Annotated in this window: 50 protein-coding genes and 1 riboswitch (2 of these 51 only partly in view); of the genes, 30 read left to right on the plus strand and 20 right to left on the minus strand. The window is 42.5% G+C overall.

Annotation, left to right across the window (positions count from 1 at the left end; all coding sequences use genetic code 11):
- Nucleotides 1–895, plus strand: the end of a protein-coding gene (locus tag C9J47_RS02480; RefSeq protein ID WP_107252088.1) for a glucosidase family protein. It extends 1,364 nt beyond the left edge of the window; 895 of the gene's 2,259 nt are visible here — the last part of the coding sequence; its start codon lies beyond the left edge, outside the window; it ends in the stop codon at nt 893–895.
- A gap of 106 nt (nt 896–1,001) precedes the next feature.
- On the opposite strand, the gene C9J47_RS02485 is transcribed toward C9J47_RS02480, so the two are convergent.
- The 3 genes from C9J47_RS02485 to nagE all read right to left on the minus strand — a co-directional run bounded on the left by C9J47_RS02485 (nt 1,002) and on the right by nagE (nt 4,546).
- Entirely contained in the window at nt 1,002–2,318 is a 1,317-nt protein-coding gene (locus tag C9J47_RS02485; protein ID WP_107252089.1) for a sensor histidine kinase, read from the minus strand.
- The gene (locus tag C9J47_RS02490; protein WP_107252090.1) at nt 2,299–2,976 is read right to left on the minus strand and encodes a response regulator transcription factor; all 678 of its coding nucleotides are present in this window, start codon (nt 2,974–2,976) and stop codon (nt 2,299–2,301) included. Before C9J47_RS02490 ends, C9J47_RS02485 begins: the two co-directional genes overlap by 20 nt.
- A gap of 211 nt (nt 2,977–3,187) precedes the next feature.
- The gene (nagE, locus tag C9J47_RS02495) at nt 3,188–4,546 is read right to left on the minus strand and encodes an N-acetylglucosamine-specific PTS transporter subunit IIBC (RefSeq protein ID WP_107252091.1); all 1,359 of its coding nucleotides are present in this window, start codon (nt 4,544–4,546) and stop codon (nt 3,188–3,190) included.
- Between the two features lie 390 nt (nt 4,547–4,936).
- Here nagE and C9J47_RS02500 point away from each other — a divergent pair, with 390 nt between their 5' ends.
- A complete protein-coding gene (locus C9J47_RS02500; protein ID WP_107252092.1) occupies nt 4,937–6,688 on the plus strand; it encodes a glycoside hydrolase family 36 protein in 1,752 nt (583 codons plus the stop codon).
- 117 nt (nt 6,689–6,805) lie between these two features.
- Here C9J47_RS02500 and C9J47_RS02505 read toward each other — a convergent pair whose 3' ends face one another.
- Nucleotides 6,806–8,026, minus strand: a complete 1,221-nt coding sequence (locus C9J47_RS02505; RefSeq protein ID WP_107252093.1) for a response regulator — start codon at nt 8,024–8,026, stop codon at nt 6,806–6,808.
- A 538-nt stretch (nt 8,027–8,564) separates the two neighbouring features.
- On the minus strand, nt 8,565–12,527 hold the full coding sequence (locus C9J47_RS02510; RefSeq protein WP_107252094.1) for an AsmA family protein: 3,963 nt from the start codon (nt 12,525–12,527) through the stop codon (nt 8,565–8,567).
- A 290-nt stretch (nt 12,528–12,817) separates the two neighbouring features.
- Between C9J47_RS02510 and murQ the strand changes: the two genes are divergently transcribed.
- On the plus strand, nt 12,818–13,723 hold the full coding sequence (gene murQ / locus C9J47_RS02515) for an N-acetylmuramic acid 6-phosphate etherase (protein ID WP_107252095.1): 906 nt from the start codon (nt 12,818–12,820) through the stop codon (nt 13,721–13,723).
- A gap of 176 nt (nt 13,724–13,899) precedes the next feature.
- Here murQ and ulaR (C9J47_RS02520) read toward each other — a convergent pair whose 3' ends face one another.
- The 5 genes from ulaR (C9J47_RS02520) to ulaR (C9J47_RS02540) all read right to left on the minus strand — a co-directional run bounded on the left by ulaR (C9J47_RS02520) (nt 13,900) and on the right by ulaR (C9J47_RS02540) (nt 18,703).
- The gene (ulaR, locus tag C9J47_RS02520) at nt 13,900–14,655 is read right to left on the minus strand and encodes an HTH-type transcriptional regulator UlaR (protein WP_107252096.1); all 756 of its coding nucleotides are present in this window, start codon (nt 14,653–14,655) and stop codon (nt 13,900–13,902) included.
- A gap of 226 nt (nt 14,656–14,881) precedes the next feature.
- On the minus strand, nt 14,882–15,754 hold the full coding sequence (locus tag C9J47_RS02525) for an L-ribulose-5-phosphate 3-epimerase (protein ID WP_107252097.1): 873 nt from the start codon (nt 15,752–15,754) through the stop codon (nt 14,882–14,884).
- A gap of 25 nt (nt 15,755–15,779) precedes the next feature.
- Nucleotides 15,780–16,598 (minus strand): Cof-type HAD-IIB family hydrolase, encoded by an 819-nt coding sequence (locus tag C9J47_RS02530; protein ID WP_170107415.1) that lies wholly within the window; start codon nt 16,596–16,598, stop codon nt 15,780–15,782.
- A 172-nt stretch (nt 16,599–16,770) separates the two neighbouring features.
- Nucleotides 16,771–17,838 (minus strand): L-ascorbate 6-phosphate lactonase, encoded by a 1,068-nt coding sequence (ulaG, locus tag C9J47_RS02535; RefSeq protein ID WP_107252099.1) that lies wholly within the window; start codon nt 17,836–17,838, stop codon nt 16,771–16,773.
- A gap of 109 nt (nt 17,839–17,947) precedes the next feature.
- On the minus strand, nt 17,948–18,703 hold the full coding sequence (ulaR, locus tag C9J47_RS02540) for an HTH-type transcriptional regulator UlaR (RefSeq protein WP_107252100.1): 756 nt from the start codon (nt 18,701–18,703) through the stop codon (nt 17,948–17,950).
- 459 nt (nt 18,704–19,162) lie between these two features.
- On the opposite strand from ulaR (C9J47_RS02540), the gene C9J47_RS02545 reads away from it, so the two are divergent.
- The 5 genes from C9J47_RS02545 (at nt 19,163) to C9J47_RS02565 (ending at nt 23,356) form a co-directional block, all read left to right on the plus strand.
- A complete protein-coding gene (locus C9J47_RS02545; protein ID WP_107252101.1) occupies nt 19,163–20,920 on the plus strand; it encodes a PTS ascorbate-specific subunit IIBC in 1,758 nt (585 codons plus the stop codon).
- Between the two features lie 59 nt (nt 20,921–20,979).
- Nucleotides 20,980–21,456, plus strand: coding sequence for a PTS sugar transporter subunit IIA (locus C9J47_RS02550; RefSeq protein WP_107252102.1), 477 nt, complete (start codon nt 20,980–20,982; stop codon nt 21,454–21,456).
- A gap of 68 nt (nt 21,457–21,524) precedes the next feature.
- Complete coding sequence (locus tag C9J47_RS02555) at nt 21,525–22,217, plus strand: L-ribulose-5-phosphate 4-epimerase (protein ID WP_107252103.1); 693 nt, start codon at nt 21,525–21,527, stop codon at nt 22,215–22,217.
- A gap of 220 nt (nt 22,218–22,437) precedes the next feature.
- Nucleotides 22,438–23,082, plus strand: a complete 645-nt coding sequence (locus tag C9J47_RS02560) for a 3-keto-L-gulonate-6-phosphate decarboxylase UlaD (RefSeq protein WP_107252104.1) — start codon at nt 22,438–22,440, stop codon at nt 23,080–23,082.
- A gap of 13 nt (nt 23,083–23,095) precedes the next feature.
- Nucleotides 23,096–23,356, plus strand: a complete 261-nt coding sequence (locus C9J47_RS02565) for an HPr family phosphocarrier protein (protein WP_107252105.1) — start codon at nt 23,096–23,098, stop codon at nt 23,354–23,356.
- 112 nt (nt 23,357–23,468) lie between these two features.
- On the opposite strand, the gene C9J47_RS02570 is transcribed toward C9J47_RS02565, so the two are convergent.
- A complete protein-coding gene (locus C9J47_RS02570) occupies nt 23,469–24,938 on the minus strand; it encodes a pyridoxal phosphate-dependent decarboxylase family protein (RefSeq protein ID WP_107252106.1) in 1,470 nt (489 codons plus the stop codon).
- Between the two features lie 355 nt (nt 24,939–25,293).
- Here C9J47_RS02570 and C9J47_RS02575 point away from each other — a divergent pair, with 355 nt between their 5' ends.
- On the plus strand, nt 25,294–26,559 hold the full coding sequence (locus C9J47_RS02575; protein WP_107252694.1) for a metal-dependent hydrolase family protein: 1,266 nt from the start codon (nt 25,294–25,296) through the stop codon (nt 26,557–26,559).
- A 123-nt stretch (nt 26,560–26,682) separates the two neighbouring features.
- On the opposite strand, the gene C9J47_RS02580 is transcribed toward C9J47_RS02575, so the two are convergent.
- The 6 genes from C9J47_RS02580 to C9J47_RS02605 all read right to left on the minus strand — a co-directional run bounded on the left by C9J47_RS02580 (nt 26,683) and on the right by C9J47_RS02605 (nt 34,054).
- Complete coding sequence (locus tag C9J47_RS02580; RefSeq protein ID WP_107252107.1) at nt 26,683–28,101, minus strand: YfcC family protein; 1,419 nt, start codon at nt 28,099–28,101, stop codon at nt 26,683–26,685.
- Nucleotides 28,095–29,189 carry an alanine/ornithine racemase family PLP-dependent enzyme gene (locus C9J47_RS02585; RefSeq protein ID WP_107252108.1) on the minus strand — a complete coding sequence of 365 codons (1,095 nt, stop codon included), beginning with the start codon at nt 29,187–29,189 and terminating at the stop codon, nt 28,095–28,097. The genes C9J47_RS02580 and C9J47_RS02585 overlap by 7 nt, the downstream gene beginning before the upstream one ends.
- A gap of 167 nt (nt 29,190–29,356) precedes the next feature.
- Nucleotides 29,357–30,283 carry a LysR family transcriptional regulator gene (locus C9J47_RS02590; protein ID WP_107252109.1) on the minus strand — a complete coding sequence of 309 codons (927 nt, stop codon included), beginning with the start codon at nt 30,281–30,283 and terminating at the stop codon, nt 29,357–29,359.
- 154 nt (nt 30,284–30,437) lie between these two features.
- On the minus strand, nt 30,438–31,157 hold the full coding sequence (locus C9J47_RS02595; RefSeq protein WP_107252110.1) for a hypothetical protein: 720 nt from the start codon (nt 31,155–31,157) through the stop codon (nt 30,438–30,440).
- A 121-nt stretch (nt 31,158–31,278) separates the two neighbouring features.
- Nucleotides 31,279–32,352: an ethylbenzene dehydrogenase-related protein gene (locus tag C9J47_RS02600; RefSeq protein ID WP_107252111.1), complete on the minus strand. Its 1,074-nt coding sequence runs from the start codon at nt 32,350–32,352 to the stop codon at nt 31,279–31,281.
- Between the two features lie 256 nt (nt 32,353–32,608).
- Nucleotides 32,609–34,054 carry a catalase gene (locus C9J47_RS02605; protein ID WP_107252112.1) on the minus strand — a complete coding sequence of 482 codons (1,446 nt, stop codon included), beginning with the start codon at nt 34,052–34,054 and terminating at the stop codon, nt 32,609–32,611.
- Nucleotides 34,055–34,358: 304 nt separating this feature from the next.
- Between C9J47_RS02605 and C9J47_RS02610 the strand changes: the two genes are divergently transcribed.
- Nucleotides 34,359–35,126, plus strand: coding sequence for a TerC family protein (locus tag C9J47_RS02610; RefSeq protein WP_107252113.1), 768 nt, complete (start codon nt 34,359–34,361; stop codon nt 35,124–35,126).
- 131 nt (nt 35,127–35,257) lie between these two features.
- Nucleotides 35,258–37,093, plus strand: a complete 1,836-nt coding sequence (locus tag C9J47_RS02615) for a hybrid-cluster NAD(P)-dependent oxidoreductase (protein WP_107252114.1) — start codon at nt 35,258–35,260, stop codon at nt 37,091–37,093.
- An 87-nt stretch (nt 37,094–37,180) separates the two neighbouring features.
- Here the strand turns inward: C9J47_RS02615 and C9J47_RS02620 are convergent, their stop codons facing one another.
- Nucleotides 37,181–37,888, minus strand: coding sequence for an endonuclease/exonuclease/phosphatase family protein (locus tag C9J47_RS02620; RefSeq protein WP_245903263.1), 708 nt, complete (start codon nt 37,886–37,888; stop codon nt 37,181–37,183).
- A gap of 670 nt (nt 37,889–38,558) precedes the next feature.
- On the opposite strand from C9J47_RS02620, the gene C9J47_RS02625 reads away from it, so the two are divergent.
- The gene (locus tag C9J47_RS02625; RefSeq protein WP_107252116.1) at nt 38,559–39,140 is read left to right on the plus strand and encodes a hypothetical protein; all 582 of its coding nucleotides are present in this window, start codon (nt 38,559–38,561) and stop codon (nt 39,138–39,140) included.
- A gap of 97 nt (nt 39,141–39,237) precedes the next feature.
- Here the strand turns inward: C9J47_RS02625 and exaC are convergent, their stop codons facing one another.
- Complete coding sequence (gene exaC / locus C9J47_RS02630; RefSeq protein WP_006230560.1) at nt 39,238–40,758, minus strand: acetaldehyde dehydrogenase ExaC; 1,521 nt, start codon at nt 40,756–40,758, stop codon at nt 39,238–39,240.
- Between the two features lie 252 nt (nt 40,759–41,010).
- On the opposite strand from exaC, the gene C9J47_RS02635 reads away from it, so the two are divergent.
- From C9J47_RS02635 to C9J47_RS02720, 18 genes are all read left to right on the plus strand, one after another.
- A complete protein-coding gene (locus C9J47_RS02635) occupies nt 41,011–42,822 on the plus strand; it encodes a sigma-54-dependent Fis family transcriptional regulator (RefSeq protein ID WP_107252117.1) in 1,812 nt (603 codons plus the stop codon).
- 283 nt (nt 42,823–43,105) lie between these two features.
- Nucleotides 43,106–43,915 (plus strand): phosphonate ABC transporter ATP-binding protein, encoded by an 810-nt coding sequence (gene phnC / locus C9J47_RS02640; RefSeq protein WP_107252118.1) that lies wholly within the window; start codon nt 43,106–43,108, stop codon nt 43,913–43,915.
- 87 nt (nt 43,916–44,002) lie between these two features.
- Entirely contained in the window at nt 44,003–45,013 is a 1,011-nt protein-coding gene (gene phnD, locus C9J47_RS02645) for a phosphonate ABC transporter substrate-binding protein (protein ID WP_107252119.1), read from the plus strand.
- A 61-nt stretch (nt 45,014–45,074) separates the two neighbouring features.
- Nucleotides 45,075–45,869: a phosphonate ABC transporter, permease protein PhnE gene (phnE, locus tag C9J47_RS02650; protein ID WP_107252120.1), complete on the plus strand. Its 795-nt coding sequence runs from the start codon at nt 45,075–45,077 to the stop codon at nt 45,867–45,869.
- A gap of 77 nt (nt 45,870–45,946) precedes the next feature.
- A complete protein-coding gene (phnF, locus tag C9J47_RS02655; protein WP_107252121.1) occupies nt 45,947–46,642 on the plus strand; it encodes a phosphonate metabolism transcriptional regulator PhnF in 696 nt (231 codons plus the stop codon).
- On the plus strand, nt 46,643–47,092 hold the full coding sequence (gene phnG / locus C9J47_RS02660) for a phosphonate C-P lyase system protein PhnG (RefSeq protein WP_107252122.1): 450 nt from the start codon (nt 46,643–46,645) through the stop codon (nt 47,090–47,092).
- Nucleotides 47,093–47,131: 39 nt separating this feature from the next.
- Nucleotides 47,132–47,776 (plus strand): phosphonate C-P lyase system protein PhnH, encoded by a 645-nt coding sequence (gene phnH / locus C9J47_RS02665; RefSeq protein ID WP_107252123.1) that lies wholly within the window; start codon nt 47,132–47,134, stop codon nt 47,774–47,776.
- Nucleotides 47,767–48,921: a carbon-phosphorus lyase complex subunit gene (locus C9J47_RS02670; RefSeq protein ID WP_107252124.1), complete on the plus strand. Its 1,155-nt coding sequence runs from the start codon at nt 47,767–47,769 to the stop codon at nt 48,919–48,921. The genes phnH and C9J47_RS02670 overlap by 10 nt, the downstream gene beginning before the upstream one ends.
- Nucleotides 48,922–49,824, plus strand: a complete 903-nt coding sequence (locus C9J47_RS02675; protein WP_006230551.1) for an alpha-D-ribose 1-methylphosphonate 5-phosphate C-P-lyase PhnJ — start codon at nt 48,922–48,924, stop codon at nt 49,822–49,824.
- On the plus strand, nt 49,821–50,654 hold the full coding sequence (gene phnK / locus C9J47_RS02680) for a phosphonate C-P lyase system protein PhnK (protein ID WP_107252125.1): 834 nt from the start codon (nt 49,821–49,823) through the stop codon (nt 50,652–50,654). The genes C9J47_RS02675 and phnK overlap by 4 nt, the downstream gene beginning before the upstream one ends.
- Before the next feature lie 12 nt (nt 50,655–50,666).
- Nucleotides 50,667–51,386 carry a phosphonate C-P lyase system protein PhnL gene (gene phnL / locus C9J47_RS02685; protein ID WP_107252126.1) on the plus strand — a complete coding sequence of 240 codons (720 nt, stop codon included), beginning with the start codon at nt 50,667–50,669 and terminating at the stop codon, nt 51,384–51,386.
- 95 nt (nt 51,387–51,481) lie between these two features.
- Nucleotides 51,482–52,618, plus strand: a complete 1,137-nt coding sequence (phnM, locus tag C9J47_RS02690) for an alpha-D-ribose 1-methylphosphonate 5-triphosphate diphosphatase (protein ID WP_107252127.1) — start codon at nt 51,482–51,484, stop codon at nt 52,616–52,618.
- Nucleotides 52,619–52,637: 19 nt separating this feature from the next.
- Nucleotides 52,638–53,243, plus strand: a complete 606-nt coding sequence (gene phnN / locus C9J47_RS02695; RefSeq protein WP_107252128.1) for a ribose 1,5-bisphosphokinase — start codon at nt 52,638–52,640, stop codon at nt 53,241–53,243.
- Nucleotides 53,240–54,007, plus strand: a complete 768-nt coding sequence (gene phnP, locus C9J47_RS02700) for a phosphonate metabolism protein PhnP (protein WP_107252129.1) — start codon at nt 53,240–53,242, stop codon at nt 54,005–54,007. Before phnN ends, phnP begins: the two co-directional genes overlap by 4 nt.
- Nucleotides 54,008–54,354: 347 nt before the next feature.
- A riboswitch (cyclic di-GMP riboswitch) is annotated at nt 54,355–54,439 on the plus strand.
- A gap of 74 nt (nt 54,440–54,513) precedes the next feature.
- Nucleotides 54,514–55,977, plus strand: a complete 1,464-nt coding sequence (gene gbpA, locus C9J47_RS02705; protein ID WP_170107447.1) for an N-acetylglucosamine-binding protein GbpA — start codon at nt 54,514–54,516, stop codon at nt 55,975–55,977.
- 90 nt (nt 55,978–56,067) lie between these two features.
- A complete protein-coding gene (locus tag C9J47_RS02710) occupies nt 56,068–56,604 on the plus strand; it encodes a cytochrome b (RefSeq protein WP_107252131.1) in 537 nt (178 codons plus the stop codon).
- A 167-nt stretch (nt 56,605–56,771) separates the two neighbouring features.
- Complete coding sequence (locus C9J47_RS02715) at nt 56,772–57,101, plus strand: DMT family transporter (protein ID WP_107252132.1); 330 nt, start codon at nt 56,772–56,774, stop codon at nt 57,099–57,101.
- A 21-nt stretch (nt 57,102–57,122) separates the two neighbouring features.
- Nucleotides 57,123–57,368 carry a hypothetical protein gene (locus C9J47_RS02720; RefSeq protein ID WP_006230542.1) on the plus strand — a complete coding sequence of 82 codons (246 nt, stop codon included), beginning with the start codon at nt 57,123–57,125 and terminating at the stop codon, nt 57,366–57,368.
- Nucleotides 57,369–57,380: 12 nt separating this feature from the next.
- Here C9J47_RS02720 and C9J47_RS02725 read toward each other — a convergent pair whose 3' ends face one another.
- Nucleotides 57,381–57,671, minus strand: partial view of a hypothetical protein gene (locus tag C9J47_RS02725; protein ID WP_107252133.1) — the 3' portion only. It continues 78 nt past the right edge of the window; only the last 291 of its 369 coding nucleotides appear in the window; its start codon lies off the right edge, out of view; it ends in the stop codon at nt 57,381–57,383.

The following is a 57,671-nucleotide window of genomic DNA, read 5'->3' on the forward strand; positions in this document are numbered from 1 at the left end:
AGGCTCAGCGACTTATAATGAACGCGGGGAGTTTCCGATTGAAGCGGGTGATGGTATCGGTTCACAATATCAAGCGACAGTTGCCTATGCGGCAATGCTTGAAGCGCGTGGTGACGACAGTGATGCTGAATTGTGGCAGGAAAAAGCTCAGAAACTCAAAGATTTTTTCAATCAAGATTGGAGCATTGCCGATCCAGAGAAACCATTGGCTAACTACGTCAATATCGTTCAAAAAGACGGTTTACGTTTGAACGATTTTGGTAAGGAAAATAGCTGGTTTATGCCAATGAAGCTGATTACCGAACCGGGCGAGCGCAATAACAATTATTTGGATTTTATCTCACAAAACCTAGGTGATGGTATTGGTACCACTCCAGAAGCCCCTAACAATATTGAAGCTTATACCTATATTCCAGAAACATACTTCCCGTATAACCGCAATGAGGAAGCGTGGAAGTGGATGCAATACATCATGGATAAGAAAGATTTGCCCCATGAACGTCCGACCCAAGGTACTAATGGTGATTATCCGGAAATTTCTTTTACCTTCATATCAAATACAGTTGAAGGGTTAATGGGTATTAAACCGGATGCGGCAAACAATGCGGTTGTTACGGCTTCTCATCTAACAACGGATATTGATTGGCTGTCGGTCGATTACCTGCCAATGGGAGAGCATGAACTCACCATACGTCATGATGGATTAACCAAAACTACACTCACTAATACATCAGAAAAAGCACTGAATTGGCAAGCATGGTTTTACGGTAACTATGAGATGCTAAATGTCGATGGTGTATCGATGGCTGCTGAGCATAAATTCGTAAATGGTCAAACCGTGAGTTATGTAGAAGTCCCTGTTGGAAGCAATGTAACACGGGTTGTTGAACGTTAGAAGAAACGCTTAGAGCACCCCCTTTAGATCTTTTGGAGAGGAGTCTGCTCTTTTTATACTGATTTCCCCCGATTATTGACACGTCATTGTCGGGGGCTTTTTTAGCTTAATAAGAGGGAGGGAGCAAGAGACGTGCACGTAGCCCTGGATTATTATCGCTAAAAGCAAGTTTGCCGCCATGACAGGCAATGACCGCTTCTACTAACGATAACCCCAGCCCAAAACCTTGATGTGTTCGGCTACGATCAACACGAAACATCGGTTCGCGAATACGTTCTTTATCCTTATCTGAAACCCCATAACCGTTGTCTGTTACAACTAATCCAAAGTTATCGACAATAACGATGATCTCTCCGCATTCGGGGGTATATTTGATCGCATTTTCAACTAAATTATAAATAGCGCGAAATAGTAAACTAGGCTCTCCTTGTAAGTGATAGGGAGCATCTTGGCGCAGGTATAAATTTTGTTTTTTCTCATCTGAAATGGGCAGTAAAAACTCAATAACATCTTGGCTGATTTTACTTAGATCAACGTACTCTTTTTCTATATTTTGCTTACCACTATTCAAATTGGCGATTTCCAACATGCCGTTGAACATACCAAGTAAGATTTCAAGATCGTCGTGACAGGCTTCTAATTCATTTTGATGAGGGGAGTTATTGGTAACAAGCAAGCTTTCTAAACGTAGCTTCATACGTGCAATAGGGGTACGCAAATCATGCGCCATACCGACTGATAATGATTTTAGTGAGTTCTCTTTTTTCTCAACTTGCTCGATGAGGAAATTTAAGTGGATGGCTAAAATATCAAATTCATCATCATTACGGCTAACGGGAAGCTTTACCCCTTTTTCACCATAAATAACCCGATTCATCCCTTGGTTTACTCGGCTGAGTTTATTGAGTATTGAAACTGCAAATAATGTTGCCCCTGCTAGCATTAAAATAACCGGTATAGCGATACCTGTAAGCAACATAGGGGTGACGGTATCGCGGTATTCTTGTAATAACTCGGGATTAATACCAATCACCAATTGTTCTTTATTGGGTAATAGAATAATACTTTCGGGTTGAGTAACATTTTGTACGCTGACGGTATTGCCTGCTAGTGCAGCAGGGTACGAGCTATTTGTCGCTTGATACGAGGCACTGCTAATACGATAGGTAAATGCGTTATTTTGTTTACTTCTGTTTGCGACAGATTGGCGGATGTTTTCAATATTGCCAGTGTCGGCCAGCATTGAGAAAGTACTCGTTTCACTATTAAGTTCACGTTTTAGCTGTTTATGGTAAAACGTTTCAGAACTCACGAAGACTTGGTGAACAAATAACATAAAAATCATTGCCACACAGGCAATGAAGTATAACAATACTTTGAATATTGAAGAGCGTGAAAGGTTATCAGGACCTGCGAAGGACATAGCCTGCACCTCGGATTGTATGGATTAAACCTAACTCACCATTTTCTTCTAATTTTTTACGCAGGTTTGCAATATGTACATCAATCACATTGGTTTTAGGGTCAAAGTGATAACTCCACACTGATTCAAATAAGCTCATTCTAGAGACAACATTTTCAGCGTGTTCCATTAAGTATTGCAGTAATAAAAACTCTTTCTGTTGTAGATTAAGTAAACGTTCACCTCGCCATACTCGGTGTGATTTCATGTCTAATCGTAGATCATCGTAGATATATTCAGTTACGACTTTTGTTGAAGAGTAGTGGCGTTTTACTAATATTTGAGCACGAGCAATTAACTCTGCTAAGGCAAAAGGTTTAGTTAAGTAGTCATCGCTACCCGCTGTTAAACCAGTTACGCGATCTTCCACGCTATCCATTGCACTGAGGATCAATATAGGTGTTTGATTTTCAGTTGCTCTTATAGCAGCCAAGACCTTTATACCATCTAAAATAGGCAGCATTCGGTCTAAAATGATCAGTTGATATTCGCAACTGGTCGCCATCATTAAGCCTTTATGACCGTCGTCTGCCTCGTCAACGACAAAGCCATGCTCACGTAATCCTTTCGCGATAAATTCACGTGTGGTCAGATCATCTTCGATAACCAGTATTTTCATTTGATACCTAATTTTAATGCTAAATGCTTGGTGATGGTATGTCGCATCGTTTTGTCGCCATTATAGATGCATATACCCAAGACACCTAAAAATGCAGGGCTCTCGATGAACGAGCATCTTGAAGTGGCTTGGGTATATAAAAAACGGCCTACCAAGGGCAGGCCGTTAAGCAACTCTAGGGGGTAAAGTTACTATTTCTTTAATATGTTGCTTATAGTGATTTCATTTGTGTCGCTATCGACTCAGCCTGTGGGCCTAAGATAACTTGTAGGTTAGCAGACCCAACATTAACCACACCTTTCGCACCTAAGGTTTTTAGCTTGTCATCATCAATAATGCTGCGGTCAACAATGCCTAAGCGTAAGCGAGTGATACATGAAGAAATGTCGGTCAGATTATCTTTACCACCTAGTGCTGCTAGGTATTCTTTTGCAAGGTCACCCGCATCAACTTCTTTGTTGTCTGTTTTAGGTGCATCTTCACGACCCGGCGTTTTTAAGTTGAATGCACGAATAACAGTGACAAAAGTAACGAAGTAAACAACACCTAAGCCAAGGCCTAATGGAATAACCATCCAAGCATTTTTAGCTGCTGGGGCATTAAAGTTGATTAAGTAATCAATTAAACCAGAAGAGAAACTAAAGGCTAAGTGAATATCTAACATCGATGCTAATACTAAGCTCACGCCCATTAAGATTGCGTGAACTAAATACAGTGCAGGTGCTAGGAACATGAACATGAATTCGATAGGTTCAGTAATACCGGTTAAGAATGCTGTAAACGCAACACTTAATAGCATACCGCCAACACGCGCTTTATTTTCTTTCTTGGCTGTTACATAGAAAGCTGCAGCCGCTGCAGGTAGGCCGAACATGATTACAGGGAAGAAACCACCAAGAATTAATCCTGCGTTTGGATCGCCAGCCATAAAGCGAGCAATTTCACCTGTCGCACCGTTGTATTCACCAAAGACGAACCACACCATGGTGTTCAAAATGTGATGAAGTCCAATAGGAATTAGTAAGCGGTTAGCAACACCATAAGCAAACTCACCTGGTGTACCACTGCTTAAAATCCAATGACCAAGGTCGTTGATCACAGATTGGATTGGTGGCCAAATAACAGAAAAACCATACGCTAAAATTAATGCCGCAAGACCCGTAATAATAGGTACGAATCGCTTACCAGCGAAGAAACCAAGGAACTCTGGTAATTTGATAGCGTGGAAACGGTTATACAGGTGACCTGCAGTCAAACCGATAACGATACCGCCAGCAACCCCAGGGTCGACATTAGGGTTTAGCGAGCCGATAGCGGCGGTCATAATGAAGTAACCCACACAGGCTGCAATTGCAGCAGCTGCCGAATTATCTTTTGAAAAGCCACCTGCAACCCCCATTGCAAATAACAGTGCTAAGTTGGTAAATATCGCTTGTCCGCCAGCAGCTATAAAAGGAATGTCTAATAAGTCTGGTTGACCAAAGCGTAACAACATACCAGCAACCGGTAGTACTGCAATTGGGAACATCAATGCATTACCAAGCTTCTGGAAATAACCAAGTATGTTCATTTCCCTCTCCATATCGTCTAATTAAAAAATGACGACAACAATTGTGTTGTCGAAAAACATAACTTGGGTATAACGATACAGGTAAGCATCTAAAGTAAGATTTATCGGAACATTAAGGATCCTTAATGTTTCGGCGTAAATGGCATTTTCAGTGTGATTTCAATCACACAAATGGAAAGATAATAATTTGCGCGAATTATTTGCTATTTTTCGTGGTTTATCGAATCGCGTATTCGTTCGCTTTATCACGTCATGATTCTACAAGATTTGTTCATTTTCTATTCTGTTAAAATCATACGCTACAAAGCGTGCTATTCAGCACGGTTTGTAGTGCCATGGTTGATCTACTCTGCTGCCAGATTTCTTAATTGTGAATAAGATAGAAATATTATGCAGCCAGTGATTTTTCCATGTGGTATTCAAGCCTTGCCAGTGTCTGCTGAGGTGAGTTGTTCATTTGTCGGTAATGAATTATTCCCTCAGTTTATTGCAACAGACAATTCGGTATCGTTCTGTGATGAACAATATGCGATGTTGGAATTTTTATTACCCATAAACCCTGACACGCAAGTGATGGGTGATGGCTTTCAAATGTTGGCACAAACAGCGGGCACGTTGAATCATCCTATTGATGTTGGACGCTGCCCTGATAATAACGAAAGCTATCGGATTTATTCATCGAATGCCTCAAAGCGCTATTACAACTACTTAGTGATTGAGTCCCCTTATTCGGAATTTACGCTATTTGGCTTTACATCGTGTCATCGTTTTTCTGGTTATTTTGAATATAACAATGGGGTGATTAAAGCTTATATTGATGGCGAAAGTGTGGCGATTCTTACGCAATCTTATCGAGAGAAAAGCACGCTAGAATCGATCACTGTGCTGCAGGGCAATGATATTAATGTTTTATACCAGCAATTTTCGGCATTAATTGAAGCAAACCATCCTGCACGTTTAGGGGTTAGCCAAAAAGCACCTGTTGGGTGGTGTTCGTGGTACGCCTATTATGCAGGCGTGTCTGAGCAGAACATTCATCAAAATGTTGATCAAATGCATGGTGAGCTTGAAGCGCTTGAGTGGGTTTTACTTGATGACGGCTATCAAGAATTTATGGGGGATTGGTTAACACCGTCAGATCGTTTTGCTGGTGGTGTTAAACATTTAATCCAGCAAATCAAAGCCAAAGGAAAGAAGCCAGCCATTTGGATGGCACCTTTTATCGCTCAACCGGAATCTAAAGTGTTCAATGATCACCCTGATTGGTTTGTTAGAAATGAACAGGGTGAGTTGCTAAAAGCGGAAGACATTACTTACGGTGGCTGGCGTTGTACACCTTGGTATATTTTGGATACTAGCCACCCTGACGTACAGCAACATTTAATCCATGTTGTGCGTACTATGCGTGAAGAGTGGGGTGTTGAACTTTTTAAGTTGGATGCTAACTATTGGGGTACATTGAAAGGATCACGTTATAAGCAGGGTGTAACGGGGGTTCAGGCTTACCGAATGGGAATGGAAGCGATTGCCAAAGGTGCTGGCGATGCTTGGCTATTAGGGTGTAATGCTCCTATGTGGCCGTCGCTCGGATTAGTTGATGCAATGCGAGTGTCTGATGATGTAGAGCGTCAGCCACACCGTTTTGAACAAATTGCAAAAGAAACCTTTAGCCGCGCTTGGCAGCATCAACGCTTATGGCAAATTGACCCTGATTGCGCAACGTTGATCTCGATAGAAGGGCAGGCAACATCAAGTGAAAACTACCATTTTCATCGTGATGTGTTATTGGCTTGTGGTGGCTTATTGTTATCGGGCGATCCGCTTTATCATCTTGATGATTTTGCTCGAAATACGCTATCAGCATTGATTGAAAGACAGAATGTTACGCAATCATCGGCTGTTTTTGATGATCTATTAATGCAGCATGCAGAACTTGAGTATGGTGAAAGCGATAAATTACACGTGCTGTTTAATTTTAGTGGTGATGAAAAGCGCACAGTCATTTTAGAAAGCCAGATTGAAGGCGAATGGTGTGACTACTGGACGGGTGAACAAGTCTCTTTAGCAATGAATACTCAATGTAGGGTTGAGCTCAGTGCAGGGTTAATAAGTCACGCTGTTTTATTCAAAGCAAAGCGCTAAACGTATTTTCTATTCGAGCTATTCGTAAAAGCTTGTGATGGACAAGCGTGTAAAATGGATTCTTATGTACTCGTTATTAAAAGAGATAAAAATAGAATCCATTTTTTTGAGCGTAATTTATTCAGTGACGATTAAATTACGTCCATTTTCTTTCGCTTTATATAAACACTTGTCTGCGCGGCCAATAAGATCATGCACGTTACTGTCAGCGTTGACGACCCCTGCACTAATTGTATAGCTAATTTTATTATTTAGGATACTGAGCTGGCTATCTGCAATGTCATTTTTTAACGCTTCAAGGCGTTGGTTGAACACTACAGGTGAATTGCCATAAAGTATGCAGAATTCTTCGCCACCAAATCGTGCGACAAGGGCGTCTGAAAAGTAATTTTTTAAAGTGTTAGCAAATTCAATCAATACCATATCGCCAATGTGGTGGCCATGGGTATCGTTGATTGTTTTAAAACTATCGATATCAAGTAATGCTAAACATCGAGGGCCCAAATGGCTTTTTGACAATGGTTGGTCAAAGAAATAACGACGGTTCCACGTTTGAGTTAGGTAGTCTTTATTCGCCAGGTGAAAAAGGTGACGCTCAGAATCTAGAGCGTTTAATGTGCTGTGTAAACGACAATAGAATTCTTCTTGATTAAAGGGCTTGGTTAAAAAGTCATTTGCACCGGCTTTAAGAAACTTCGCGGTTAATGCTGCCTCATCACTGGCTGATAACCCTATTATTGCTACTTGTCCGGGGCGGTGATGTTTTCGTATTTCTTTAATCAGACTAACACCGTCACGTTCTGGCATTGAATAGTCGGTAATAATTAAACTAATGTCTTTGTGTTGTTGGAATACTTCTAATGCGTGCTCACCATTTTTAGCTTCAATCACTGTAAGATATTGGCGTTCAAGTAAACTGCGAATATAACGGCGAGCCGTCGTTGAATCATCAACAACAAGTATTTTATGATCGCTGTTACTTTCTAGTCGCTTTAATATGGGAATGATCGACGCTATACAAGCTGGGCTATCTTTAGGAATATAATCAATAACCGTTTTTGCCAGTACTTTTTCGCGTGTCATTTCATCCATTAAAGCCGTTAGAACGATAACTTTAATATCGACAGATAAACAAACATCAATAATCTCGCCATCTTGTCCATCAGGTAGACAATAATCAAGAATTGCGCATAGGAAGTCAGTTGTTTCATCAAGTATTCTTTCTGCTTCGGCGATAGTTTCGGCGAAGATTGGGAAAAAACCTGACTTTCGAAGTTCTATTTCAATCGCTCTTCGAAAAGGGCGGCTATCTTCTACAACTAATATTTTTTGTTCCATTGTTACGGCAACCTTGAGGAGATTATCTAATAGTTGAGTGATGTATCATTATGTATTTTTAGGCGAAAGATTATGCGCTATTTTACAATGTGATACAAATAAAGATGTCAAAAAAAAGTTTATAAATGAAGGTGATAACGGAAAAGTGACTATTTATTGACGGTTTTGGTTATATGGTATGGCATTCATGCTTTGGTAAACAATATCTTAAGCTTTAATGTTAATTGTTTGTTCTCAATCTGGTCTATTTGTATGTCAGTTACTCGCCAGTGTTCATTGTTACTGATGGCAGGTATTGATAAAAAGCATATTAGCTATCATTCTGTTGTTATGTTTACTGCGAGTCTTTAAGTAAAATTAAGCAGAAGTGATACGTAAAAATATAAAGCAACAAAAATTAAACACTGATGAATAGTTATCTTATATACCCAAGCTACCTTTGGCATAAACCTGCCCCCTTTGATGTTCCCAAAATGAAGATTCAAAGGGGGAGGGTGTTGTACTTAGTTCATGAATTCGGCAGTCATAATTTTATGACTTATGAACCTTGCCAAATTCTTTCACACGTTTGACTACCATCTCGTTCGAGTGGTTTTTCGATTAACCAGCGAATAGGCGACACAACGGGACTTGTTGTAAAGCGAACCGAGGTTTCGAAAATAGCAGACCAAGGTACATCAAGGTTAAAGTCTTCAAACTTGCCATGTACCTCAACTGGGGTTTGCAAGCTGAATATTTGTGCCTTCTTCGACTTAGGGCTTAGATATAAGTCAAATGCACGGTCTGCATAGCTCGCATTGAACAGGCCATTGACTTGAATGCGAGTGGTATCAAGCAGCAAGTCACGTTGAGTCATTGTTCCCTGTTTAATATCCATGCCCGCTGCAACACAATTTAATACCGATGGGTCATCATTGGTAAAGTTGGGTAAAATGGCATCGGTTAAGCTGACAGCCCACAGATCAATTAAGTTGGCTTCAAATGTTTTAGGCCAAGCAGCAAAACCAATGAATCCGTTCGCATTATTCATCAGTGTATCTGGGGTGTTAGCGATGCTTGTTAGGCTGAATTGCGTACTGATTTTACCGTGCATGTCTGTGTTCGGATCGAGTCGACGCGCAAGAATGCCATAATCAAAATTGGTTACTTTACCTTGCAGGTTAATATCAAACATTTCTTGTTTGGCTTTCACTTCACCATGGATATTGATATCGCCACCGGGTAATTTCACATGCAATGGTTGCAGAGTGAATTGCCCTTGCTCTAGTTGCCAATATAGCTTGCCCGCGCCCAGCCAGTCAGCTCCTGACCGTACTTCATCGACATTGAGCTTGAAGTTAGCGTTCACTATATCTAAACCTTCAGGGCTAATAACGGGTACTGCATCACTGTCTTTGCTATTGATAGTAGTACTTTCAATAGATTGTTCTTCAGCTAACCATGCTTGCCAGCCTGTAGCCTTAAAGTCATTAATTTGGATAAATGGTGCATGCAAAGCGATATTAACAGAAGGACGATCTTGTCCTTTTATTGGCGGAATAATGTCACCTTTGCCCATTAATTTACTGTCACCCACTTGTACCATCATATCGCGCAGGTGGTAGCCGATATCATCCATCGACATTTGAGCTGCAAGCTTTATCGGGCCATAAGGGGGCAGTTCAACACCAGTAAAGAGGTTAAAGCGATCTAAGTTCGGTGTGTAAGCATCAAAAGCGAGATTTAAACGTTTAATGTCCATTGGCAGGGTAACGCTAGATCGCGCATTGAATGCCATATCACCCACATTAACCGCTAAATTAACGGGCATTGATTTTCGTCCGTCATTGGCTTGTTTCAGTGACAGTGAATCCAATTTTATAGAAACTGCGCGTTCAGATGCTTGCCCTGCGATTTTGAGCTGTGTTGCATCATTAGGCCCCGTAATAAAGCGCCCATTATTAAGTGAAACATTAATGGCTTTTCCGGTGTAGACATCAGCGATTTTTAGTTCGCCTCCCGACATTTTAGCTTCGATTTTGGCTTGTTCCATTAACTCGATAATCGTGCGACCCGATAGGTCAATGGCAAGCTGGGCTGATTTAAGCTTCATGCCCAAATCATCGGTTACATCAAATTGCGATAAAATACGACCAATATCGGGATTATTAACGCCAAGATTGAGCTGCGTACTGATGTTTGCATTATTTAAGTTAAACGCAATATCTCCGCTATAGCGACTACCGGCATAACTAGCCCCAAAAGGGGAAGCTGGCATTTTTCCGTTTCGCACTTTTCCTGTGAAGTTCACGTTATCGACATGTTGATCTGCCCATGTCATTGTTTTTACGCTAAGTGATAAATCAGCATCTGCAATAACAAGATCATTGCCTAATAATGGCACATCTAGATTCACGCCTTGTGTCGGTACTGCTTGTTCTACTTGGGGTAATTCATCATCGTTAATAAACTGACCAAATTGCGTGAAATCCAATTGGTCAAATTGCATGTTAAGCACTAAAAATGGGTTACCGTCTTCTGGTCGCCATTTTGCTTCAAATTGCCCTTTGGTGTTCATTAAAGATAAAGTGGGTACATCAAGGTTGATCCACTTACCTTGGTAAGTCAGCTTACCGTTTAATGCAATTTCACCATTTACGTTAGTTTGCGTGCCCAACCAAGGGCTTAGCTTGCTAGCATTATCGCCTTGAACGGTTAAGTTGAACCAACTACCTTCTTGCCATTGAGTTCCGACTAATAAGCCTTGTGCTTTTACATCTAATACTGAGCTATCGACATGTAATTGTGTTGGCCAATCGCGACCGTTAATAATGTCACTTAGCGTGCCAGCCTTGGCAGTTACATGGGTCGGAATACCCATGAGCTCGCCTTGAATATCAGAGCTGAAAGGGCGATTCATTCCTGCTGCTAATTGGGCGGTATCAATTGCAAATGTTGCTTGGCTGCCCCAGCCGACGTTGGCATCATCAATTGAAAGTGCAATTTGGCTGTTATCTAACCATTCTTGCAGTTTGGTGCCTTGCGTGGTGATTGTTAACTCAGACGATGTAAGGTGACCAGAGGCGTAAGGAATACCGGTTAACCAGCCAGCGATTTCCCCTAGAGAAGAATCTTTTGCCCCCAGGGTAATATCGACATTCGATGTCCATTCAGTTGCATCGATCCTTGCATTACCACGAAATGGAACATTGGCAATGTCTGCGGTCATTGGCGCTTGTAGTTTTCCGTCGACCCCTTCGATATTTAGCGATAAATTGGCGACGTTTGTACCTAGTCCTTTAACTTCGCCAATATGTACGCCGACTTTAGTGGTGGTTTTCATTAGCCATTGGTCGAGTGCCCGCTGTAATGGTGACTGTTGTGGTGCTGCACCATAAGCCGACATCATCATTGGTTGGGGCTCTTCTGGTTGTAACCATGGGCGTAAATCAATCAATGGAATATCGAGTTGCCCTTCAATGAAGTTATGACCGTCGGTGTATGGCACATCCAGCTTAACGTCGAGGTAGCCTTTGGCTTGGGTTATCGGGCTTGTTAGGGTAAGGTCGGTAATCGCGAAATGATTCATAGAAGCAGTGACATCAGCGTTTATGCTAAGTGGTGCGATAGGTTTTACATCAAGCCCTAATAAATCTTCAATGGGGCGAGTATCTTGCCAATCAAGCTGCACTGTAGCGTGTGATTCTCCTTGTTGCAGCGGTACGACATTCGCGTCGATGTTTAGTTGCGCACCTGCAAACTCTCCCTTCGCTTTCAGTAAACCCTGCTGATCATTAATTAGGTTTTCTAGATCACCGTTAAGAGTTAAATCATAATCTTGCCCCATGGTGTGCCCTTTAATATCAAGCTGCCATGTATCAGGTTTGGTCAGATTAAGGTTTTCTAAAAAAAAGCCAATATATTGATTTTGAATCTGATCTTCATAAGCGAATGTAATATTTTTCGCTGAAATACTGTCACTTAAACGTAACGAGAAAGGCAATCCGGAATTCGATGGAGCTTGGCTTTCAGCATTAACATTTAGGTTTGATGCGCTTGCAGATGAGGGCTGCTCATTAAATTCCCAATTCGTTAGGCCATCCGCTGTTTTGGCTAAATTAAGCGCGATATCCTCAAACTCAAGGTGATCAATTTCCAAGGTATTATTTAAAAGAGGTAACACTGATATCTTTGCTTCTAAGTAACCTGATGTCAGCATTGGTTGCCATGGAATATCCTCAATATTGCCTATCATTACTCCTTCAAGTCGAATCGCAGGGCTGAATGAGATCTCGAGTTCGATATCGCCTGTTATTTCAGCATCGCGATGAAGGTTATCGGTTAGCCATTGATTAATGTAAGCACGGTGTGGCGCGAGATCTAAATTAACGCCGTAACTTAATACGCCTGTTATAAGGATCATTGGACTTAAGAGGCCAATCGAGGCCCATTTGGCAATTTTTTTTAATCGGCGCGGCTTAATAGAAGGCGAAGCGTCTGTTTGCGAATGCGGTTGAGTCATAAATTAAGCGCTTTAAATTTCCAGAAAGATAATAAATTGGATGATGTTTTATTGCTTAAGATACCATGAATGGGGGCTTTACAGATATGAGTTAACCATAAAATGACAGTACAAATCACCTGTGTTTGTAATCTGTTTTGCTAAAGGTAAGGTAGTATGTCGATGAAGCATTTCCTTTGGGTTAACCTGTAAAACAGCCATGTGTGGGTATTGATATAGGATATGCGTGTTGTTGATAAATATAAAATTCCCTATTATCTAACGCTACATACCGATATTGAGCCAATGCCATGAAAATTGATTTAACCAATCTGATCACCGAAAGCCGTAATACAGCCAGCCAGCACATCGATACCTTATCAACCATCGATATGTTGAAAGTGATCAATGATGAAGATAAAAAAGTGGCGTTAGCGGTTGAACAAACATTACCAGAAATTAGCCAAGTGGTAGATGTCATCACTGAGGCATTTAAGAAGGGCGGGCGTTTAATATATACCGGTGCTGGTACATCTGGTCGGCTTGGTATTTTAGACGCGAGTGAGTGCCCACCGACTTATGGTTCTAAACCTGAACAAGTGGTTGGCCTTATTGCTGGTGGGCATACCGCTATTTTACGTGCAGTAGAAAATGCAGAAGATAACCGTGAGCTGGGTGAAGGTGATTTAAAAGACCTTAATTTTAATGGAAAAGATGTGCTCGTCGGAATAGCTGCAAGTGGACGTACTCCTTATGTTTTAGGGGCGATGGCGTATGCCAAATCGGTGAATGCTACCGTTGCTTGCATTAGTTGTAACCCTAATAGCCTCATGACAAAAGCGGCTGATATTAGTATTACTCCTATTGTAGGGGCAGAAGTGGTAACGGGTTCATCTCGCATGAAAGCAGGCACTGCGCAGAAGTTGGTGCTGAATATGCTGACGACGGGAGCAATGATTCGTTCGGGTAAAGTGTTCGGCAACTTGATGGTCGATGTTGAAGCCACCAATGCTAAGTTGGTTGAACGTCAGAAAAAGATTGTTATTGAAGCAACAGACTGCAGTCGAGAAGAAGCAGAAAGCGCATTAGCGGCATGTAACGGACATTGCAAAACAGCAATCGTAATGGTGTTGGCACAGTTAAATGCAGAAGAGGCCAAGCAATTATTGGATAATAACAAAGGCTTTATTCGTGCTGCGATTGCGGCAGGAAAATAATGATGATTTTTCGGAGAGTCATTTTCCGTTAGACACTATATCCAAGCAACCTCAAGATGCTGGGTTCATAGGACTCAGAGGGTTCAATGTTGATTACTCAACATTGAACCGCTATGTAATTGAATATACGCGATTGCTAGAAAATTAGACTCGCAAAAAAGTGTCTTTATTTTCACCTATACCAACATGACGTTGATACCCGCGTCTTTCAATTGAGTAATAACTTCTGGGTTGGCATCTTTACCAGTGATTAAAGTGTGAATCTTCGTCGCGTGGCAGAACAACATACCTGCGCGCTGACCAACTTTACTGCTATCTGTGAGTACGACCAATTTACCTACGTGATCTAACATTTTTTGTTCTGCCATCGCTGTGAGCATGTCCATTTTGTACAACCCATCAGCAGTTAAGCCTTTCCCGCTGGTGAACATCCAATGCCCAGCATATAACGATGATACTTCGTCTTGTGGTGCTAAGGTGATGGATTGGGTTTTGTTGTATTGACCACCAATGATTACGACTCCATCGTGTTCTTCTTCAATCAGGTAGTTTGCCAACGGGAAAAAGTTGGTGATTACTTGCACATCTTGTCCACAAAGCTCTTGCCCTAATAGGAAGGCTGTTGAACCACAATTGATAACCGCACTTTCACCCGGTGCAATCAGAGAGGCGGCTGCTTGGGCAATGCGCACTTTTTCATCATGGTTTGAGACATGATTAATATTAAATGGAGACCAAACAGCTTTTTCTTGAGTGATGGCTTCTGCGCCATTACGGACTTTTCTTAACTTCTTCGAATCATTGAGCTTATTGATATCACGACGTGCTGTTGCCGGTGAAATATCATAGGCCTCGATAAGGCTATTTACGGTGATATATCGTTTCTGCTGCAAGAGTTCTAGGATGGCACTATGCCGTTGTGCTTCTGTCATAGCATGCCTTTATTATGATTATTACTGACTGCTTATGATTGTATACCGCGAGTTATGAGATTAAAAGACGTCATCTGCTCGCATTAGCCGAGAAATGACACGTATCAAGTGTATGTATAGATTCTGTAAGCTCAGACGCATATCGTGTCGATTTTCAGCGCCTGAGTTAACAACTTTTCTTCGTGATGACGTCGATTTATGAGGTTGATGTAGGGAAGCTCAGGTATTACGTGAGCGCAAACCCTGCTGCTTGTCCCATTTCAGTGAGACGAGTTTTTGCTAATTGAATGTTGTTGGCCCATTCATCATCTTGAGCCCACATTTCAATTACCATAGGGGCAGCGTAGTCCATGTTAGCTAAGGTTTTGAAAATTGATGGGAAATCGACATCGCCTTCACCTATTACTAAGTCGCGGAATTGGCCTTTACAGGTACTACTGACTTTTAATGTGTCTTTTAAGTGAATTTGGATGATGTGATCGCTGCTGAGTTGTAGCTCGGTACAGATATCATAATTCCATCCGGTGATGTTGCCGACATCGGGGTAGGACATGAAGTACGGTGAAGGAATGGCTTTTTTCAGTACTTCAAATTTGCTGAGTGAGTTGAGGTAAGGGGTATCCATAATTTCGACACCTAGCATGATACCGGCGCGTTCTGCCATTTTGGTGGCGGCTTTCATGCCTTCGATGAAGCGTTGGTGGCTTGCTGCGGTTTGTGGTTCGTAATACACGTCGTAACCGGCCAGCTGGATGCAGCGGATACCGAGTTTATAGGCCAAGTTGATGGCCTTCTCCATAATGACATAGGCTTCATGACGAATCGCTTCATTTTCAGAACCGAAGGGGAACTTACGGTGTGCACTCAAACACATCGACTGTAATGGCAAGCCGTGTTGTTCGCATAAATGGCGTAGGTTGTAAATTTCTTCATCGCTCCAGTCTAAGCGTGCTCGACGTTCATCTGATTCATCGACCGAAATTTCAATAAAATCAAAACCAAGATCTTTTGCGGCTACGATTTTTTGTTCCCATGACAAGTCTGCTGGCATAGCTTTTTCATACAAACCAAGGCGGAATTTCTTATTAAAATTATGCATATATCACCTAAATTAAGTGGAGGGCTTAGAAGCAATCTGCGATGATTTCACTGATGCCTTGGTCGTTATTTGTGGTGGTTGTGATACGGTCTGCGATCTGCTTGACTGCCTCATCGGCATTGGCCATGGCGACGCCGAGCCCAGCAAGGGTGATCATGGAAATGTCATTGTGGTTATCACCTATCGCTACAACCTTGCTTGGGTCAATGCGTTGGTCTGCTAAGTATTCAGCCAAGCGAAAGCCTTTAGTATTGCCTTTGTTGGAAAAATCGATACGGTTCGACCACGACTTCTCACCAGTAAAAGTGCTACGAATAAACGGTAATTCTGCGAAATTTGTGATGTTTTCAATGTTACCTTCAACCACGAATTTCCAGATGTAGGTATTGTTGTCGATTTCATCCAAGAAAGAATCAATGCGTTCAATCTCGGGTTTAATGTCAGCAGGAAACTGTTGCGACCAGGTTTCCATTGCTTCCATATAGTGGATGGGTGTTTTAGCCGAGAACGTCATTTTGTCGGTGACGTACATCACCATGTTCAGTTTGTTTTGCTGTGCCAACGTGACAAATTGACGGGCATTGTCGTGAGAAATGGCCTGCTCAGTGATCACGCTGTTGGTTGAATAGTCATATACATAGGTGCCATTGCAGCAAATGATCGGGGTATCGAGTTCGAGATCATGGTGGTATGGACGGGCGGCGGTATGGTGACGGCCTGTGACCAACAACACAGTAGTGGTGTCTTTAATATGTGCAATCGCGTCTTTTATTTCGGGTAAGATTTGATGGTCAGTGGTTAATGTCGTGCCATCTAAATCTAAGGCCAGCACGGAGTAAGTCATGTTTATTCCCTTTGAATGAATCGCGTAAACCATATAAGTAAACGGGAAATGGTGAGTTCTGTCCTTTCATTACCCGGTGAGAAATGAAAGGGCTACCTTCCAACACAAACGATGCGAACTGAAAACAGGAAGATAGCCACAGGTTTTTTTGTAGGGTTAAGAGTTTTAATGTTTACAAGAATGACTTGAACGGTAATTCTGGTTCGTCTGTAAAGATGTCATCAAAACCACGAGGGTGCTGGTAGTACATCTTCGCTTGGTCTGTTGGGAAGGTGTATTTACCGCCCACTTGCCAGAAGAAAGGACTAAAGCCATAACCCAGACGATCTTTTTTCATCTTCCATAACACTTCAATTTCACGAGGATCGTTTTGGAAGTTGGCCCAAATATCATGATGGAAAGGCATAACGACTTGTGCGTCTAATGATTCTCCGGCACGCAAGATGTCGGAAGCTGTCATTTTGTCGGTTACGCCACGTGGGTTTTCGCCGTAAGACAACAGAGCGACATCAATTTGATTGTCGTTGCCGTGTTTTGCGTAGTAATTTGAGTAGTGTGAATCCCCAGAATGGTAAACATTACCCCCCGTAGTTTTCACCAAATAGTTCACTGCGCGGTCGTCCATACCATCTAAAATCGACTTGTCGTATGAAGAGGTGCCTTCTGGTAGCGTTACTAATGCAGTACGGTCGAAAGCGTCCAATACTTTGATAGTTATATCGCCCACCGGAATCTCATCACCAACTTTGGCTATAATGCATCGATCTTCTGGCACGCCCCAGCCTGTCCATAGATCCACACAAGCTTTTGGTCCGATGAATTTCACGTGATCACCACAGTTATGCAGTACTGCAGAGGCAACGTTAATATCGATGTGATCGGCATGATCATGGGTAGCCAATACCGCATCAATATTTTTAATTCCGAATGGATCAAGTACAAACGGTGAAGTTCGTAGGTTCGGCTGTAAGTTGCGTACACCACCCATACGCATCATCTGATGCTGGTTTTTCATGTGTGGGTTGCCGCGTGTTCTCTTGCCTGTACCACACCAAAAATCGATAGAAATGTTGGTGTTACCTTCAGATTTTAGCCAAATTCCCGTACAACCGAGCCACCACATTGCAAAGGTACTAGGCTGCACATCTTCGTGATCAATCTCTTCGTTTAGCCATGTGCCCCACTCAGGGAACGTATTGAGAATCCATGATTCGCGGGTAATTTCGTCAACTTTGCTCATCTGATAGACCTTTCGTTAAATGAATTTAAAAAATCGTCCGAAACGTGCCGGTATGGTGCGTTTCGCTATAAAAACAAATGCGTACTTTTTTCTTTTTCTGGGTATTGGCTTATACCAACACCACTTCAATTCCTTGTGCTTCCAGCGCGGTCACTACATTGTGAGGGGCATCTCGCCCAGTGATCACTATGTCAATTTGAGCCGTGGAGGCAAATAACATCCCCACGCGTTGTCCGACTTTTGAACTGTCGACTAACACCACGAGTTTGGTTGCTTGTCTCATCATTTTTTGCTCTGACATAGCCGCGAGCATATCCATTTTGTATAGCCCATCAGCTGTTAAGCCTTTGCCACTAGTGAACATGTAATGCGCGGCGTAACCATGTCCCACTTCTTGATGGGGAGCCAGCATCAGGCCTCGTGTCCGGTGGTATTCCCCGCCAATGATCACCACTTCATCATGCTCTTTCGTGATCAAATAACGGATCAGTGGGAAGTAATTAGTAATCACTAAGATATCGCTGCCGCAGATCTCTTGGCCTAATAAAAAGGCTGTTGAACCGCAGTTGATCAACACGCTGTCGCCACTGTGACAAAGCAGTGCGGCATAGTGCGCAATGCGTGTCTTTTCATCATGATTGGAAGTTTGATGAATGTTTATAGGTGACCAAAACATTCGTGTTTGTGGCTTTGCCTCTGCACCATTACGTACTTTGGTTAACTTGCCTTGCTCTTCCAATTTATTGATGTCGCGTCTAGCTGTTGCTGGTGAGATACCAAAAGTATTGATGACTTTCTCAACCGTAATCGCTCGACGATGACTCAGAATATTAAGTAAAGCATTGTGGCGTTGTGATTCAGTCATGTGTCTTACCTCTACTGCTTTCACAATGACACTTTGTGATTTGAAATGACTATAACAATCACAATTATGATTATCAATGATTACTTATGGTGTTTTGTGACTGAGTTAAAACTTTATTTCCATCGATTTAACGAAGAGGTTACAACTTGTTGAAATTAAAGTGAGAAGTGTCAAAAAGGATTTTTTTGCGAGTTAGTTAGCATTTTCAACCGTTTTGATACGTATTATCACCCACCTGATAGCCAAAATTGATCTGTATCAATAGGAAGAGATAATCAACGAGAGCTCTCTCACATAAAATCAAACTATGACTTTTTATGATTATTTGTGATTGCTATGGTGATTACGCGAACAGAAAGCAGGTTGATAAAAATAGAGAATAAGAAACGGCGAAAAGCCAATCACCCCGTGATAGAAAGCGATGAGGTGTACGCACCTACGTTGCGATGGAGCATCATTATGGACACCATATACGACATTTTTTACATCTTCTACAGCCAAGTCATGACAAAGGCCCCGTTATTACTTGGCTTAGTAACATGTATTGGTTACATCTTGTTAAGACGTGATACGACCACTGTTATAAAAGGCACGATCAAAACCATTGTTGGCTTTATGTTGGTACAAGTTGGTGCTGGCACTTTGGTTGCTGGTTTTAAACCAGTGATTGAAAAACTCTCTGAATACCATGGCTTAACGGGGTCGGTTATTGACCCTTACACCACCATGATGTCCACAATGGAAACTATGGGTGATAACTACTCATGGGTTGGTTATGCCGTATTAATGGCCTTAGGTCTCAATATCCTCCTGGTGGTTTTTCGCCGATATACTGGTATTCGAACCATTATGCTGACGGGACACATCATGTTCCAACAAGCAGGTTTGATAGCGGTGTTCTACTTTATTCTTGGCGCTGGCATGTGGGAAACCATCATTTATTCGGCGATCTTGATGGCTCTGTATTGGGGTATTTCCTCCAACATTATGTTCAAACCGACCGAAGAAGTAACGGGTGGCGCAGGTTTCTCTATTGGTCACCAACAACAGGTTGCGTCATGGATTGCGACTAAAGTTGCTCCAAAATTGGGTAATAAAGAAGACAGTGTTGACCACCTTAAACTGCCTAAATGGCTACACATTTTTCACGACAGCATTGCTGCTACAGCAATTGTGATGACAGTGTTCTTCGGTATTATTTTGTTGTCATTCGGCCTTGATAACTTGCAAGCAATGGCAGGTAAAACGAACTGGTTCATTTATATTCTTGAAACTGGGTTGAAGTTTGCTGTTGCGATTCAAGTGATTGTTGCCGGTGTACGCATGTTCGTGGCGGAATTGTCAGAAGCCTTTAAAGGGGTGTCAGAACGTGTGATTCCGAATGCGGTTTTGGCGATTGACTGTGCGGCGATTTATGCTTACTCACCGAATGCGATGGTATTTGGTTTTATGTGGGGTGCGATTGGTCAGTTTACGGCTGTGTTAGCGATGCTTGCTTTTGATGCTCCTATCATGATTATTCCTGGCTTTATTCCAATGTTTTTCTCGAATGCGACCATCGGTGTGTTTGCTAACCACTTTGGTGGCTGGAAAGCTGTGATGAAGATCTGTTTCGTCATGGGCATCATTGAGGTATTAGGCTCTGCATGGGCGATTCATTTGTTTGCGCAACAAGGCACAGAATTTAATGGCTGGATGGGCATGGCTGATTGGGCGTTAGTATTCCCACCAATCATGCAAGGTCTGTCTATGTCGAGCTGGTTCTTCTTTGTTTTGCTAGCGGCTGCTGGTGTGTACATGTTCTTTGCTTCAAAAACATTGCGTGCTGAAGAAGATGCAGAAGCGGTGTTGGCTGTTACACAACCGACAGAAGAAGTTGTGGCGGACGTTGCAGAGCGAGCGATTGAAAGTTCAGCAGGGCGCGCTATTCGTATTCTGGCTGTGTGCGGGAACGGACAAGGTTCATCTATGATGATGAAAATGAAGATCGGTAAATACCTAGAGAAGAAAGGGATACCGCATGTCATGGATTCGTGTGCTGTTTCAGATTACAAATCCAAACTCGTGAATACCGACATTATTGTGTCTTCTAAACACCTTTCCGGTGAGATGCAACCGGGTGAGGGCAAGTATGTACTGGGCGTACAAAACATGCTGAATCCTAATTCTTTCGGTGATGAATTGCTGAGCTTAATCAATAAAAATTTAGCAAATTAATCACAATGCCTCGGTGGGTTGTTGGCAGAGTACAATCCACCGAACACATGGAGTACATCATGAATTTTAAACAATCATTGAACGACAACAATTCCATTAATCTTCAAGCACAAGCTGCAGATTGGAAAGCGGCGATTAAATTGGGTACCGATATGCTGATTGCTTCGGGAGCGGTGCAACCTAGTTATCACGACGCCATCATTAGTAGTGTGGAAAAGTTGGGACCTTACATTGTGATTGCTCCGAATTTTGCGATGCCACATGCTCGTCCTGAAGATGGCGTGAATCGCACCGCTTTTGCTTTAGTAACATTGCAACAGCCTGTGTATTTTGAGGGGGAAGAAGAGCCTGTTGATGTTCTGGTGACGTTGGCTGGCAGTTCATCAGATGAGCATATGGAAGGTCTGATGGAAGTGACGCAGGTATTGGAAGATGACGACAGTGAAACGGGGGTTGATCTCGATAAGCTTCGCCATTGTCGCAGTAAAGATGATGTGTACCGTGTGATTGAAGAAGCGTTAGCGCTTGCTGTGTAAGCGACATATGCACGGCTGACTATCTATGGGCAGTGTGTTGGCATGCTGCCCAATATAGGAGATGAACAATGTTTAATGCATTGAAAGAGAAAGTCTTGGAAGCGAACCTGCTGTTGCCGAAATACGATTTGGTGACCTTTACGTGGGGTAATGTATCTGAAATTGATCGCGTAAGAGGCGTGGTCGCCATTAAGCCCTCAGGGGTAGATTATGATGTCATGACGGTGAATGACATTGTGGTGGTCGATTTAACTGGCAAGGTGATAGAAGGGACGATGAATCCGTCCAGTGATACCGCGACTCACCTTGAGTTGTACAAGGCATTTCCTGCATTAGGAGGAATTGTACATACCCATTCTCGCCATGGCACGATATGGGCACAGGCGGGGTTAGATATCCCAGCGTTAGGCACTACCCATGCTGATTATTTTTACGGTGATATTCCGTGCACGCGTTCATTAACGCCGCGTGAGATCGACAATGATTATGAGAAGAATACGGGCTTAGTGATCGTTGAAGAATTCACTCGCCGTGACATTGACCCGAGTGCAGTACCTAGCGCAATCATTGCTGGCCATGCCCCTTTTTCGTGGGGTAAAGATGCGTTTGACGCCGTACATAATGCTGTAGTGCTAGAAGAAGTGGCTGCAATGGCATTATCGACACGCAGCTTAAACAGTGGCATTAGAATTCAACAAGAATTATCGGATAAACACTATTTCAGAAAGCACGGTGCCAACGCGTATTACGGACAAAAATAGGCGTGAATGTTATTGCTTGAATTATCGAGCCAGCTACTAAGTGCTTCATCAACATGTATTCCTGACACATTGACGACAGTACACCGTAATTGTATGACCAAAGATAAGTGATTGAAGACTTATCGGGTTTCGTGCGCCTGCATGTTGGCGGCAATACAAAACAATGGGCTATTTATTATCGATGTAAATGACTTAACCATTTCGAAAAGGATTAAAAACCATGACTAAACCACTATTACAAATTGCATTGGATTCAACTGACTTAGCTACCGCTGTAACCGTTGCGAATAACGTGGAAAGTTTTGTTGATGTGATCGAAATAGGCACTATTCTCGCGTTTGCGGAAGGTATGTCTGCTGTAAGTACACTGCGTAAACGCCACCCTGAACATATTATTGTGTGTGATATGAAAACCACCGATGGCGGGGCGATTTTAGCCAAGATGGCATTTGAAGCTGGAGCTGACTGGATCACCGTCTCGGCTGCTGCACATATTGCGACCATCGAAGCGTGTAAGAAAGTGGCGGATAATTTTAATGGCGAAATCCAAATTGAATTGTACGGAAATTGGACTTTGAAGGACGCCCAAGATTGGGTAGATTTAGGTATAAAACAGGCGATTTACCACCGTTCACGTGATGCGGAATTAGCCGGTGTGAGTTGGACTCCTGAAGATATCAGCCGTATGCGAGTGTTGTCTGAAATGGGTATCGAAGTGTCAATTACTGGCGGTATTGTGCCGGAAGACATTCACTTGTTTGAGGGAATTAAAGCAAAAACCTTTATTGCGGGCCGTGCTCTTGCCAATGATACGGGTAAGGTGACTGCTGAAGCGCTGCGTACTGAAATTAACAAATATTGGTAAGGACCGAGCTATTATGGAATATTTTGACTTCAACATTACCAATGAAAATGGCTTGCATACTCGGCCAGGAGCGTTGCTGGTGAAAGCTTGTAAGGGTTTTTCTTCTTCAGTTACGGTGACTAAAGGTGAGCGAACAGTGAATGCCAAAAGTTTGATGAAGTTAATGGGCTTGGGTATTTGTAAGAATGACCAAATTTTAGTGTCTGTCGAGGGCGACGATGAAGCTGAAGCGATTGCTTACCTTCACGGTTTCTTGGCTGAATTAAAAGGGTAGTTAAAGAAACCGCCTAAATTAACTAACAAAACCGTGGTGTTGAAAAGGCAGTAATTTTCTATTACTGCCTTTTTGTTAATAGGAACTGTAATTACCTATAATAGAAGCGAGCCTAACTACACAGCGTAGCATCAGACTGGGTGTGCGCTTCCTGAACTTTCTCCAGTTCCATATGATAGATTTCAATGATTTTTTCTGCAGAAGCGTCAATATCTTGTGCTGTAGTATGGCAGCTCAAAACAGAGAACAGCATAGTTTTTAGCCCTTTGTAGCCAGACGTCGAGGGGTAACAAAAACCATCTTGTTGCAGTTGGTGAACAATACGGGCGGTCAACTGATCACGAAATGCGTCATCTCCCTTACCAAACTGAGCAGAGAAACGGTTTGATACCACATCATTGAGAATGGTGATGCCATCAACATTACGAAGTTTATCAGCCATTCGTTTTGCTAATGTGCAGCAGTTATCTAAATGGGCTTGAATACCTTCTTTACCCAGCGATTTGATCGTGGCGTATACTGGTACTCCTCGAGCTCGACGAGAGGCTGATATACCGAAGTTAATAGCATTTCTGTCTGGTTTTGCAATGGCGTCAGTGAGGTAATCTCCCATGTTACTCCCCCCCATAGCCTTCGCTAATAAACCTGCATCTTTTACTATCACCATGCCGCTGTCATAAGGCATGTTGAACCATTTATGACCGTCGGTATCCCATGAGTCCGCTTTCTCAATCCCTTTTAATAAATGTTTTTGCGTATCACTTGCGGCCGACCACAAGCCAATAGCACCATCAACATGAAGCCAAGCATTCGGGTGGGCTTCAACACTCGATGCAATTTCATCAAACGGGTCAAAAGCACCTGAATCGATACACCCAGCCTGAGCACAAACTAAGGTTGGCCCATCACATTCGGCTAGGATAGCTGGTAATGTATCTGGAATAATTCGGAGGTTCTGATCGGTGGGAATCGTCTTGATGTCTTTAAGCCCAATGCCAATCATTGATAAAGCACGCTTAATAGTCGAATGAATTTGATCACTCATAACTACATGAATACGGGGCGCGCCATATAAGCCATTCGCAGCAACATCCCAGCCCGCTTTTTCCAACAAGCTGTTACGTGCAGTGATCAGTGCAGTGTAAATAGCCTCTTGAGCGCCAGAGGTAAAACCCACACCTGCGGTTTTCGGTAGGTTGAGCAGATCCAGCATCCACTCTGCAGCCGTTTCTTCAACAATGGATGTTGCGGGGCTTGATACGTAATAAGGTACATTCTGATCCCATGCGCTCACGAGCCAATCAGCCGCTAACGCAACAGGGAACGAGCCACCAATTGCATAGCCAAAATAGCGAGGTCCACCTGAGCCGATCAATCCTTCTTCAACATCCGTGACCAATTTCTGAATCACTTGATCTGGGGCTGTTCCTGTAATAGGCAGTGTTCCCCCTATTGCTTCTCGGAGACTCCCTGAACTTGACTGTTTATCAATTGGTCTTTCAGGCAAAGATTCTAGGTAATCGACTGCATGGTCTAATGAACTATTTAGTAATTGACGATATTGATTAAACTTATGGGACATAATAAACCTCATTAAAATAACTGAACGACCCCTATAAATTACCCTTATCACAGATAACTTCTTACCAATTCACGCCACTTGGGGATGTCAGTACAGATTGTGTCGCATCTTGGAATAGAAAGGCATTGGCAGAACGTAGCGTTATTCTTGATCACTCTACATTGAACTGATGGGCACAAAAATATGGGCCACAACTGAAACCTCGAACTCTCGAGAAAAGTGCCTGTAATAAAAAAGATGTCACGATACTTCCCTGTGGTGTTGTTGGCGCAAAATGATAAATACCGCCTTAAATAAACCGATAAATTGACTTCGTAAGCAAGACATTATGAATGTGAATATTATTAAGGGCACAATTATGATTTTAATTAAAAATGCGAATCTATTTAACGGTACAGATGAAAAGCTAATTCAAAATGTGAATGTAGTTATTGAAAATAATATTGTCATAAAAATCACCAAGGATGCTGTTGACGAGAGCACTATCGAGAAAGTGATTGATGCGAATGGCCATACGGTAATGCCCGGTCTGATTGATGCTCACGTTCACATTACGTTATCTGAAGCGCCACATATTCTAGATACCATGACGACGGAAGAGATTGCAATACGTTCGGCAAAAGTGGCAGAAGGGATGTTGATGCGTGGCTTTACGTCTGTTCGTGATGTTGCGGGTAATACGACAGGTCTTAAAGTGTCTATCGATAATGGTTATGCGACAGGCCCTCGAATTTTCCCATCTCAAGCTGCAATTTCTCAAACATCAGGACACTCAGATTACCGTCAGAACCGTGGACAGAAGCGTTTTAATAACCATGAAGATTCTCCGTTGATGAAGACGGGGGCATTTACGATTGCAGATGGTCGTGCCGAGGTGCTAAAGGCCGTGCGTGAGCAGCTGTTTATGGGAGCATCCCAAATTAAAATTATGGCGGGTGGTGGTGCCTCATCAATTTTTGATCCACTCGATACGCTTCAATATACCTTAGATGAATTGAAAGCGGCGGTTGAAGCTGCATCAGACTACGGTACTTACGTGGCGGCACACATCCATACAACAGAAGCGATGAAAAGAGCGGCAGAAGCGGGCATTATGTCATTTGAGCATGCCACAATTATGGATGAAGATGTTGCTCAAACGATTAAAGAGAAAGGTATTTTTGTTATCCCGTCATACTTTACCTCATCACTCATTGCTGAGCGTAAAATTCCTTTAGGTTCAGAAGTGTTGTATCAGAAAACAGAGCGTGTTGGAAAAGCCATGTTACGTTCTGCAGAACTGATAAAAAAGTATGAGATAGAGAATATTTGTTACGGTACAGACTGTGTTGGTACATTGAATGTTCATGCAACCCAATCAAGTGAGCTAGAGGCCATTGAGAAAGTGTTTGATTCTTTAACGGCGCTGAAAATGGCAACGTCGAACTGTGGGCGCTTGTTTGAACTATCGACATACCAACATCCTTATCAAGAAGGCAAAATTGGTCAATTGGTAGAAGGTGCCTACGCCGATCTGTTGATTATCGATGGTAATCCGTTAGAAGGCGTTGCATGTGTAGTGAACCCTGAAACGCAGAAAGTTATCATGAAAGATGGCGTAATGTATAAAAACGCCTTTTAACAAGCGCAACAATCCTGAATATTTATCTGTTTAGGTTCAGCTTTACTCGCTAGCAAACACACTTCCCCAGTAACTAATATCTATCAGGGAAGTGTGTTGCTATTAACGAGTAGCTAATAACAATTAGCTGTAAAGGCTAGCGCCAATGGAAAGGATAATGCAGTTAAGAACAACAAAGAAAGCCACCAGTGGGGCAATAAATTTCAGCCAAGTTACATAAGGAATACGGGCAATGGCGAGTCCGCCCATTAGTACACCGTAGGTTGGGGTAACAAATAGAATCGTACCAATTCCGCTCATAAACGCAGTAACCACTAACTCACGACCCGTATTGGCAAAGTCACTCAATGGCGCCAAGATTGGCATGCTCATTACTGCTAAGCCAGAAGTCGATGGAACGATAAAAGAGAGCAGCATTTCAATACCGTAGACGGTGTTGATAAACAGCACTGAGCTTTTTCCTGCAACAAGCCCTTCTGCGTAATTAAGAATAGTATCGGTGATATTACCCGCTTCCATAACCACCACAATGCCACGCGCGACGCCAACAATTAATGCCACGCCAATCAGATCGGCAGCTCCAGCAACGAAAGAGTTGATTAGATCATCTTCGCTAAGGCGGCCGACAATCCCGCACAAAATACCCATGAATATGAACAGCGTTGCCATTTCAGCCATCCACCAGCCAAGGCAGGAAACACCGTAGATCATGATGCTGAATGTAAGGATAAAGAGTGCCAAAACCCCTTTTTGTGGACCAGTAAGAAGGGGAAGGTTGTCGGTTGAATCTTTACCTCCCAGAAAGTGTTTTTCATTATCGTCGCGTAGATGTGCCAATAAAGATGAATCAGGGTTATTTTGAATCTTTTTGGCGTAACGCATGACGTAGCCAATGCCGACGACAAGTGCAATAGCGAGTATTGCAAAGCGAAGCTCGACACCACTTAGAAAATCTACGCTAGCCGCGTTTGAGGCGATAACGGTTCCAAATGGGTTGATGGTTGAGCCTAAGGTGCCAATACCGGTTCCAACGAAGATAACGGCGACAGCAACCAAGGGGTCAAAGCGTGCGGTCATAAAAATGGGAATAAGTAGACCATAGAAAGCAAGGGACTCTTCAGCCATACCATATGATGTACCACCTAAAGCGAATAGGGTCATTAGGATAGGGATCATGTAGATCTCCTTGCCCTTTAATCGCACCATGATCCTAGCAATACCAGTATCAATCGCCCCTGTTTGGGTCACAATACCCAAAAAACCACCCACCATAAGAACAAACAAGCTGACATCAATAGCACCAATAACGCCGCTTATCGGATCATAAAAGCCGGAGATCGGCGCCATTAAGGTTTCAAAAAAGCCTTGTGGCGATGATTCTATGACATGGTAAGAGCCGGGCAATGGAACTTCTCGACCCAGTTGTTCATTCATTTCGCGGGTGTATTTACCTGCGGGTAATAGGTAGGTCAATGATGCAAAAAATGCAATTAAAAGGAATAAGATCGTAAACGTATTAGGAAACTTCTTAATTTTTAGCATAGTAATTCCTTAACGGATGTAGATGAGATAAAACGCTTTGTGATGTATTCAGAGGTCATGCACTGTAAAACCCCTCCGTAAGAAAGTTCGAATTCAATAAGACTTCCGATACCGTAGTCGATTTCACTGTCGTCAATGTCGAGAATAAGGTGATCACTGCTACCACCAATAACGATGATGTTGTTGTCTTTTGGGGTAATTTGGTCGATATCGACATCTTGCTTTCCAATGGCACAAATAGCGCGTCTTCGTAGCCCTCGGTCAATAAATTCGGGCTTGTTACCGAAGGCATCTAGCGCCGTTGAATTTACAGGAACCGACGGTTTAACTTTTATTTCGATGATTTCTGCTGTGAGGTCAAATGTATCCTGACTAGTATTGGGGACTCGTTCATCATTGAGGCCAATGCCCATTAAAACGGATGCGCCTAGTCTTAACTGGTTAATCCCTTGTGGAAGATTACCATTAAGCATGATCTGCAGACCGGCAGAACTTGCCCCTGATAAGTATTGCAACTTGATTTGGTGCTCTGTTTCTATCTTCTTGGCGATGGTTATAAGCTGATTTTGATTTTCAGCGGTAGGTTCTACTCCGCCATAACAGGCGAGGTTTGTTCCAAGACCCACTAAATCAATGCCAGGAAGTGCGATTGCCTTACGTGACAGTGCAAATGTTTCTTCTTCGTAGAATGCGCCTTCACGAAGATCCCCCAAATCATGCATGATGATAACTTGGTGTATTTTGCCCTGTTTGATCGCTTCGTCTGAAAGGGTTTCTAAAGTGGCAATTTCAGAGTTTAAGGATATATCTGCATAACGAACAACCTCATCAGCTTCACTGATAGCGGGTATTCGTAACAGCATTTTTTTTGCATCGAGATGATGGAGTTTTATTAAATTCGCAATACGTGAATCTGCGAGTAAATAAATACCACCATCAAGGATAGCTTGACCGACTTCCGGATAGGCACAGGCGAGTTTTGTTACGCCAGCTGGTGTAATACCGTGACTTTGGCATGTCGTTACCAGATTTTTCGTGTTTTGGGTGATCGTATCTAAGTGGATATTAATACATGGATAAGCACTCATATATTTACCTTTAGGTAATATTGTTATTGATAAACATTGAGCGCTTTTTATAATTAAAGATAAATAGTGGCTTTAAGATGAATACATTGTGGGAAATCGATGTAATAAAAAAGATGAAATAATATTCACGGGATAAAACTAATTATCCCGCATTAATCTTCATTTAATTATATTGATACAGTCATTGATGTGCTGTTATTTATGTGAACATTGGAGATTGCATGCATTAATTCAGTGGCTGCAAGCGATAAATCTTTTGAGTCAAGTGTCGTTAAATGAAATGCAGCAAGGTATTCGAGAGAAGTCGCATTAACTTTTACCATTTCGCCTCTTTGTTCCCAAATAGAGGCATAATGATCGGGAAGGTAACCAACAAAGGTTCCAGACAAGATGAGGTGAGCTGTCGCCTCCATGTTGGTACTGCTTGCAAGGTGCATTAAATTTTTGGTATCGCTGAATGGTGTGATTTTATGCGATAACCCCCGATCAACTATTGGGAATTTGAGAAGATCTTTTGTGGTAATTTCGCCTGATACCGCTAATATTGGGTGCTCTGGGGCACAGTATAGACACTGCTTCTCTTCAAATAAATAGCGGTAGTTCAGGCCATCTTTTTGTACTTCAGATGAGGTGATCCCCAGTTCTACCTTTCCTTCTAGTAACATCATTTCAATTTGATAGGAATCCCAGATATCCGTATCGATAGTGACCTTGGGGTAACTATTACAAAAATGCCTAATACCTTGCTGAATTTTGCATTGCGGGTTGGTCGCAAGATTGTCGGTGAGTGCTAACATGATGTGACCATGAGAGACATCTCTGATGTTATCGAGTTGATTTTCAAAATGACTAATATCATCAAACAATGTTTGGCTGAGTTGGTAAACTTTATTGCCGTCACTGGTTAAACGAAACCCCCGTCGTCCACGGTAACATAATGTCATTCCCAGCCGAGTTTCAAGGTCATTCATTTTTGTACTAATTGTTGATTGGTGCATATTTAGTTTAAATTGTGCTGCTGAAAAACCGCCAGAATCAACAATGGTTATAAATAAATGCAGTAATTTCAAATCAACGTCGTTTATTTTTCGCATCTCTTTTTCTCTATATTTTTTTATAGATAATATTGCATTGATGATTTAAATAATGAGATGCATCGCAGTTTTGTCGTAAAGTTATACATAGTAAAAATACACTGATTACATAACGATGAACGTAGAGTGATTGTGCAAAGGGGAGGGATCCGCCTTATTTGCAAAAATCTGGTATCTTCCACCAGATATTGATCAATGCCAAACCGCTCATCGTTACAATTGATGCCACCTCTATTGTTCCTGCACTGACAATCATATAAACAAAGAACGTCGAGTATTTCGCCAGCCACCAACTGGCAATGTCTAGCCACAATGAAATCCAACTGGTTGAAATTAAAGTTATTTTAATGTAAGGGTTGTAAGTGCTGCATGAGAAGGTTAGGCTGGTCGCTATTAATAACAGTGAGATGCCAAAAAGATGGATATGAGCGGTTTTTGCCATCGATTGCCAAGAATAACCCGCTTGAGTGAACTTGCTTACATCATCATAACGACTAAAGGGTATAGAGTTGATAGCCTTAGATTTTGTTGATGTTCGACTATGGCAGCTTTGGCAATCTTGTTTAAGAATTGTCATTACATCTTGTTGAAATTGCTCGTCATCCATAGCCCCTTTTTTTATCCAATCTTCAACGATTAAAATATCGTCATCATCAGCAACATATTCATACATTGACGTTTTCATTGACCCTACAAGTTGTGCCTCACTGTACTTGGCACTCATTTTTTCGATGCTTGGCAGATTAAATCCTGTCTCGTTCGACGAATAGACAAGACCAATTAATGTTGCTGCTGATAAACAACCAAATAGCATGGTGATCAGAAAACCAGATAACGCAAGTTTGGATGAAAAGTGTAGGTTATGTAATCGCATGCGTTTTCCTCTAATCAACATCAAGGATTGAACACTCTAGATATAAAGTGCTAATAAATCGGGTAAATTAGCGGTGCTTCTTTAAAAGAAGCACCGATATAGGATCAATTGAGTATACGTGTTATTTGAAGTTGAGCTTTAACGCGCCTTCATGATAAATGTGATTGATTTGAGAATTATCAAATACAGAAACACCGAAGTAATACGTTTTACTCAGGTCTGAAAATTGCACATCTTCTATTGCGGCATTTTCACCAGTGGTGACTAATTTACGCTGGAATTCAAGCGTCCATCTACCATTAGCCCAAACGGCTTTAGATGAGATATCGCCTCTGGATCCGGTAAACGGGGAAACGATGATGCCAGGCAGTTTATCTCCGGGCTTATAGGTATCGATAAAGGGCGCTTTATTGATGTCTTGAATGGCATAATTATCATCAAGATTCATTACTGAGCCACCGTATGCTGGCTCGGTCTTATCTTCATTCGTATTATTTTGGTATCCGCCGCCAGTTTTTGAGTCGCCTTTTCGCCCCCAGTTTCTATTTGCTGCGGGATCTTTAGTCGCATCGACAAACTGGTCATCAAATTGATCTGTGAGCCCAGTACGCACAGCTTTCCAGTGCCACATATCAATGGTCTCACCGTCTTTTCTGGTATATTTCCGCCCCGCAGATTTCTGTTCAATGCCTGCAATTTTTCCCTCTTCATCTGCTAAATGACAGGCAATGTCACAGCCTTTTTTTGAAAAGCCTTTGGCATTAATGGCCCAGAAGATACTTGCTTTATCTTCGTAATAGGTATTTTCATGACCCGTTTGATCGAGATTCTTATGTTGCTTCCATGAATCATCATCTTGCTTAACCCACGGGAAACGATCAACGCTTTTTGTTGGGTCATCCCATTGTACAAAAAAGTAAATATTCTGATCGTCATGAAGGGATTTGATGGAATATTGTGTTTTAAGCATTCCTTCATACTGATCGGGCTTATAAGGCATATAGTCTAAAAGCATGGTTAAAGGCTTTGCTTTTTCCCATTCTTTTTCGGGCTGGCCATCTAACGTAATAGTTTGTGTTGTTTTGTAACTGATCAGCGTGTCATTTTCTGATGCTAAGCTCGATTGTATGAATCCAAGGTATAAAGTAGAACTTGCTATACAAACACTAACTGCACGGCTAACTGAAACATTCACAGCAAACACCTCGATTTTTTATTGAATGCGAGAACGAACACCTGCGTACTTAGTTACTCAATACTTAGAGTTACTAAGCGTTAAGGTGGGCGTGTTGTCATTAAATATAGTTGCCTTCAACATAAACCCGTAGGTCAAACCCAAAATACACATAAAATAATAAAGGTTAATAAGAAAAAGGGTCTCCGTTTGGAGACCCTTTGCGCTTTATTGACTCGCAATAAAGGATTGCTATGTGAACATTGGCTTATGTTGCTTAACCAATTGAAACACCTAACCCTTCAGCCAATGCTTTACCTAGTGATTTATCAGCTTGATAGAAGTGATAAATTTGATTGCGTTTAATCTGCTCACAATCTACCTCACTTAACGAGGCTATCAAGTTTTGGATAAAGCGTTGTTGTTGCTCTGCGTTCATGATGCGATATAGATTCCCCGGTTGGGTGTAGTAATCTTCATCGTATTCACGGAAATCATAATGCAATGCGGCTTTTTCAAGTGTTAACGCAGGCTCCTGTTCGTGCGTTGGTACATAAGTATTGTAATGGTTTGGTGCGTAGTTAGGCTCTTTACCCCCATTATCATCGCCACGCATTGAACCGTCGCGGTGTGTTGTGTGTACTGGGCATTTAGGTTTATTAACAGGTAGCTGACCGTGGTTAATACCTAAACGATAGCGCTGCGTATCACCGTAAGAGAATAAGCGCCCCTGTAACATGCGATCTGGCGAGAAACCAATACCAGAAACAATATTTGCTGGGCTGAATGCCGCCTGTTCTACTTCTGCAAAATAGTTCTCTGGGTTACGGTTTAGCTCTAATACCCCTACATCGATAAGTGGGAATTCACCATGAGGCCATACTTTAGTTAAGTCGAACGGATGGAAAGAGACTTCTTGTGCTTGTTGCTCTGTCATTATCTGCACTTTTACATCCCAATGTGGGAAGTTGCCCTCTTCAATATTCATAAAGAGGTCAACTTGTGAAGATTCACGACTTTTACCAACAACATTCACAGCCTCTTCATCGGTATAATGCTTATGACCTTGTTGTGTTTTGAAATGGAACTTGACCCAAGAACGCTCATTATCACTGTTGATGAAGCTGTATGTATGGCTGCCGTAACCGTTTATGTGGCGGTAATCAGTAGGGATGCCACGATCACTGAATAGAATAGTAACCTGATGCAGTGATTCAGGGTGGCGTGACCAGAAATCCCATGCCGCTGTTGCACTACGTAAGTTGGTTTCAGGGTGGCGTTTTTGAGTGTGAATGAAATCAGGGAATTTCAATGGGTCACGAATAAAGAATACAGGGGTATTATTGCCGACTAAATCCCAATTCCCCTCATCAGTGTAGAATTTTAGTGCAAAGCCACGAACGTCACGTTCAGCATCCGCTGCGCCTTTTTCACCAGCTACTGTAGAGAAACGCAGCAGTACATCTGTTTCTTTGCCAACTTCAGAAAATAGATTGGCTTTAGTTAGCGCTGATATATCGTGGGTAACTGTAAATGTACCGAATGCCGCAGAACCTTTTGCGTGTACAACACGCTCTGGAATACGCTCACGGTCGAAGTGCGCCAGCTTTTCAACTAACCATGTGTCTTGAAGTAAAATAGGACCGCTAGGACCTGCCGTTAAGCTATTATCGTTATCAACAACAGGTGTACCATTTGCTTGTGTTAAGGTTGATTTAGTCATGTCACTTACTCCACAATTTTACTGTGAAATAATAATAGGGTTGTTACAGTGATAAGTAAAAACGATAGATTTTATTGTTGTAATAGGTATATCCTATCGTTAATGATGTCGGTACATTTCGTTTAATCGATTGTTTTTTAATGTTACGTATCTCTCTGTTACAAATGCTTACAAACATTACATTGCGTGAATTAAGGTGTGGTGGCTAACTACAGCCTCATTCTTACAAGAGGCACCAAAGACATATGGACGACCCCTCGAGTCGCTCAACCCCTACTTACTCCTTCACTCAGGAGTATGCAACATGCTAGAACTTTTCCTTCAACCTGAAGCATTAATTATCTTTGCAACCCTGTTTGCCCTTGAAGTGGTATTGGGTGTTGATAACGTTGTTTTCATTTCTGTATTGTGTGAACGTTTACCCGAGCATCAACGTAAAATGGCGCGAAACCTTGGTATCGCATTGGCTGTTATTGCGCGTATTGGTCTTGTTTTCTCGATCAGTTGGGTGATGTCATTAACAGAACCACTAGTGACTTTGATGGGCTATGCCTTTACTGGTCGTGATTTAATCATGATTGCGGGTGGTGGATTCTTATTAGCGAAAAGCTTAAAAGAATTATGGATGTGGTTAACACATGATGAGCACCATAACGCAAGTACGGTAAGAGCCGGCATTGCACTTGTGTTGCTGCAAATTGTTGCTGTTGATGCTGTATTCTCGATGGACTCAGTGATCACAGCCGTAGGTATGACAGATGAAGTACCGTTGATGGTTGCCGCTATTCTTGCTTCTGCATGTGTAATGGTGATGTGTGCAGAAAAAATCAACGATTGCGTAATGCGTTATCCTGGATTTAAAACGCTAGCATTATTGTTCTTAGTGCTATTGGGTGGCTTGTTGATGGCGGAAGGTTTCGCGATACATGTGAATAAAGGGTATGTCTATTTTGCGATGGCATTTGGTTTGGTAATGGAAGGTTGCCACATCTTGCTAAAGAGAAAAAACAAACCGTTAATTAAACGTGTTTATCCAAAAAGTGTTGGTTGGGCAATTAAAGCCGTAAACTAACCGACTCTTTTGGTGTTGTATCGTTAATAAGGCAGAGCATTGGCTCTGCTTTTTTTATAGGTTTTATTCTTATATATAATTGATATCATGCTCGTTAGCCGTTTAAAAATATTAGCATTAAGGATCGCCACGTGAGTAAGCCAATACTGTTAACGTCTCCAATTCTTTCGCAAATTAATGTCTTTCCCGTTAAATCGATTGCGGGTCTTAGCCAATCGCAAGTATGGGTTGAGAAACAAGGGATCTGTTTTGATCGCCGTTTCATGGTGGCTAAAAAAGACGGCACTATGATCACGGCAAGAAAACACCCTGAGATGGTAAAAGTGATGGCGACAATACAATCTCACGGTATAACACTGAGCTACCCGGGTCGTATGCCGTTGGTATTGAAATATGCTGATTTCTTAATGGAAGATACCAATGCTGAAGTGTGGGGCGACGAATTTAGTGCGTATACCACAACAATTAAAGCTGATACTTGGTTCTCTTTACTGCTAGGTCAAGAAGTACAGTTATTGTATACGGGCGAGCAATCAAATCGTCTTCGCCCGAAGATTAATCAGAATGTTAGCTTTGCCGATGGCTTCCCTTTACTAGTGATTAGTGAAGCGTCATTGGATGCGTTGAATGCCCGCAGTAGTCAGCAAAGTACAATGGCTCAGTTTCGCACCAATCTTGTTGTTTCAGGCACAGAAGCATTTGCAGAAGATAGCTGGAAACGCATTCGTATTGGTGAGGTTGAGTTCTTATCCGTTAAGCCGTGCTCGCGTTGTATTTTGACCACAGTAAACCCTAAAACAGCTGAATTTAATACATTGAAAGAACCGCTAGCCACCATGTCTAAGTTTCGTGCTGATGCATCTGGTGATGTGTATTTCGGCCAGAATCTGGTCGCACTTAATGAAGGTGAAATCAAAGCGGGTGACATTATCGAAGTGCTCGAGACTAAGCCGAAAGAAGTGTATGCCGACAACAGTGAGTTGAATTTAACGTTAACCTGCGTTGAACGTGAAGATATTGCGCAAGACTTCTGCACGTTTTGGTTAGAGCCAGCAAAAGGACAAACATTACCGACTTATCAACCTGGTCAGCATTTACCGTTGCAACTAGAAATAAATGGTGAGTACATTTCACGCCGCTATACATTGTCATCTAGCCCTTCTCGTCCTGGTCGTTATGCTATTTCAGTAAAACGTGTAGATGATGGGCGCGTATCGAATTGGCTACATGACCATTTAGCTGTGGGAGATACATTGGTGGCAGAAAAACCAGATGGTACATTCCACCTAGGTGCACACACCGATAAATTACTCCTGCTTTCTGCGGGCAGTGGCATTACACCAATGTTATCGATGTTGCGTTATTTAGCTGATCACAATCAAGTGCATGATGTCGTGTTCTATCATCAGTGCAGTACTCAAAATGATATCCCGTGTTTAGATGAGCTTGAATTACTTCAAGAAGCACATCCTCATTTAACCGTTCATGTTGTATTAAGTCGTAAAGATAAAGCTTGGAAAGGGTTATCGGGGCGTTTATCTGCTGAGTTATTGAGTCATATTCCTACACTGGCTGAACGACAAGTGTTCGTGTGTGGTCCTGATGCGTTTATGAAAGAAGCTAAATCATTGCTCCTTGCACAAGCACTGCCCGAGTCACAGTATCACCAAGAAGCATTTGGACCGATTCAAATCGAAACTGGCGCAGAGAAAAGCGTCACGATCAGTATCGATGGCAATATATTTGAAGGTAATAACCAAAAAACGGTACTCGAGCAAGCAGAAAATGCAGGTTTGAAGATGGCGAACAGTTGTCGTGCGGGATTATGCGGCGCTTGTAAAGTAACATTAGCAAGCGGTGAGGTTGAACAACCGGATGTACCTGCATTGTTTTCTGGCGAAAAGGAAGAGGGGAAAGTACTTGCTTGTTGTTGCATCCCTAAAACTGATATTGAACTAATAAGTTAATGCTGGTTTCTCTGCTATAAAAGACGAAAAAGAAAGACCGATGTTATTTAGATATCGGTCTTTTTAATTGTGCGTTAAATTAATTCACTATTTGGGCTGATCGCTTCGATGCATCGTCAGGTAAGTCACGATGGGGCGATGATCAGAACCTGCCATATTTATGAGTGCTTCCCGTTCACATATTTCTAGTGGGTAATGCGCCCAGAGATGATCAATCGCGATTGTTAAATATTGCCGTAAACCGGACCAATTCGGCCAGCTTGAGACAGGGTTACTTTTAAAACCGCCAAATAGGGCTTGATAGCGTTCGCTAGTCGAAGATAAATTAAAATCCCCAACAATAAGTTGAGCTGGTGAGGCATTATCGGTATCAAGGTAATCTTCCACTAAATTGTTCAATGTCTCCAGTAGCGCGTTACGTTCGGCCCATAACTGTGCATTACGTGGTGAAGGCGGGTGTGCGGTATACAGCTCAATAGGCTTGTATTTGGGAGGATGCCAAACACCATGGATGATTTGGTGACCAGCTTGAGTCGCAATGGTTTTCATATTAAACAGAGGGTACTGGCTCAGCACAAGCTGTCCGCTTGGATATCCGATTCTTGGTTGCCCGCCAAATTGGTAGGGGTACTGCGCTTTTAGTGCTTCTTTTAGCATGCTGCCATGTTCAGGTGTTGTTTCTTGGAACACTAATAAATGGTGGGGGTATTGTTGTAAGTAATAAAAAAGAGGATCAAGGTTTGGGTTTTCATAACGTAAGTTGTACTGAAAGACTTTTAATGTCTGAGGGCACAAAGGAAGGGAGCTCGAATTATCTAAAGGATGTACATAACCCCAGAGTAATAAAAAAGGTAGGCAAAATATAAATTGCAAAGTGTTACGCAAAAAGAGCGTTAAAATAAGTGCCAGACAATAAAATAAAAACGGTATAGCGGTAACGGATAATATATTTTCCTGCCACCAAATGTTAGAAAACAGCAACCCTACAACCCAGAACAGTGTTGGAATAGTTAATATTATAATCGATCGCAACGACAGTTTTCCCATTCTGAAATAGCCTAATTCACCATAGATTATCAAAGAACAAAGCAGGAATTACGCCACATTTGCATAACGAATAATGGAGTGATTGAATAAAAGGCTTTGCGTAATTATCAAAAGATGAAAACTTTCATTATTTGCAATAAAAGTAATCATGTCAATTTCTGTCGATACACCTTTTATTTATTCAATTTTAGGTTTCAATAATCAATTCAACTAATAGGGAGTGATGGGATTAAATTCCGTAGGTGGTGAGTTTTTTTGTATTTTACATCTGTTTTCTTCGTTTAGGTGAAATGATATACATTTTTAAGTGTAAAAAAATGATTATACTTAAAAAGTTATAATTGTGTTTCTGTGAATTGTGAATGGTCTTCGATATAGTGCATACAAAATAAAACGGTGTTTCTTAGGTGAGGGTTAAATGAAATTCAAAGTATTATCAGCGTTGGTATTAGTGATGTTGTCTGGGTGTGATGCGGATGATGTGGCAGTTGCTGTTGCAGGGAAAAAGTTTCATTCTGACGCTGAGCGCATTCAATTTGCAGGGTATGTAGAAAGCAGTACAGCGGCCTTCACACAGAAAGTATTAAAGGATTGTAATAAGACAGCGACGTGTGATTTTAGAGTGTCTATTGATCCGACAGGGAAGTTCTCATTTCATGGCAGGGTTGATGTAAAGAAAAAAGGTGATGAGCTTTTTGTCAAAACGAATAATAGCGATGTTATCGTTTATACCAATTTGAATTTTGATAAAGATCTTAAGGTTGCCTTTAGTGATGATAACTCTGATAAAGAACTAGTGATTAATACAAAAACGCACAAAGTGAGATTTAATGGTACTTACACGTATGACGACGATGTGTTTGTGTCTAAATCGACAAAAGACTTTACTTACAGCCCCGTAAAAATGGTTATTACTTACGGCGACGCGGATTTACGTGGCAGAAAAGAAACCTTTAAGTGGACGACGAATAATAATGGTGACGTTTCTTTAAAGAAGTAACGTTGATATTGAAAAAAGGGTGGTGTGTATTTATGAGCATTTACACTACCATCCCTTTTTATAACATTATAATTTTTTAGTAGGAGCTTCTAGTCCGTTAAAAAAAGCCCAATGGGTTAATATCGTAGCTGACTAAGAGGTTTTTAGTATTCTGATAGTGATCAAGCATCATCTTATGGGTTTCACGTCCGATACCGGATTTCTTGTAACCCCCAAATGCAGCGTGGGCAGGGTAGGCGTGATAACAGTTCACCCAAATACGACCCGCTTCAATATTACGACCCATACGGTAAGCAAGGTTTGCATCTCGCGTCCAGACGCCTGCTCCTAATCCATACTCAGTATCATTCGCAATCTCTAATGCTTCTGCTTCGTCTTTGAATGTTGTGATAGCGATTACGGGACCAAATATTTCCTCTTGGAATACGCGCATCTTGTTATGGCCTTTTAGCATCGTTGGTTGAATGTAGAAACCATTATCGAGTTCGTCATTTAACGTTGCCGCTTGCCCACCTATAAGTACTTGTGCACCTTCAGCACGGCCAATGTCTAAGTAGCTAAGAATCTTATCGAATTGCTCTTGCGAGGCTTGTGCGCCAACTTGGGTGTCAGTATCTAATGGGTTGCCTTGTTGGATCACTGCCGCACGTTCTATCACTTTAGCAATGAATTTGTCATAAACTGATTCATGAATTAACACTCGTGATGGGCAAGTACAGACTTCCCCTTGATTAAAGAAGGCTAGTAACATCCCTTCGATACATTTATCGAGGTAAGCATCTTCATGATCAAAGATATCAGCAAAAAAGATATTGGGTGACTTTCCCCCTAGCTCGACGGTTGAAGGAATTAAACTTTCGGCGGCACATTTAAGAATATGGTGACCCACATCGGTTGACCCCGTGAAAGCCAGTTTGGCAACTTTGTTGCTGGTGGCTAACGCTTGGCCTGCTTCACTACCGTAGCCATTCACCACGTTAAGTACACCCGGTGGAAGAAGATCGCCCACTAATTCCATTAATACTAGAATTGAGGTCGGTGTTTGTTCTGCTGGTTTTAGAACAATACAGCAGCCTGCAGCCAGTGCTGGGGCTAATTTCCATGCCGCCATTAGCATTGGGAAATTCCAAGGAATTATCTGACCAACAACGCCGACGGGTTCAGGGAAATGATAGCTCGCGGTATTTTGGTCTAACTCTGCTGCAGAACCTTCTTGTGCTCGAATACAACCCGCAAAGTAGCGGAAGTGATCAACAATTAAAGGTAGATCGGCGGCCAATGTTTCACGTACGGGCTTGCCGTTTTCCCATGTTTCAGCAACGGCTAAGTATTCGAGGTTTTGTTCAATACGATCGGCAATCTTTAATAATATATTTGAGCGTTCTGTGACACTTGTTGCTGCCCATGTTGCGCGAATATTATGCGCAGCGTCTAAGGCTAAATTGATATCCGCTTCAGTTGAACGCGCAACCTGACAATACATTTGACCATTTACAGGTGAGATATTATCGAAATATTCCCCGCTGACAGGTTTTACCCACTCGCCACCAATATAGTTATCGTAATGTGATTTGAACGTGATAACGGCGTTGTCTGTTCCTGGTTGAGCATAAATCATTGGTCGTTCCTTCTTATGCGTTTATACAAAAAATCATTATTGATACTTGTACTTATTTGTTTTTCTTCAAGTTATATAACGCAAACAGTAAGCCAACTTTGAACTCTTGTTGTTAATGAAATGTAACGCTATGATTAACAAAAATTTATCATTTAAAAATAACAGGCAGGGTGACAGGAAAGCACAGAGACAAAGTGTTCAACTGTCTCTAAATGGCACACCCGCACTGTTACAAACTGGAACAGTTACCCTATGGATTCGTTACTTCACACTCAGCAAGAAGATTGGTTATCGCAATCTTGGCACCGAAGTCAGCAAGCTGGTTTAGATGAGCAGCATCAGCCGGAGCATGTGCGCCTAGATAAAACCCAACTAGAGCAGCGACAACATATTGCTAATGTGCTGATCAAAACGGTTGAACAGTTGGCTGTGCCATTGTTTAACCAAATGTTCGCAGGTACAAACAGTCGCTTGCTACTAACAGATACTGAAGGGGTGATTATTGGCTCGTGGGGACAATCGCGATTTGAACATCAGCTAACAGGCATCGCGTTAGAATCGGGCGTGTGTTGGCAAGAGAGCCTAAAAGGGACGAATGCGATAGGCACTGCATTGGCAGAAAAGCGCTTTGTTGCTGTGATTGGCGATCAACATTTTATTCGTAAACACCGTTTTATCAGTTGCTCTGCTAGTCCAATTTGTACACCAGACGGCGAGTTACAAGGTGTACTCGATATAACAAGTGAGCAACAAATTCACTCGCAACAAACGCAATTATTGATTCAAAATATGGTGCAAGCTATTGAAAACAGCTTACTTTGCCAAGTGCCGGAAGGTAAGTACCGTGTCGATTTGGCGTTTGATCAACATTTACTCAATAGTGGGTGGCAAGGTATCGTGATTGCGAATCAAAGTGGTCACATTGTTGCGCATAATGCAGTGGCTGCACGACTATTATCTGAATCTTTATTAGAATCGACCATTCTAGGCTGTAACATTGATCATATTATTCAGGCTGCCCAATCTTCTTTTATTTCGGCACAAGCAACGAATAGTAAAAGTAACGACTTGGTCTTTCGTTGTCAGTCGATCCAACCAGTAAAGAATCTCCGCTCTGTTATATATTCTCCGTCTTGCCCGTTACACATGGGAGATGACGTAATTGAACAAGCTTGGCAGCAAGCCTGTAAGTTAATTAATAAGGATGTGACGCTGCTGATATTGGGTGAAACAGGGGTCGGCAAAGGCGAGTTCATTAAACAGCTTCACCAATACAGTTTACGTAACCAACATCCTTTAGTTGCGGTAAATTGCGGTGCGTTACCACAAGATTTGATTGAATCTGAACTCTTTGGTTATGCGCCAGGGGCGTTTACTGGTGCCAGTAAAGAGGGTTATCAGGGTAAAGTGCGTCAGGCACATAAGGGGATTTTATTCCTAGATGAAATCGCAGATATGCCATTGTCTGCCCAGTGCCGTTTGTTGCATGTATTGCAAGAAAAAGAAGTGGTGCCAGTAGGCTCGAATGAAGCATATAAAGTCGATATTCAAATTGTTGCGGCAACCCATAAAAGCCTTGCACAGCTTGTTGAATTAGGTGAATTTCGTCAGGATTTATATTATCGATTGAATGGTCTAATTGTTACATTGCCACCGCTACGTGAAAGACAAGACAAAGCGGAATTAATTGTAAATATTCACGCAAAACACGCTGAAAATAATCAAAGTTTATGTTCACACTTAATACGATTGTTAACGGAATATTCATGGCCGGGTAATATTCGAGAGCTCGATAATACGCTGCGTGTGGCATCTCTATTATCAGATGATGCTGAGCAACTGACTATCGAGCATTTCCCCAATAATATTGTTACGCAGTTAGTATCAAATACGCATCAAAATTTATCTAACACGGCTGTAACGAAAGATTTGAAAAGCACTGTCGAGGATGTATTGCTTGAAACCTACCATGCTAACCAAGGTAATATCAGTAAGACATCACGAATGCTCAGTATTAGCCGTAATACCTTGTATCGAAAATTAAAAAAACTGGGAATAATGTGATCTTCTATTGTTAATGAACAGCACCTGCTGTTCATTAGTTAATTAATATATGCCACCGTAAAATTACAGCCTTTTTTCTATGAACCTTTCATGACCCTCTTATCTAGACAAGTGAACATTAACTCTGACTATTGCTCTTGTTTATTTTCTTATATCAACCGTTTAATCAGTATCAACAACTGCCCCGTACAATCTCTTCGTCACCTGCCTGACATATTTCATCAATAAAACATTCATCTTTTCCCTGCACTGTAGGTCTCGAATCAGACTTGAGGTCAGGGACATGGACAACATCATTACAATTCGACATGTAAATAAAACGTTCGGCGGGAAGAAAGCGCTAGACGGGATCAATCTGGATATTAATAACTGTGAAATGACTGCGTTATTAGGGCCATCAGGCTCGGGGAAATCAACGTTATTACGTCATCTTAGTGGATTAGTCGTGAGTGATAACAACCCTCAATCCAGTATCAGTGTATTGGGTAAGGTTGTGCAGTCAAAAGGCAAGCCAAGTAAAGAGGTACGCACTTGTCGGGCTCAGGCTGGTTATATCTTTCAACAATTTAACTTAGTGAATCGATTGAGTGTGCTGACTAACGTGTTGGTTGGCGCGCTGAGCTCTACGGCTAAGTGGCGCACGTTAACTGGTACGTTCACTGCAGAGCAGCGTTCACGTGCACTGAAAGCGCTAGAGCGTGTTGGCATGGAACAGTATGCAATGCAGCGTGTATCTACGTTATCGGGTGGTCAGCAGCAACGGGTTGCCATTGCGCGCGCGTTGATGCAGGAAGCCAAAATTATCTTTGCAGATGAACCGATTGCATCGCTGGACCCGGAGTCATCTCGTATCGTAATGGAACTGCTTGAAGATATAAATAAGCAAGAAGGTATTCCCGTGATTGTCACATTGCATCAGGTCGATCATGCCTTGAAATACTGTAGCCAAATCGTGGCATTACGTGATGGTAAGGTCTTTTATCAAGGCGCTAGTGAGGGACTGTGTGAACGGAAATTGGCAGAACTGTACGGTGCAAAACCGCAACCCGCACCAGTTATAGCGATTCAACCTGAGTTAGCCCCATCTTTTTAGTCCAAGACCTTAAAGATGATTAGACATTATTTAACGCGATTTAATACCAACTTAGCTTGGTATAACAACTATGCAGGGAAGGGAAACATGCTTCGTTCAATCCAGAAAGCGTTAGCCATACTGACTGTTTGTTCTGCGGCGATTAGTTCGTCGACAGTGTTCAGCCAACAAGCTATAGCGAGTGAGATGAAAACCATTAACTTCGGCATCATCACCACCGATGCACAGCAGAATTTACGCCAGCGTTGGCAGCCCATGCTGGATGATTTAAGTGAGGCTTTGGGCGTACCGGTGAAAGCGTATTTTGCCCCTGATTATGCTGGCATTATTCAAGCGATGCGGTTCAAAAAAGTTGATATGGCGTATTACGGTAACAAGTCAGCAATAGAAGCGGTTGATCGTGCTAATGCCGAAGTGTTTGCACGTTATGTCGGAGATGACGGGCTAGAAGGGTATTACAGCGTATTACTGGCCAACAGCGCGAATGACAAAATCAACAACTTGCAAGATGTGATCGATCAACGAGCATCACTCAATTTCGGTAATGGTGAACCCAATTCTACGTCGGGTTTTCTAGTTCCAAACTATTACGCTTTGGCACAAAACCACATTTCAGCCCACGACTTTAAACGCACGGTTGTTGCTGGCCATGCCGCCAACGTAATGGCTGTGGCGAATAATCAAGTGGATGTGGCGACCAACCACACTATGAACTTGGTTCGTATCAAGAAGAGCAACCCTGAGCTGTACAAAAAACTGAAGGTGATTTGGCAGTCACAACTGATCCCGTCCGATGTAATGACATGGCGTAAGGATATTCCTGAAGAAACTAAAACGAAAACCCGCGATTTCTTCCTGAGTTATGGCAAAGATGGTAACCCGCAAGCACTGAAGAACCTTAAGGGGCTGTCGTGGTCGGGTTTTGCTGCAACGGATAACAATCAACTGTTACCTATCCGCCAAATGGAAGCATATAAAAACTTGATTGAAACACAAGATAACCCGCGCTTAGATAATGATGAAAAGCAGAAGCGTATCACTAAAATTCAGCAGGAACTGGATACCTTATCCCGTCAGATTAATGCTGTGAAAGGGTAATTATCACTGTTCGGGTTATTCGCCGAATAACCCGTTTGTTTGACCGTAATAGGATTGAGCCATGTATACGGAAACGCAAAAGCAAAAATTCGTACCAGAATCTAAATTATCGCTTAAAAAAGCCGTTTTGGTGGTGGTGGTTTTGTCAGTATTGATGTGGTCATGGCGTGGCGCAGAAATGGCACCAATGCTATTTCTTGAACACCCTGAAAACATGGTGCAACTACTGAACGATTTCTTTCCACCAGATTTCATTGATTTAGAACTGTATATCAGTGAAATGATCGTCACAATTCAAGTCGGAATTTGGGGCACGGTGCTAGCGATTATTCTAGCGGTACCATTCGGCATTTTGAGTGCAGAAAACCTGATGCCGACGTGGGTAACATTTCCAATGCGTCGCCTAATGGATGGGCTTCGCGCTATTAACGAAATGGTATTCGCGATGCTGTTTGTCGTCGTGGTTGGATTAGGTCCTTTTGCTGGGGTAATGGCATTGTTTATTCACACCACTGGTGTGCTGGCGAAGCTATTTGCAGAAGCCATAGAAGCCATTGAACCAGGTCCGATTGAAGGCATTAAAGCCACAGGGGCAAACCCGCTAGAAGTGATTTTATATGGGGTAATTCCACAGGTAATGCCGTTGTGGATATCTTATGCACTATACCGCCTTGAATCCAATATTCGTTCAGCCACAGTGGTAGGTATGGTTGGGGCTGGTGGTATTGGGGTATTACTTTGGCAGTCTATTTCAGGTTTTCAAATGCAACAGACCGCCGCCATTATGTGCATTGTGATTGTGACGGTCAGTATTATTGATTTTATATCGCAAATCATTCGAAAAAAATTCATTTAAATTTCATTTAATTGTTCTACAAAAATAAAAAAATTACGTTTACATGTCTAGATAAGTTAAATCGTTAAAGGAATAACATGCCTGTTTATTTAGATATTGCCACGCAATTAGATAATGACGTTCGTAATAAATACCAAGCTGGTGACTATTTACCGTCTGAATCACAATTAGCACTGCGTTTTAATGTGAACCGACATACGGTACGTCGCGCTATTGATGAATTGGTGGCGACAGGTATGGTGCAGCGCCATCAAGGGAAAGGCAATATGGTGCTTCGTCAGCCTCATGATTACTATTTACATGCAGGGGCACACTTTACAGGAAACCTGTTAGAACAAGGCTCGCTGCCTAGAAGTGAGGTGTTACAAGCTCGGGTTATTATTGCCAATAGCAAGATTGCTGAACGCTTGAATAAGCCAGCAGAAAGTAAAGTTATTCATATTCGCACGTTTAGAAAAATAGACGGTATTCCGCGTACTGTGATTGATCATTATTTATCAGATACGACGTGGTGGGTGGTATTAAAATATTTTAATACCGGATCATTACATCAGTTTATTAATAAAGAATTGAATATTGAATTACAGCGTAAAAATACACGTTTGCGTGCACAAATGCCGACGAATGAAGATTGCCGGTTATTACAGATTAATTCCAATATTCCTATTTTAAAAATTAAAACCACCAATGTCATTAAAGGAACAAATATTGTGGCGGAATATTCCAGCTCGAATACACGTTCCGATGTCATTGAATTAGTCATGGAGCATTAAATGGACGCTTCTCAGCAGAGAAAAACATGGATGTCGGTATTAGCCCGAGCGGCTTTTTCTGACCTTCAAACACAGTGGGCAACATTGGATTTACCGTTGCCTATATTTCAAGTGATTCGCCCAGCCGAAATTGGTTTAGCTCAAGTCAGAGCACGCATGGGAGGAGGCGGGCGGCAGTTCAATATGGGGGATGTCACCCTAACACGTGCTGTTGTGAAATTAGATAGCGGTGAAATGGGGTACAGCTATTTGCAAGGTCGCAATAAACAGCATGCTGAATTAGCTGCAGTCATTGACGGCTTAATGCAAACCTCTGAATACCAAGCGCGCTTAACACGTGAATTGATCACGCCATTAGCGGCATTAAAAGCGGAGCAAGAGCAGTTACGTCAACAACAAGTGGCGAGCAGCAAAGTTGATTTCTTTACGCTGGTTCGTGGTGAAGATTAAGCCTGAATTTCAGTGCATTTAAAGAAAGGGACAATACCCATGAGTATGATTTCACCAGCATTTAGTGATGCGGTGCACGATAGTCAAATTTGTTTTCGTCGTTTATTAAAAGCCATGTCAGAGCCTGGCGAATGCGTAGAGCTTGATCGAAGCCATGATTACAATAAGGACCCCGAAAATGGCAATGGTTTTGGCATCATGATGAGTGCCTGCAGCCAAACCTTATTGACGCTAGCAGATAACAGCACACCGTTGTGGCTATCACCGAGTTTTATTCAAGACAAAGCAGTAATAGATAATCTGACGTTTCATATTGGCGCTCCGATTACGCAGACTGCAGACAGTGCAGCGTTTGCAGCAGTGTCGTACCAAGATAGCGCAACAACGCCGTGGCTAACCTTGCCGCTGTGTATCGGTAATGAAGAATACCCTGATCGCAGCACGACCGTGATTGTCGAAACCGACAGTTTGTCCTGTGGGGTTACGTTGACATTGACTGGTCCGGGTATTGAGCAAGCTAGAGATATTCATTTAGGTCAGCTTCCTGATGACTTGTTGAACTTGTTATTACAACGCCAACACTTGCCGAGTTTTCCATTGGGATTGGATTTTATTTTTGTGAGCGGTCAACACGTTATTGCCATCCCTCGTTCAACGTTGCTGGAGATCAGCCCATGTATGTAGCAGTGAAAGGTGGTGAGAAAGCGATCAGTGCCGCTCACCAATTACAAGCCGATAAACGCCGTGGTGATAAAGCATTACCTGCATTGTCTGTGGCACAAATCAGTCAACAGTTAGCAGGATCTGTCGATCGCGTAATGACTGAAGGAGGGATCTACGATAAAGAATTGGCCGCTCTTGCGATTAAACAAGCCGCTGGCGATTTGGTTGAAGCGATCTTTTTACTTCGAGCTTACCGAACAACCTTGCCACGCTTGGCAACAACGCAACCGGTGAATACCTCGGCAATGCGTATTGAACGTCGTATTTCCGCGACCTATAAAGATTTACCTGGTGGTCAGGTATTAGGTCCAACGTACGATTACACCCACCGATTGCTGGACTTTTCGTTACTTGCAGAAGGCAATGAGGCTACTGCGAGTCGTTCTGAAACAGCAACGCAGGCTGTTCATGCTCGTATTACAGAGCAGGTTGCGAGCGGTGCAGCGTTAGTAAAGGAAGCTGAACCAGAAGTATGCCCACAAGTGCTGGGGATCTTAGAAAAACTCGACATGATGCTGGTGGAAGAAGATAACCTGCAAGTACCTGAAGATATTACGCTCGAACCTGTTAATTATCCGTGTGATCGATCTGCTCGTTTGCAGCAATTAGTGCGTGGTGATGAAGGTTTCTTGTTGGCGTTGGGATATTCCACTCAACGTGGTTATGGACGTAACCACCCCTTTGCTGGCGAGATTCGCTCAGGGCAGGTTACGCTGTCACTTCTTCCTGAAGAACTAGGCTTTGAAATAGAGATTGGTGACATTGAACTGACGGAATGCCAGATGATTAATGGCTTTGTCGGTGATAAAGCGGTGAAACCTAAATTAACCCGAGGTTACGGTCTTACGTTTGGTTTCAATGAGCGCAAGTCTATGTCGATGGCACTGTTAGATCGTGCTTTACAAGCACCAGAATTTAACGAAGCGGTTGATAGCCCAGCACAAGATGAAGAGTTCGTATTAGCACATGCCGATAACGTCGAAGCGGCTGGCTTTGTTTCTCACTTGAAGCTACCACATTACGTCGATTTCCAAGCTGAATTAGAGTTACTGCGCAAGATGCACAAAGAGCATGACGACATGACTCAAGACAGTGAGGGCAAATAAATGAGCCAAGTAATTAATGCATCATCAACATGTCAAAGTGATGATTCAAATACCGATTCCTGCACTGATTACAATACAGGTTACAACTACGGTTATTTGGATGAGCAAACCAAGCGGATGATTCGCCGTTCATTATTAAAAGCGGTCGCGATTCCAGGATACCAAGTACCGTTCGGTGGCCGTGAAATGCCAATGCCGTACGGTTGGGGAACGGGTGGGGTCCAACTAACCGCTGCCATTCTGGGTCAAGCAGATACCCTAAAAGTGATCGACCAAGGCGCGGATGACACGACTAATGCTGTCTCGATCCGCGAGTTTTTCAAAACGGTAGCGGATGCCCGTACTACTGAACGCACGGTAGATGCGACAGTGATTCAAACCCGTCACCGTATTCCAGAGGTATTACTGAAAAAAGATCAGATCCTCGTCTATCAAGTACCGATCCCAGAGCCATTGCGCTTTATCGAGCCACGTGAAACAGAAACTCGGAAAATGCACGCCCTACAAGAGTACGGCATTATGCATGTGAAATTGTATGAAGACATTGCGCGCTTTGGTCATATCGCAACTGCATATGCTTACCCCGTACGTGTGAATGATCGTTACATTATGGATCCTTCTCCTATTCCAAAATTTGATAACCCTAAAATGGACAACATGCCTGCGCTGCAATTGTTTGGTGCTGGGCGTGAGAAACGTATTTATGCCATTCCGCCGTTCACCAAGGTACGTAGTTTAGATTTTGAGGATCACCCTTTTGAAATCCAGCAGTGGGATGAACCCTGTAGCATTTGTGGGGCGACCAATACCTTCCTAGATGAAGTGGTCACCGATGATGAAGGTAATCGCATGTTCGTGTGTTCAGACACGGACTACTGTGGCTCGCAAGGGGAAAGCGCATGAATACGTCAACGCAACAAGCACTAATTGCCACGACTTCAGATGATGAACAGCCACTATTGTCGGTGAAAAACCTCACTAAATTGTATGCGCCGGGTAAAGGTTTTTCGCAAGTGTCATTTGATTTATACCCAGGTGAAGTATTGGGCATTGTTGGGGAATCGGGATCAGGTAAGAGTACCTTACTACAGGCTATTTCAGGGCGCTTACAGCCTGATGGCGGTGAAGTGTTGTACCTACGAGGGGATACCGACACCCAATGCCAACAGGTTGAAGAATTGTATGCGATGGCGGAAAGTCAGCGCCGTCATTTACTACGCACAGAATGGGGGGTGGTACACCAACACCCAATGGACGGCTTGCGTGGTCGCGTTTCTGCTGGGGGCAATATTGGTGAGCGTTTAATGGCGGTTGGCCAACGTAATTACAGTGAAATCCGCGAGCAATCTGCAACATGGCTAGCCGATGTTGAAATTCCGGTCGAGCGGATTGATGACATGCCGACGACATTTTCTGGCGGTATGCAGCAGCGATTGCAGATCGCCCGTAATTTAGTCACGCACCCGAAGCTAATCTTTATGGATGAACCGACGGGGGGCTTGGATGTTTCAGTGCAGGCAAAGCTGCTGGATCGATTACGTCAGTTAGTAACTGAGCTGGATTTGGCAGTGATTATCGTGACTCACGATCTGGCTGTTGCGCGTTTGTTGGCGCACCGTTTAATGGTGATGAAACACAGTGAAGTGGTCGAAACTGGGCTGACCGATCAAGTGTTGGATGATCCACAACATCCGTATACCCAGCTACTTGTATCGTCAGTGTTGCAGAACTAATAAGGATATCTCATGACTTCAATGGTTAACGTTTCAAATGTCAGTAAAACCTTTGTTTTGCATAATCAAAATGGCATGTCACTCCCTGTATTAACTCAGGCCAATTTATCCGTATCGCAAGGTGAATGTGTGGTGTTACATGGTCACTCCGGCTCGGGTAAATCGACCTTGTTACGCGCCTTATACAGTAACTATCTGGTTGATCAAGGCAGTATCGAAATATTGCACCATGGTCATTGGGTCGATTTAGCACAAGCTACACCGCGTGAGGTGTTGAATGTGCGCCGTGACACCATTGGTTGGGTGAGTCAGTTCCTACGTGTGATCCCCCGCATTAGTGCATTAGAAGTGGTGATGCAGCCAATGATTGAACGAGGCGGATGCCGCAAGGCTGCGGAAGTGAAAGCAACTTCATTGCTGGCGCGTTTGAATGTACCAGAACACCTTTGGCACCTTGCACCTGCAACATTTTCGGGTGGTGAGCAGCAACGTGTCAATATTGCCCGAGGCTTTATTGTGGATTATCCCGTGTTATTGCTTGATGAACCCACAGCGTCGTTAGACACCGAAAACAGTGCGGTAGTGGTCAGTTTGATCAATGAAGCCAAACAACGTGGTGCTGCAATCGTTGGTATTTTTCATGATGAAGATGTACGGGAGCAAGTGGCAGATCGTTTATATGCCATGCAACCAGTGAATACGGCAACGGAACTGCAATCTCAGTGCGCTTAATTTAATTGTCTAGAACTGAAGCTTAATCTTGAAGCTTAATAAAGACAGGCAAAGCGTTATCAATAAGCCAACGGTGTGAAATAAAGGATGACAGAATGATCATTACCAACGTGAACTTGGTACTTGAAGACCAAACAGTAAAAGGCTCGATTGAAATTGAAGGCGGTATTATCCGCACCCTATCAGATACTGTTAGCCAGTTACCCCAAGCGATAGACGGGGAAGATGGTTGGTTAATGCCAGGGTTGATTGAGCTACATACCGATAATTTAGAAAAGTATTTTACACCACGACCAAAGGTAGATTGGCCACCGTTTTCTGCGATGAGAGCACACGACGCGCAATTAGTCTCATCTGGTATTACCACGGTATTGGATGCCGTCGCGTTGGGTGATTACCGTGAAGGCGGTAAACGGCACGATAATCTCGATAAGCTGATAGAGACAGTGATAGAAAGCCAGCGTCGAGGCGTTAATCGTGCAGACCACTTTTTGCATTTACGTTGCGAAGTGCCGCACGAAACGACGGTCGATATGTTTAAGCGTTACGCACATTTACCTGATGTGCATTTAGTCTCTTTGATGGATCATGCGCCGGGTCAGCGTCAATTTGTGAATGTGCAAAAATATCGCGACTATTATCAAGGTAAGTACAAGTTTAACGACCAACAAATGGCAGCGTTTGAAGTTGAACAGCGTGAACGATCACAAGTATGGTCGGCACCTAACCGTGAAGCTATTTGCCAATACTGTCGCGAGCATAATATTCCGATGGCTAGCCATGATGATGCCACCGTTGCACACGTTGAAGAATCGAAAGCGCTAAAAATGGTGATTGCGGAATTCCCAACTACGGTAGCAGCGGCACAAGCGTCACATGCTTTAGGGCTGAAAGTGATGATGGGAGCGCCTAACGTGGTACGAGGTGGGTCTCATTCCGGCAATGTTGCTGCCCATGAACTGGCACAGCTAGGAGTGTTAGATATTCTTTCATCTGATTATTATCCTAGTAGTTTATTAGATGCCATCTTCCGTATTGCACATGATGATCGTAACGGGTATTCCCTCGCAACTGCGACCCAATTAGCGACGATTAACCCGGCACAAGCACTGCAACTTGATGATCGCGGTGTCATTGCGGAAGGAAAACGTGCCGATTTATTGTTGGCTCATCAGCGTCACGACCATACGTATGCAACGCGTGTTTGGCGTGAAGGGAAAGCTGTATTCTAATTAAATGAAGGATCAATCTATGGCTCGAATTTTTTATGTTATTGGTGCCTCAGGTGCAGGAAAAGACAGTGTGATTGATGCGGTGCGTCAGGCTTGGCCTTCCAATATCTTGGTTGCTCATCGTTACATCACCCGCGCAGCATGTGCGGGTGGTGAAAACCATATTGCGCTAACCGAAGCAGAATTTGTTTATCGTCAGCACCATGCTTTATTCGCGATGCATTGGCAAGCTAATGGGTTGCATTATGGGGTGGGGTTAGAAGTCGACTTATGGTTAGCCAACGGCTGTGATGTGATGGTGAATGGATCTCGCGAGTTCTTACCCCAAGCGCTTGCACAGTATGGAAACTTATTAGTACCGGTTGTTGTCGATGTTGCTTTGAGTGTGCTTGAGCAACGGTTACGCATTCGTGGTCGTGAAACAGAAGCTGAAATTCAGCAACGACTTATCCGTGCGCGAGACTTTCAATACTCTGTATTACCAAATGCTCATGCGACTCCGGACGAAAGTTGCGAACTGTGGCGGTTGGATAACAGCGGAACTATTGCAAAAACGTTAGCGCAATTTAACCGTTACTACTGCGCTGAACTTGAACTTGAACCTGAATCGGTAGGGCATCGATGAAACTGACCTTACTGGGAACGGGCAATGCCAGTATGTTGCCCGTTTACGGTTGTACCTGCCAAGCCTGCAATCGTGCCCAGCATACTTCGTCGTATCGACGTAAGAAAACGTCAGCGGTGATCGAACATCAAGGTAAGCAATTATTGTTGGATGCTAACGCAGATGATCTTCTCTCTCGTTTTCCTGCGGGCAGTATCGATAGAATATTACTGACCCATTATCACATTGATCATGTACATAGTTTATTTGATCTACGCTGGGGGGTAGGTACACCGATTCATGTTGATGGGCCTGATGATCCTCAAGGTTGTGATGATCTGTTTAAGCATTCTGGATTGTTGGACTTTCAGCCACCACGAACAGCCTTTAAAGCGTTTAGTTGGCAAGGTATTACCATTACGCCCTTGCCGATGAATCATTCTAAAGTGTGCTTTGGTTATTGCTTTGAATGGCAAGGACGACGTATCGCGTACTTAACCGATACATTGGGATTACGAGAAGATGTAACTGTGTGGTTAGCCGCAAATTCCATTGAAGTGATGCTGATTGATTGTAGTTTTCCGCCATCGTCATTTCGAGAAGGTCGCCCGCCAGTGAATCATAATGACACCGATACGGTGCGTATTATTCAACAGGCATGCCAACCAACAAAAATGGGGCTTATTCATATCGGCCATGATTTGGAATCGTGGGCGATGGACAACCCTAATTACTTTACTGATTGCCGCTTTCTGGCCTTTGATGAACAGGAATTCGAACTATGAGCCAACCTGCGACATAAATACTGGATGCCCCCTTCTGTTGTACCTATCGCTTTCTTGCCCATGCAGAGGCGGTGATGAAATAATGATTACGCTTTCTACGTTTACGATATTGAATAATGCTTATTCATGATGCGCATGCTTTATGTGGGTTGTATTCACCAGGGTAGTGGTAAGTGAACGATATAATGATTTAAACAGTTGTTTAGTTTGCATTAAAGTAAAATATTGCTGCAAAACCAGAGAATGTATTGTGATCTTCTGTGGGATTAAGTGCATATGAGTCTGCTTTTTTAGGCATTTAATGTAGAGTGGTTACGAGTGATGAATATCACATTCAAACCAGATAACCACATTGTTGGCAAACTACCCTAAAGGGTAGGACGCAAAGCTTCCGGTCTGTCGACGTCAGTCTATGATAGCGGGGTTACCGTCTTTTAAAGACGTAAAATTTGCATCAAACATGCCGATTCTATGGTTGTTTTTTCTATAAAACAACGGAATCAGTGATAATGATTATTACAAAAAAAACACTTCTACCTGTTACCTTAGCGCTGTTTAGTTCAGGGGTAATGGCACACGGTTATGTTAGCTCGGTCGAAGGCGGTGTTGCGGAAAGTCGTGCAGCACTTTGTAAATTTCCAGCGAATGGAACAGGTGAAAAAAATACAAATTGTGGTTCAGTACAGTGGGAACCTCAGAGTGTTGAAGGTCCTGATGGTTTCCCTGAAACAGGCCCTCCTGATGGCAAAATTGCGAGTGCAGGCTTGTCTCAATTTTCTCCACTTGATGAGCAAACGGTTGATCGCTGGGTTAAACGCCCAATGCAAGCGGGTATGCAAAATTTTGAGTGGACTTTTACCGCTAACCATACAACTCGTAATTGGCGTTATTACATCACCAAGCAAGATTGGAATCCTAATAAAGCACTAACACGTAGTGCATTTGATCTGACTCCTTTTTGCCAGATTAGTGGTGATATGGCAAAGCCACCAATGCGTGTACATCACAGTTGTAATGTACCTGAGCGCAAAGATTATCAGGTGATTTTAGCGGTATGGGAAGTTGGTGATACAGCAGCAAGCTTTTACAATGTTATTGATGTTATGTTCGATGGCGATTTACCTACTGTGCCTGATTGGGCTGTTGGTGGACAGATTTATCCAAGCATGGATCTTAAATCGGGTGACAGTGTTTATACCCGAGTATTTGATGCGTCTGGAGAGAATAATGCGCTTTCGACTGAGTTAACGATTGAAACTGAGCAACAAGGACAAGCGAATAATTGGTCATACAGCTTGGCTCAGCAAATCAATGATGTTTACGATGATATCCGCGCAGGAAAGGCTGATGGCGAAGGCAATTTTGCACCAATCTATGGAGCAAACCCTATTTACCTAAAAGAAGGTAGTGGGCTAAAACGTGTCGAGATTGGTTACAACATTATCACGCCAGAACCAGATTATGGTCTTGATATCAATGGATTAGAGAATGAATACCTGATTGGTGATGAGCCTGTTAGTCTTGAGCTAAACCTTACTGCTCAAGGCGATCAGTTTGTTGAACTAACCGTTTATAATCACAATAAAGAAGCACTGGCGAATAAGCAGGTTACGTTGAATGATGGTGACTCTAAAGCTGTGTCAATGGAGCTGTCGAAATCTGAACTTGGCCATCACATGCTGGTAACTCGAATCAAAGATAGCAGTGAAGGTAACTTGATTGATCAGATTACTAACGATTTCCATTTAACCGAGGGTGGCGATCCTCCTGAAGGGGATTACGACTACATCTTCCCTGAAGGGTTAAAAAGCTATACTGCGGGGAGTAAAGTATTAGCAACAGATGGACGTATCTACGAATGTAAGCCTTTCCCATATTCAGGATACTGTATTCAGTGGTCGCCTAGTGCGACTCAGTTTGAACCTGGTGTAGGTTCAGATTGGAGTACAGCTTGGATTAAGCTGAATTAAACCCTTTCACCAGCCTCGTCATGGGGCTGGTTTCCTTGCTTGTCTACGTCCTAATTATGTTAAACGTCTAAACTCAAGGCTAATAGTATTATGAGAACCCATTATGATATTTTGACCCGAGTACTTCACTGGATTATGGCTACAGTCATTATATATGCAATGTGTGCTGGCTATATCATGCACCTCGTCATCGATTCCTCCCCTCATATCTTTAACTTTTTGTCGGTGTTGAATATGTCACTGGCAACAGTGGGATCAGCTCTTTTTATTATTCGTTTTATTTGGAGCTTCTTACGTCCGACAATTAGCGGTATTCAACCTAGCGGTTCACTGCAGACTAAAATTGCTCATGTAGCTCATTCTTTACTGTATATACTGATGTTTATTGTGTTTGTAAGCGGCTTTCTGATGCTAAAGACTGGGTATGATCTGTTCTGGTTAATACCTATCGATAATTTGATTAGCGATCCAGAGGTTAATGCCTTTTTCTTTATAATGCATAGAGTTAGCTGTGCAATGTTGGCACTATTAGTCGCTGTTCATGCATCAGCTGCTTTACATCATCATTATAAAAAAAAGAACAATGTACTTCATAGTATGGTCGGACCCGCACTAAAGGCGAGATAGCGGGGTGTGAGGCTTGCATCATGAGGTGAATACGATGGTGTAAGTTTCTTATATTAAATTATTACCACCAGGTAAAAGTAATTTGTAATTTACTGTAATTATCATTTGTGAGGAAATAAATATACTGTGCTCTCTTCTTCAACATCAGCAAGACAACGAGGCAAAGCATGGGTTGGGTATTTTTATTATTGGGCGTACTTGCAGAAGCGACATCGCATGTAGCATTAAAAGCAACAAACGGTTTTACTAACCCGTTACCTAGCGCCATTGTAATTCTTGGTCACCTGACCGCATTTTTATTTTTAGGCCAAGCAATGAAGAATTTACCTGTTGGTGTTGTTCATGCGTCTTGGGCTGGGCTCGCAATAGTGTTAGTCACGCTGATGTCGAATATTATTTATAAACAGCATCTAGATGCCAAAGTATGGCTGGGGATGGTCGTGATTGGCATTGGTATTGCCATTATTAACCTCTCTTCAGTTCCTCATACGCATTAAGTTGTTATCTTAGGGGGAATAATGAATCAACAACGGGCAGAAAATCTCTACTTTTATCTCAGGCAGCAGCACGCACCGCAAAAAGACATTAATGCGGTGCTTAAATTGCTAAAGCAAAACTACAGTATTGATTTGGCGCAATTAGAAAAACGCTACCGTAAAACGTTGGGCTATTCACCCAACCGGTTTGATATTAATACTTATGGTACTGCCGGTTCACGTACGATGAATCAAACACGGCAGATGCAAAAAAATGAAATGCACTAAAGACAATGCGGCTTAGCTACCTTTAGCGATATTTATTAACGTTTCAATAAAGGTTTTTACGGCTTTAGTGTGTTCGAATTCGAATGCAAGGCCATAGTGAACTTCAGTTCGACCTGTGTTAATTCGTGTTGGAAAACGTGTCATGTCTGCATTGTGATAATACGAATATTTAGCAGATACCCCATCTAAACCTGATAATTCATTAGCGAAAACTTCAAATGCAGGACGAATAATAAGTTGTGGGTTGTGATTATCGGTACAAAGATAAAATGGCTCTTTTAAACTAGGTAACATGTATTCTGT

This window comes from Photobacterium indicum, assembly GCF_003026215.1.
In the GTDB taxonomy this organism is placed as follows: domain Bacteria; phylum Pseudomonadota; class Gammaproteobacteria; order Enterobacterales; family Vibrionaceae; genus Photobacterium; species Photobacterium indicum.

What these genes read in the sequence shown, in the direction of transcription:
- C9J47_RS02485 (WP_107252089.1), bottom strand. Translation starts at nt 2,318, where the DNA reads ATGTCCTTCGCAGGTCCTGATAACCTTTCACGCTCTTCAATATTCAAA.
- phnM (WP_107252127.1), top strand. Translation starts at nt 51,482, where the DNA reads ATGATCATTACCAACGTGAACTTGGTACTTGAAGACCAAACAGTAAAA.
- exaC (WP_006230560.1), bottom strand. Translation starts at nt 40,758, where the DNA reads ATGATTTATGCTCAACCAGGAACAGACAACGCCGTTATCACGTTCAAA.
- C9J47_RS02610 (WP_107252113.1), top strand. Translation starts at nt 34,359, where the DNA reads ATGCTAGAACTTTTCCTTCAACCTGAAGCATTAATTATCTTTGCAACC.
- C9J47_RS02490 (WP_107252090.1), bottom strand. Translation starts at nt 2,976, where the DNA reads ATGAAAATACTGGTTATCGAAGATGATCTGACCACACGTGAATTTATC.
- ulaR (WP_107252096.1), bottom strand. Translation starts at nt 14,655, where the DNA reads ATGACAGAAGCACAACGGCATAGTGCCATCCTAGAACTCTTGCAGCAG.
- phnL (WP_107252126.1), top strand. Translation starts at nt 50,667, where the DNA reads ATGACTTCAATGGTTAACGTTTCAAATGTCAGTAAAACCTTTGTTTTG.
- C9J47_RS02710 (WP_107252131.1), top strand. Translation starts at nt 56,068, where the DNA reads ATGAGAACCCATTATGATATTTTGACCCGAGTACTTCACTGGATTATG.
- phnC (WP_107252118.1), top strand. Translation starts at nt 43,106, where the DNA reads ATGGACAACATCATTACAATTCGACATGTAAATAAAACGTTCGGCGGG.
- C9J47_RS02510 (WP_107252094.1), bottom strand. Translation starts at nt 12,527, where the DNA reads ATGACTCAACCGCATTCGCAAACAGACGCTTCGCCTTCTATTAAGCCG.
- C9J47_RS02670 (WP_107252124.1), top strand. Translation starts at nt 47,767, where the DNA reads ATGTATGTAGCAGTGAAAGGTGGTGAGAAAGCGATCAGTGCCGCTCAC.
- C9J47_RS02565 (WP_107252105.1), top strand. Translation starts at nt 23,096, where the DNA reads ATGGAATATTTTGACTTCAACATTACCAATGAAAATGGCTTGCATACT.
- phnD (WP_107252119.1), top strand. Translation starts at nt 44,003, where the DNA reads ATGCTTCGTTCAATCCAGAAAGCGTTAGCCATACTGACTGTTTGTTCT.
- C9J47_RS02635 (WP_107252117.1), top strand. Translation starts at nt 41,011, where the DNA reads ATGGATTCGTTACTTCACACTCAGCAAGAAGATTGGTTATCGCAATCT.
- phnF (WP_107252121.1), top strand. Translation starts at nt 45,947, where the DNA reads ATGCCTGTTTATTTAGATATTGCCACGCAATTAGATAATGACGTTCGT.
- C9J47_RS02545 (WP_107252101.1), top strand. Translation starts at nt 19,163, where the DNA reads ATGGACACCATATACGACATTTTTTACATCTTCTACAGCCAAGTCATG.
- C9J47_RS02530 (WP_170107415.1), bottom strand. Translation starts at nt 16,598, where the DNA reads ATGACTTACTCCGTGCTGGCCTTAGATTTAGATGGCACGACATTAACC.
- murQ (WP_107252095.1), top strand. Translation starts at nt 12,818, where the DNA reads ATGAAAATTGATTTAACCAATCTGATCACCGAAAGCCGTAATACAGCC.
- phnG (WP_107252122.1), top strand. Translation starts at nt 46,643, where the DNA reads ATGGACGCTTCTCAGCAGAGAAAAACATGGATGTCGGTATTAGCCCGA.
- phnN (WP_107252128.1), top strand. Translation starts at nt 52,638, where the DNA reads ATGGCTCGAATTTTTTATGTTATTGGTGCCTCAGGTGCAGGAAAAGAC.
- C9J47_RS02605 (WP_107252112.1), bottom strand. Translation starts at nt 34,054, where the DNA reads ATGACTAAATCAACCTTAACACAAGCAAATGGTACACCTGTTGTTGAT.
- C9J47_RS02550 (WP_107252102.1), top strand. Translation starts at nt 20,980, where the DNA reads ATGAATTTTAAACAATCATTGAACGACAACAATTCCATTAATCTTCAA.
- C9J47_RS02505 (WP_107252093.1), bottom strand. Translation starts at nt 8,026, where the DNA reads ATGGAACAAAAAATATTAGTTGTAGAAGATAGCCGCCCTTTTCGAAGA.
- phnH (WP_107252123.1), top strand. Translation starts at nt 47,132, where the DNA reads ATGAGTATGATTTCACCAGCATTTAGTGATGCGGTGCACGATAGTCAA.
- nagE (WP_107252091.1), bottom strand. Translation starts at nt 4,546, where the DNA reads ATGAACATACTTGGTTATTTCCAGAAGCTTGGTAATGCATTGATGTTC.
- C9J47_RS02625 (WP_107252116.1), top strand. Translation starts at nt 38,559, where the DNA reads ATGAAATTCAAAGTATTATCAGCGTTGGTATTAGTGATGTTGTCTGGG.
- C9J47_RS02570 (WP_107252106.1), bottom strand. Translation starts at nt 24,938, where the DNA reads ATGTCCCATAAGTTTAATCAATATCGTCAATTACTAAATAGTTCATTA.
- C9J47_RS02585 (WP_107252108.1), bottom strand. Translation starts at nt 29,189, where the DNA reads ATGAGTGCTTATCCATGTATTAATATCCACTTAGATACGATCACCCAA.
- C9J47_RS02525 (WP_107252097.1), bottom strand. Translation starts at nt 15,754, where the DNA reads ATGCATAATTTTAATAAGAAATTCCGCCTTGGTTTGTATGAAAAAGCT.
- phnK (WP_107252125.1), top strand. Translation starts at nt 49,821, where the DNA reads ATGAATACGTCAACGCAACAAGCACTAATTGCCACGACTTCAGATGAT.
- C9J47_RS02500 (WP_107252092.1), top strand. Translation starts at nt 4,937, where the DNA reads ATGCAGCCAGTGATTTTTCCATGTGGTATTCAAGCCTTGCCAGTGTCT.
- ulaG (WP_107252099.1), bottom strand. Translation starts at nt 17,838, where the DNA reads ATGAGCAAAGTTGACGAAATTACCCGCGAATCATGGATTCTCAATACG.
- phnP (WP_107252129.1), top strand. Translation starts at nt 53,240, where the DNA reads ATGAAACTGACCTTACTGGGAACGGGCAATGCCAGTATGTTGCCCGTT.
- ulaR (WP_107252100.1), bottom strand. Translation starts at nt 18,703, where the DNA reads ATGACTGAATCACAACGCCACAATGCTTTACTTAATATTCTGAGTCAT.
- C9J47_RS02675 (WP_006230551.1), top strand. Translation starts at nt 48,922, where the DNA reads ATGAGCCAAGTAATTAATGCATCATCAACATGTCAAAGTGATGATTCA.
- C9J47_RS02555 (WP_107252103.1), top strand. Translation starts at nt 21,525, where the DNA reads ATGTTTAATGCATTGAAAGAGAAAGTCTTGGAAGCGAACCTGCTGTTG.
- C9J47_RS02580 (WP_107252107.1), bottom strand. Translation starts at nt 28,101, where the DNA reads ATGCTAAAAATTAAGAAGTTTCCTAATACGTTTACGATCTTATTCCTT.
- C9J47_RS02560 (WP_107252104.1), top strand. Translation starts at nt 22,438, where the DNA reads ATGACTAAACCACTATTACAAATTGCATTGGATTCAACTGACTTAGCT.
- C9J47_RS02590 (WP_107252109.1), bottom strand. Translation starts at nt 30,283, where the DNA reads ATGCGAAAAATAAACGACGTTGATTTGAAATTACTGCATTTATTTATA.
- C9J47_RS02715 (WP_107252132.1), top strand. Translation starts at nt 56,772, where the DNA reads ATGGGTTGGGTATTTTTATTATTGGGCGTACTTGCAGAAGCGACATCG.
- C9J47_RS02595 (WP_107252110.1), bottom strand. Translation starts at nt 31,157, where the DNA reads ATGCGATTACATAACCTACACTTTTCATCCAAACTTGCGTTATCTGGT.
- phnE (WP_107252120.1), top strand. Translation starts at nt 45,075, where the DNA reads ATGTATACGGAAACGCAAAAGCAAAAATTCGTACCAGAATCTAAATTA.
- C9J47_RS02720 (WP_006230542.1), top strand. Translation starts at nt 57,123, where the DNA reads ATGAATCAACAACGGGCAGAAAATCTCTACTTTTATCTCAGGCAGCAG.